Consider the following 57,671-nt stretch of genomic DNA (forward strand, 5'->3'; position numbering starts at 1 on the left):
ATCTCCGATTTTAGCCAGGAAACTGGAAAATAAAACTAAAAAAAAACTATCTTAAGTTTTTGAAAAAGTTGTCTTAACAAAGGGTCGCATCATAGAATCTCTAATCCATTGACGGTAATAGAACAGTTTACCTATTTGATTTTCTTAAAACAATTAGACGACAAACAACTCCTGATCGAGAAACGAGCCAACATGCTTGGTGTTACAACCGATAAAGCGATTTATACCCCAGAGCAAAAAGACTTGCGTTGGAGCAGCTTCAAAGATAAAGATCCTGAGGTAATGTTTAACTTATTCACTCGTCCGCAAAGACATTTGAATGATGTGACTGTTTTTGACTTTATGAAAACCCTTGGCAAGGATGGCGGTGCATTTACGGAATACATAAAAGGAGCAACTTTTATGATTCCAACGGCCAAGTTACTGGATCGTGTGGTACAACAAATAGACAAATTGCCGCTTGACAATCGTGATACCAAAGGTGATTTATACGAATACATGTTGGGCAAAATCGCCGAAGCAGGAACCAACGGGCAATTCCGCACACCACGGCATATCATCCGTATGATGGTAGAACTCATGCAGCCCAAAAACGATGATACCATTTGCGATCCATCGCTTGGAACAGCAGGATTTTTAGTTGCTGCATCTCAATTTATTCACGAAAATCACGAAGATTGGTTTATGAATCAAGATTTTAGAGAGCATTACAATAAAAACATGTTCAACGGAATTGAAATTGATCCATCAATGATGCGTATTTCTGCCATGAACTTGCAATTGCACGGCATGGAAAGTCCAACTCTAATAGGGAATTCCGCTTTAAGCGAAAGCAACGATATTAGTAGCAAATACTCGTTAGTTTTAGCTAATCCACCATTTAAAGGTGCCTTGGATTACGATGAAGTAGAAAGCAGTTTACTGGCTGTTACTAAAACTAAAAAAACCGAATTGCTTTTTCTTTCCTTAATTTTAAGAATGTTAAAATTAGGTGGACGTGCAGCTGTTATTGTTCCTGACGGAGTGCTTTTTGGTAGTTCTGGAGCCCACAAAAACATCCGTAAAGAACTAGTTGAAAATCAACAATTACAAGGAGTGATTTCTATGCCTAGCGGTGTTTTTAAACCTTATGCAGGAGTGAGTACGGCTATTTTATTATTTACAAAAACTAATTCAGGTGGTACAGATAATGTTTGGTTTTACGATATGCAAGCCGATGGATTTAGCTTAGATGACAAAAGAAACGCATTAATAAGCGAAGAACAATTAGAAGAATGTTTTTCAAATCCTGAAAATGTTGCAAAAGTACTTAACGGAAAATGCGATATTGCTTCTATCCTTTCTGAATGGAAAATAGTTAACCAACAACTCACTACAGACAACCATCAAGATAAAACCCAAAAATCATTCTTAGTGTCTAAAGCTGCAATTGTAGCCAATGATTATGATTTGAGTATTAACCGTTACAAAGAGGTAGTGTATGATGAAGTAGTGTATGAAAAACCAGCTACACTAATCGCTGATATTAAAGCTATAGACGCTAAAAGACAACAAGCTATTCTGGATTTAGAAAAAATGTTAAGCTAACCCGGTACTTATTTTAAAATGCAAAAGATGAATTTTGAAATTCTTAAAGAAAATATACAAAACGCACATAGTGCCACACAACAAAGTGCGGTAAAAGCAGTGAATATGTACCTCACGGTTAGAAACTGGTGGGTGGGGTATTACATTGTAGCTTTTGAGCAAAACGGTGAAGACAGAGCTCAATATGGTACAAAATTGATTACTGAATTGTCTAAACAGATTAATCTGAAAGGATTAGGTGAGACCAATCTGAAGCAATGTAGAAAGTTCTTCCTAACCTATCCACAAATAAGTCAGACGGCATCTGACTTATTTAATAGCAACATAAGTCAGTTTAAGACTGACGAATCTAGCACTAAGCAATTAAATAATACAACAGCAATTAGTCAGTCGCTAACTGACGAATTGAGAAAAGTAGATACAACGGTACAATTTGATTCTTTAGAACAAGAAAACAACTATTACAAAACGCTCGTAGGTACAATTTCATTCAGTCATTTTGTGGAGTTACTAAAAATTGAAGACGCTACGAAACGAAAGTTTTACGAACTCATTATAATCAAAACACAGCCAAATGTAACGGAATTAAAAAACCAAATAGCCACGCTTTCTTTTGAGCGTTTGGGTTTGTCAAGTAACCAAAACATTGCCTTGCAAGAGTTGGAAACTAAAATTATTCCGGCACAAGCTACTGATGCTGTAAAATCCATTTATTTTTTCGATTTTCTAAATCTTCCCAACAGTCATTTGATACAGGAATCGGATCTAGAAGAAGCATTAATTAACCATTTACAACAATTCATGTTGGAATTAGGCAACGGATTTTGCTTTGAAGCCCGACAAAAACGCCTCTTGATTGACGAAGATTATTATTTTGCCGACTTGGTTTTTTACCACCGTATTTTAAAATGCCACATCATTGTAGAACTCAAAGTAGATCAGTTTAAACACGAACACCTGTCGCAACTCAATACGTACGTTTCTTATTTTAGAGAAGAAGTCAAACGACCAGACGACAACCCACCCATAGGAATTTTATTGTGTACTGAAAAAGGAGACAAACTCGTAGAATATGCCCTTTCCGGCATGGACGAAAAATTATTTGTATCTAAATATTTACTGCAATTGCCAAGCAAAGAAATTTTGCGAAATTTTATTGAAAACGAAATGAGAAAACATGTTAAATAATACAATAAATAAGGTTGAATTAAATAAAATGGAAAGCGAAATGCAGAAGGTAATTTTTAAAAAAATATACAATTTTCAGAAGAAATCTAAAGTAAAGGCTGGAGATGGATTTAAAATTAAAGTTGGTAAATATCCATTTTATACATCAAGTAATGTACTAACAAAATCTTTAAACGAATTTTTATTTGATGAAGAAAGTTTAATTTTTGGAACTGGTGGATTGGCAAGTATTCATTATTGCAATGAGAAATTTGCAGTTTCTACCGATTGTTTTGTTACACAACCAAAAGATAAAAAAGAAGTTTTCACTAAATATGTGTACTACTTCTTAAGTGGGAATATGCACATTTTAGAAAATGGTTTTAAAGGCGCAGGATTAAAACATATTTCGAAAGACTATTTAGAAAACATTGAAATCCCACTTCCCCCACTCCAAACCCAACAAAAAATTGCCGCAATTCTCGACAAAGCCGATGAATCGCGTCAATACAACAAACAACTCATTGAAAAATATGAGGATTTAACGCAAATTTTGTTTTTGGATATGTTTGGGGATCCGTTTAGGAATGAAAAGGGATGGGAAGTGAAAAATTTAAAATCAGGTATTATTAAATTACAATCTGGATTAAGTCTATCTGGCGAAGAAAGACAAATAAAAGATGAAGAAATTGCTGTATTAAAAATAAGTGCAATTACTACAGGAGTTTTTATCAATACTGAATATAAAGTTGTAGATAAGAATGAAATAAATAAAGTATTGATTCATCCAAAAAAAGGTGATCTATTATTCTCAAGAGCAAACACAAAAGAGAAAGTTGGAGCGGTTGCAATTGTGGATAAAGATTATCATAATCTTTTTATACCAGATAAATTATGGCGAATTGACACAAACCATACTCTAAATAAAACATTCTTAAAATTTCTACTTTCTCATAGTGGATTTAGACATAATATTGAAAAAGAAGCAACTGGTACATCTGGATCAATGGTAAATATTTCAATGCCTAAGCTACTTAAAATTGAAGCCCCTTTACCCCCAATCAACCTCCAAAATTTATTTGCAGAACGAGTCCAAGCGATAGAGCTCCAAAAACAACAAGCCCAAGAAGCATTGCAGAAAAGTGAGCAGTTGTTTCAAAGCTTGTTGCAGCTAGCGTTTAAGGGAGAGTTGAATTAAAAAAAAGGAATTATGACAAATAATGAAATGAATTTTCAAGGTGAGCAAATAGCTTTATTAAATTCTAAAATAGATGCACTATTGCAAGTAATGTATCCAAATGATTTTATACAAAAAGGAACAGTTTCTTTTCAAAAAGGTATTTATAAAGGTATTATGGCAAATCTATATGACATTTGTATTATTGATTTTAGTGAATCATTTGTTGCACAAAATTCTTTTTTTCAGGATTCTTATTCGGAAACTATAGATGCTATAAAAACGAACTTTAATTATAAAGCAGAAAGAAGAAGACTGTATATCAATCATGGTGCTTGGCAGTATAAATTTGATGATACAAGTGAAGGTTTAGAACTGAAAGCGGCTCATATTGTTTTTGCTTTTGAAGTTGCCTTAAAAATAATTGAGAAACATTTAGCAGTTGAGATGTAAAATTTAGTCTTATTTAGGAAATGTTATTCGAATGGCTGTTGAAGTGGGCTTTTAAAGGAGAATTGAATTAATGAAACAGATAATGTTAAAAAAGAATTTTTACTTAAAAAACAATATTTATCCAAGATCATTGGAGAATATCACAGCAGTACTTAATTTTTACTTTAAAGATTATCCCATTTCAGAGGTAGAAGATTGTGCTACGCTATTCCACAATGATAGAAAATTGAGTTTAGACCAAATAGAGTCTTACGCTTATACCGTATCAGAATCTAAAATATTTTTCGAAGAGGAGTTTAAGACCCCCTCAACAATTCATAATTTAATTGATTACGCATATCAAGTTATAGAATTACCAGAAGGCCAATGGACAGGAAGTATTAGTGGAAGAATAAGAATTCTAAAAGAATTTAAACGCTATTTAATTGCTTCATGCTTAATTTAAAAAAAGAACATTTTTTAAACCATTTTACAATCGGAGTTTAAGGAATAGTTGAATTAGAAATAAATTTTATGACAGAAATTGAATTAGAAGGAAATATTAAACTTATTGGTTCTGGTGGGGTAAGTAAAGTTTATGAAGGAAAAATTAATAATATTTCTAAAACTAAATTAGTGATATTAAAAATAGGATGTAATGCAAAAGAGAACTTCAGAAATTATACTTTAATCAAAACTCTTCAGTTGCCAACTCTTCACTTTCTAAAAAAGGGGCTATATCAAGGAAGGTCTATTATAATTACGGAACATTTAAATTTAAATTCTGATTTCATTTATGTTACCCCAAATAGTTTAATTAGTGATTCTACAAAATTACTTAGAGAATTAAGTGCTTTCAAACATGCAGAAAAACCCGATAGCATTGCTGAACAATTTCGATATAACTATAAACTTAAAGAAATCACAAACTTTGAAGAATTTATTTTATCAACAGTTGAAGACTTAAACAAAGCAGCTGAATCAAAAATTGTCATAGACTTTGACAGTTATTTTATTGGTTCATTAAAAAATGAATTTAAGTCAAGCATAAATTATAAAATTGCTGATTTTGACCATATTTATAAATGTAACAAAAATACTTATGAGGAATGTTTTGAAGGAAATAAATCAGAATTTGCAAGAGTTATGTATCAATTTCTAAAATATTTTGTTGAGGAAGGAAATAACAAAGACAGTTACAATATCATTATTGATCAAATAAATGAAAATGACAATTTAGTATAATATTATGGCATTTGACACAACCACCTATCTAGAACCTTTTTGGGCAAAAAGTGCCGACTTTGTTAGAGGTCGTGATCCACTAGGAATTCAAAACAGTTCAATCTCCGTTTATTCCTTGTTATTGCCAGGAATGACTAACCTAACTCTACGTCTTCGCTATTATGGGTTTTACTTATGGCTATTGTATGAATACCATAACCTAGCTGAAAATAGTAAGTTTAAAACAAGTGTAAGAGGGCAATACAATTTTATACGAAGAGCCGAATTGATTCTATCGTATTTTATGGTAAATAAGTACCCTACAGAACAGAGCGTTGTAGGAAGTAATTTTGCCTTCAAATACATCGCAGATTTAAGCACACAAGGTTATTACGATATTGCACTAGGGGCCGATAAATTTGAACAAACAATAAAACATTCTGTTTATTGGGATTATACCTCAGGTGCCTTTGGTCAATATTATAGTGGTTCTTTAATGGCCTTACAATTGGTAGATGCCAAAACAGGCGGATATTTTGAACGTACAGAGAAAGGAAAAAAACTAGCTGAATCTTATCGTGATTCTATTCAAAATAATGATTCCATCCTATTATTTTTAGCTAGAATAAATGAGGGTAAACTATATGCAAAAGATATTGATCTATTAGCGGATTTTGCGCTAAACAAAGATTTGAGTGATACAAATGAAGAAGCTTTTTATATAGAGATGCTCTTGGACTATGATGGTATAAAGTATAAAAAGACGAACGGTATTGCTTCCCATCAAAGAAAAGAAACACTTCTACTTTTCTTAAATTACATAGCTATAAACCAAGAAAAAGACGCTTGGAAAGGTTTTCCAGTGTTTCATTATACTTCCTTTTTAGAAAACCACACGACTCTAACAAATGAAACACATCTAGGTTGGTACTATTATTTTCTAAACGAATTAGTTCACTTTAGTTTAGAGACAATTTTTTGGGCAATGTTGGTTCAAATGGAAAACAAGCAGCAATCAATTTCGGTATTTATTGAATCTGTCACGGAATTAGTAGTTGAAAATGAACAAGAAAATTTTGATTTAAACCAATTAACCGTTTCTCAGGTAATAGAAAGAATTGGAAATAGTAAAGACACTCCATTAGACTATATAGAACATATTAATAGCAATGTAAAAAATGATTTTGACATTTCTGGTTTCTGCGAAGGCTTATTTTTACTTTTAAAAATATACCACGATAGTATTCCCTTAACAGAAAAAATAGAGCACTATTCAACAGATTATGCTCTATTTGATAAGAACGGCAACGCCTTACATGTCTTCAAAGATTTTATCACTTCAAACAAAGAGTTGCTTTTTCCAGATTTTATAAGAACTATAATTAAGGCTATAATAAACGATCACACAGCAATTGCATATAGAAAAATGGGAAATGGCGAAAAGAACTTATTGAAATTCATTATTGAAGACAATTATTTAATTCACATTGAAACAATGACTCCTAATTTTACGAGTCCTAGGATTAAAACACTATATAATTTCCTAATCGATTTAGGATTAATTTCTTCTGAAGGGGGTTTAAGCACTAAGGCAAATCAATTAATTTCGACTGCATTATGATAGAGAAAAAACTGTTTTACGAAATTAAGAAAAGTGCTGATTTTCATTCAGTTGTTATGACTACTTTTTCTTTTGATTTTCATCATTTTGAAATGCAAGTTTTAAAACAAATCAAACAAAAAGGAATTACAAATGTAAATCTATTAGTTGATCATAAAATGCTTGATGAAAGTATAGGTTTAACAACTGGAAATTTAAAAAACTTAAATTCTAGTTATAGTGTTTCTGGTATGGCAGCGACAGGAGTATTTCATCCTAAAATGGCTTTTTTTGTAGGTGAAAAAGAAATTATGCTTATCCAGGGTTCAGGAAATATAACGGCGGGTGGTCATGGCAAAAATCATGAGCTTTTCTCGGTACTTTACGCTACAGAAGAGGATAAAACGCAATTGCCTTTATTAATAGAAGCTTGGAATTATTTAAAATCTAATACAGAAAAGATAAAAGGTTTTTCAAAAGATAAACTAAATTGGGTTGAGGAGAATACAACTTTATTAAAAACAGTAAATAGTAATAAACACCTATTTCATAAAATATCAGATACTGTTGAAGTTTCCCTTTTGTATAATGAAAAAACAAGTATTTACAATCAATTGATAAATCTGATCCCTAAGGAATCAATTAAAAAAATTAAAATAGTTAGTCCTTTTTATGATGAAAGCGGAGCGTTACTACTGGCACTGTCTAATCACTTTGATACATGCACTATGGACGTTTATATACAGGAAAAGAAAGGGCTTCATCCACACAAAATGGAGAAGCAAAAAAACATTAATTTCTATTCTTGGGACGCAACAGAACGAGCTGGATTAGAATTTAAAAAGTATGATCGAAAATTACATGCTAAACTATTTGTTTTTGAATCTAATGAATGGAACTATTGCTTAATAGGAAGTCCAAATGCTTCGTTAAAAGCCTTTGGTCAAGAAAGTTATTCAGGAGCCAATGATGAGTTTGCAGTTTTATATAAGTATAAAGAGGATGATATTCTTAAGGATATTAGCATTTTCAACAAAAAACAAAAACTTGCACCTACAAAACCGATAGATGCAGAAGCACATGACGAACTTGAAGTTGACAAAATAAAAGTTAAAAAAATTGTCATTCTAGGGGCAGACAAAGAAGGAAATAAAATAACCCTATTTTTACAAAATTATGACACTTATAAAAAAGTAAAAGTCAAATTATTTAGTAATTGGGGAATAGTGATCGAAGAACAAACTATCACTAAACTAGCTGATAAAATGTATTTTGAAGTTAAGAGTGATATCCTTAATGATGCTTTGTATTTACAGTTTTATGACGAAAATAACAGAATTATTTCTAACAAGCATTTGCTCAATAATGTTTCAGACTTATGGAATACAAATCCATCATCAGACAACCGTAGACTAGTCCGATTAACAAGTATGATTGAATCGGGTGATTACAAGTTGTTTGAAGTAATGGAATACTTTAATACAATTCACAGTAAATCTTCATTTTCAAAAAATACAAGTGGCACAACTGGTTATTCAGATGATGAAAAAAAGGAAACTAAAAATTTAGATTATGCGTTGAGTTATGAGGATGCAATTGCCTTAGATTCAAATTCAAAGCAACATCAATTAATTCTAAAGCAACATCATACCATCAAGATTTGGGATTCGTTTGAAAAATACCTCAAAGAGTATTCAAGAGTAATTGAGGAAGACAATATGGATGATGAGGAAGAAGCAGATGCAACCACGAGTAGAGATCGAAAAGATCCCGTCTACGATAATAAGCAAGAATATTATCCTTCCAGAAATGTCCTTGAAAAACGAAGAGAAATAGTTTATAAATTCATAAATAACTATCTAAAAGCACTACATAATTTTGAAAATTACAAAGACAAAAAACTAGGATTAGTTGACTTAGCTATGCTTTTAATAGTACTAAAACATCTATTTGAAGTCACCCATAGAAAATATACGATAAAGAACGAGACTACAATTTCAGATGAAGAAAACTATATTTATAACATACACGGAAACTTATCTGAAATAAGCAGTTTTTCAGGTGCTATTTTGAACGTATTAGGTGAATTCATAAACGTAGCACTTCAATCAGAATGGGATGATCCAAAGGATGAATATACCTTAAAAAAAATAGCGCATTATAAAAACATCAGTAGTATTAATTCTTTATTTTCTATTGCTCTTATAAAATTAAATTACCAAGGGGATAGTCGTTTCACCGATTGGTTTGATGTTACTGCTTTTAATATTTTGAATGTTTTTAGCGCACCAAATGAAGGGTTTGAAAAAGAAATCGAGAATTTAATAAATGAATCTTACATTAAAGATATTTCAAATCAATCTATCAATGAAATTATTAGAGAATGGATTACGACACATAATGACCAACAGATTCCGCCACATTACTTTAATAATGAAAATAGTGGAATATGCTTAATTAGAAAATTCATTCCTAGTCAAGATAATCCTAAATTTTTAAAATTGTCAAGACCTGGATTTAATTACAATGAAAAAGAACATGATTTTATGAATGAGGAATTATTCAATATTGAAAACAACAAATGGTTCAAGTCTAAAAAATCTATAATGCAAGTATTATAGAATAATCGTTCATGCAATCACTCCTATTCAAACAGAAATATTTGTACTAATCTAGAAACAAACAAATGGCAAAACTATATCCTGATTTAGAAACGATAATGATGCATAAGGTAAAACCTGAAGCGGGTGAACTTCATTTACTAAAGTATTTGATTAAAAATCTTGATAATACTTTTGAGGTTTATTTTAATCCAATGTTAAACGGTGATCGACCTGATATTGTCATTTTAAGAAAAGGGTATGGTGTACTAATCATAGAAGTCAAAGATTATGATCTATTAAAATATAGGCTGGATGAAAGAAAAAACTGGATTGTAAACTACAATGGAGCCAGAATAAAATCACCAATAAATCAAGCGCTTAAATACAAGGAAAATCTTTTTAATCTTCACATACCACAACTTTTAGAAAAAAAAATAATTAATTTCAGGCTATTAAATATTGTTTCTTGTGCGGTGTACTTTCATAACGCAAGCGAAGTTGAAATAAAGAATTTATTGGTTACCCCATATGAACATGACATAAATTACAATCGTTTTCTGCAGTATAACATTGACTTTATTGGCAGGGATAATTTGAATGAATTGGACTTTGAAAAATTATTAAAAAAAATTAAATTAAAAGCATCCAATACTCAGGCATTATTTTCTGATGAACTGTATGATAGTTTTAAAAGATTTTTAAGTCCCCCAAAACATTTGTTTGAAGATGGAAAAAACATTCCTTATAGTCGTCGCCAAATGGATATTATTTATAGCCAAACAAGAGAACAAAGAATTAAAGGTGTTGTAGGGTCCGGCAAGACAACCATAATGGCAGCCAGAGCGGTTCAAGCATACAAACGAACCAAAGGAACGATCCTAATTCTTACTTACAATATTACCTTAAAGAATTACATACGTGACAAAATTAGTCAAGTACGAGAAGACTTTCCTTGGGAGAACTTTGTAATTCTTAATTACCATAATTTTATTACTACAGAATTAAATAATTTAGGTATCGAATTTGAGTTCCCTGAAAATTTCAAAGCATTGGATGAGGAGGCTAAAAATAATTTCTTTGAAGACAACTATTATTCAAATAAGCATCTTTTTGAAGAACACCGAGAAACTTTAGTAAAATACGAAGCTATATTTATTGACGAAATTCAAGATTACAAACGACCATGGATGGATATAATCAAAGATTATTACCTCGAATCTGGTGGTGAATATGTACTTTTTGGAGACGTCAAACAAAATATTTATAACAACCAAACAGTAGGTAAAGATGTAGTTACAAATGTAAAAGGAGGACCGATAAATTTGAAAGACTGTTTTAGATCTGATTACAAAATAAAAGACCTAGCAATAAAATACCAAGAAACAATTTTTAAAGACAAATATGAATTGGATGATTTTAATAAAATAGATTCATCTCTTGAAATTCAATTTGAAAAAAATTTGCAGGGTTACCTTAATTATATGTTTTTAGAAAATACGGATAGTGTATCGAGTCTCTATAACATTATACATGAAAACATAATAAATAAAAACTTTGTTCCAAATGATATAACTATTTTGAGCCATTCTATTTCACTTTTACAAAAATTCGATTCATATTATAGGTATTCTTGCAATGAAAAAACAAATTCTATGTTTGAAACCTCAGAAATGGTTTGCAATATGGCATTAAATGATCTTAAAACAAAAACTTCAAATTCATTGCCATCTTTGATACCAGGTTCTATTAAATTGATACAAAGAAATAATGACTATGATACTACTAAAGCATTTGCTGAATTAAGCATCTTATTTACTTTATACGATTTGAATGTTTCGTACCCAGGTCGATTTAATCCAAATCTAGAATGGCATTGTAAAAAATTCAAAACTAATTTAAAGGATTTTACAGATTTGATTAAGAATAATCAAGATAGTTATTATGATTTTAAAAAATACAGAGACGCTATATTAAAGAAAGATAGTATCAAATTATTAAGGAATAATAAGAAACTACATTTCTATATGAACAGTGGTACAGTAAAATTGTCAACGATACATAGCTTTAAAGGTTGGGAAAGTGATATCGTATTTTTAATTGTCGAAAAAAACCATGCTAATGTTGAAGGAACTTTTGACGAAATTCTATATACTGGATTAACACGGACCAAAAAAAACCTTATCATCATAAACTTTGGGAATGGAGAATATCATGAAAAATTAAAAACAATGGTTGCTACAGTTAATTCATAGCAGTTTGATGTTGTTTTTAGATTGTAAACAACCAATAAAAAAGAAAGAAATTAAATGCAATATATATTATATCTACAGATAAAATAGTATTTTAGATCTTCAAAATAAACCAATGCAAAGCAACTTTACCTTTCTACAGCAAGAATTTCCGGAAATTTACCGTGAAATTCAAGAAGCCGAAAAACACACCTTTACGGCTCCACGTTATGCTGCATTATTGTGTAGAAGTGCTTTAGAAAAAGCCATGTTTTGGTTGTATAAAAATGATGAAGATTTAGAACTACCTTATGATACAAAGCTAGGGGCTTTGCTTCATAGCGAGAATTTCAAAAATATACTCAAACCAAGTATGTTAATGGAGTTGGACATTATACGCTTAAACGGAAATAATGCTGCACACGGTAAATCTGTAAAAGCCTTAGAAGCTTTGAACTCTCTAAAAAATAGCTTTCGATTTTTGACATTTCTGAGCAAATATTACAGTGAAGCTAATCCAGATATTCCTGTATTTGACGAAAGAGTAATTCCTTACGGAGACACTAATGATAAAAACGCCAAAGAGCTGCAATCCTTAGCAGGAAAGTTAGAACTTGAACGAGCAGAAGCGCAAAGAGCATTAAAACAGCAAGAAAAACTAGCCGAAGAAAACGAATCCCTAAGAAAACAATTAGAAGATCGTGATCAAATCATTGCGGAGCGTAAAGAAGTTCGTTTTCAAGAAATAGCAGTAGAACAGGCTATTCCTGAATTAAATTCTGAACACGAAACCCGACTTATTTTAATTGATTTACTATTAAGAGAAGCGGGTTGGGATAAACTCCAACAAGGTAGAGATGTTGAATTTGAGGTTTTTGGAATGCCTTTAACTACAAATCCGTCAGGCAAAGGTTTTGTAGATTATGTATTATGGGGTGATAACGGCTTGCCATTAGCAGTAGTGGAAGCTAAGAGTACTATCCATAGTGCGTCCAAAGGAAAACATCAAGCTAGTCTATATGCAGATTGTTTAGAGAAAAGTACAGGCCAACGCCCTATTATTTTTTATAGTAATGGTTTTGAAACACACCTTTGGGACAATACATTTTATCCTGACCGCAAAGTACAAGGTTTTTATACCAAAGAGGAGCTACAACTACTTATCGAGCGACGTCGTGATCGCAAAGATTTAAGAAACTTTGTTGTTAATACAGCAATTGCCGGTAGGTACTACCAACTGGAAGCTATTAAACGTGTAGCTGAAAGTATGGTAGTAACACATCAAAATCACTTAAGAGGAAAAAATAGAAAAGCCTTACTTGTTATGGCAACTGGGAGTGGTAAAACAAGAACAGCAGCAGCAATTGTGGATATGTTTGCCAAATGTAATTGGGCTAAAAGAATCTTGTTTCTAGCTGATAGAAATGCATTGGTAACACAAGCTAAAAATGCCTTTAAGGAACATTTACCACATTTATCAGCTATTGATTTAACTAAAGAAAAAGAGGATAACGGTACAAGAGTCGTTTTTTCTACGTACAAAACCATCTTGAATAAAATTGATAATCTCAAAAATGAGGATGAACGCTTTTATGGGGTGGGTCATTTCGACATCATAATCATTGACGAAGCGCACCGGTCAGTTTACTCCAAATACCAATCTATTTTTACTTATTTTGACAGTATTCTCATTGGTTTAACAGCTACCCCAAAAAAGGATATTGATCACAATACGTATGCACTTTTTGAAATTGAAGATGATAATCCAACCTATGCCTACGAATTAAACAAGGCAGTAGCAGATAAATTTCTAAAACCACCTAAAGCATTCAAAATACCCTTGAAGTTTCCTAGGGAAGGAATAGTATATGATGATCTTTCAGAAGGAGATAAAACAAGATTTAGAGAGATTTTCGGGGCTCAATTTGGTGACGAAAATATAGTCGAGAAAGTAAATAAGAGTCAAATAAACTCTTGGTTGTATAATGACGATACCATTGACAAAGTGCTAGATTACTTGATGAGCAATGGTCAAAAAATTGAAGGTGGGGACAAAGTTGGAAAATCAATTATTTTTGCCAAAAACCACAAACATGCTGCTTTCATTGAAGAGCGTTTCAATAAAAATTATCCCCAATATGGTGGTGATTTTTTGAGAGTTATCGATAATTATGAAGACAAAGCTCAAGATTTACTGGAAAAGTTCTGTTTCGATAAGGGAAAAGAAAAAGACCCCCAAATAGCAGTCTCAGTAGATATGATGGATACCGGTGTTGATGCACCTAGAGTATTAAATTTGATTTTCTTTAAAGAAGTAAAATCATTTTCAAAGTACTGGCAGATGATCGGTCGTGGGACACGCTTATGTCCTGATATTTTTGAACCTGGAGTTCACAAAGAATATTTTTTAATTTTTGATTTCTGTGGCAATTTTGAATATTTTGGTGATAATCCGGATGGTGAAATTCAAAAAACAAGTTTACCATTATCACAACAAATTTTTAATACAAAGCTTGATGTGGTTATGGCTGTTCGAATGTTGCAAAACCCCACAAATGAGCAGGAAATAATTCAAATCCAATATACGGATGATTTGCATCAATCAGTTGATGATCTAGATGACAGTCGCTTTGAAGTGCGTAAACATTGGCGTTACGTACGAGAATATAAAAATCGAGCCAGATGGAACAACTTGTTGCAAGGTGATATACTCAACATTCAAAGTAACTTATCTCATCTAATAGATTACAACCAAGATAAAGATGAATTTGCAAAACGATTTGATTTATTGGTTTATAAATTGCAACTGGCCTTAGTTACAGGAAACAAAGCCCAAGTAAAACATATTGATAATATTTTCAATATTGCAAATATGTTATTCACAAAGCGAAATATTCCTGCAGTGCAAGCCAAGCTTTCAACCATAAAGAAACTTCAAAACGAACAATTTTGGAGTACAGTTAATGCAGAGAATCTAGAAGAAATTCGTCAAGACATACGTGATTTAGTACAATTTCTAAAAGACGAAAAGAAACTAGATCCTATTTATACCTCATTTAGTGATGAACTCAATTTAGATGCCGTAGAAGAAATTGACATAATAGCTTCATACACCAGTTTACAGAGTTACAAAGACCGGGTAGAAGCATTCATCAGAAAAAACAAATCACATTTGGTAATTGATAAATTGTATAAAAACCTACCCATTACCGAAAAAGAAATAGGCGTTTTAGAGCAATTTTTAATTAATGAAGCTTTAGAAAGTAAAGATAAATTTGCAAAAGAATATGGAGACCAGCCGTTAGGGAAGTTTATTCGCAATATTGTTGGATTAGATATTGAGGTGTCAAATCAATTATTTGCAGTCTTTATTTCGAAAGGTAATTTGAATGCAAACCAAATTACTTTTATTCAAAAAATAATTTCCTATCTCAATCAGAAAGGATTTATTGAAAAGCAATTATTAACTCAATCTCCATTTAACGAGCAACACGATCAGGGTATTTTCGGAATTTTCCCTGAAGAAGATAAAGCGATGAGAATCATAAAAGTTATCAATGAGGTAAACGAAAATGCAATGTTTGCTTAGTAATTCTCTAATCCTTTTAATAGTCGTTCTTTAATTTTGTCTTGTAAATATTGAGGTTCTATGACCTTTACGCTTTCACCGTAGGACAAAATCAATCGCTCTAATTCATAGTTAGGCATCACTTTAATCTTCAACTCTAAAGTAAATTCATCAATCCATTTGTGCTTTTGGGTTTCGTGTATCGATTTATTCTCCATGTACTTTCCAGTCAATTGGTTAAAATGCAATACAACATTTTCTAAAACAGCATCTACCCCTTTACTCACACCGATCATATCTGAAAAATAGTCTTGCCAATATATCGAATCGTTAACTATAAAAGACGTAGAGCTTGGTTTTACATCCACTATTCTATCAATAGCAACATTCCAGTCTGATTTAAAACTTTCGTGATGGAAACCAAACAAAAACCAACGATTATTGTATTCTTTTAGATAGTATGGATGAAAAATATAAGTATAAGGCTCTTCTGTTTTAAAATCTTTATAGGTAATTTCTAAAGGTGTTTTATTTTGTACCGCATTATACAATGTACTAAAATGCTCAATACCTTTTAAATCTTGTGATCTGTCAAAACCAATAAACGGTTTTTCATTAGTTGATACTTTCAAATCAGTTTTTAGCTTTGCTATAATCTCTTGAATACCTTCAAACTGAGGCATACCTTCAAATTGTGAAAGCACTTGAATGGCGGACTGAAACTGATCCATCTCTATTTCATTTAAAGGAGCATTATTAATTGAATAGTCTAAATCTTCATACCGGTAGATTCTTTTTTTGCCATCTTTAATGTCTGCTAATTCAATGCCCCAACCCTCACCACTTTTCATAAATGCAATATCGTCTTGTAGTTGACGAAGCTTAATACACTGACTTTCATCATCAAACAAATCGAGGAGCTTGTCATTAACAGTCGTTAATAGCACATCGATAGTAAAATTCTTATAAGGATTCTTGAAACATGAGTCCAAAATTTTATATCGCACTAAAGGTTTTTTGGTGACAGCCATAATATAAAGTGATTTAAAATGGTTAGATTTGATGCAATACTACACATTAAATTTTAATATGCATTATATCTGCATAGTTAATGCTGTCTTTTGTATCAAAATAAGAAAATATGATTAAGAAAATAGGAGTTGAGAATTTTAGAGTATTCAAAGAATTTACAGAATTTGAAATTAAACCAATAACACTGCTTGTTGGCCCAAACAATGCTGGTAAAAGTTCTTTTACTAAATTACTGCTTTTGTTAAAGAATGGAGTTGAAAAATTAAATTTCGAAGATGGTTTACACAATCTTCAAAGATTTGATAAAGTATTAAATTGGAAGACAGATAATAAGCTTTTAAAGATTCGCTACGACAATCAATTAGATTTTTTGGAAGATAGTTTTAAGGTTGATGTTTTATATGGTAAAGCTTTGGGTAGTGATGGTTTAATGATGGGAATTAATATATTAAACGGTAAAGAAAATTTAATGACTTTTGCATTAGGAAGTTATAGTCTTTTATATTTCAATATCGATTTAATGATTTCTTTAATTTATAATGATGCAACGACTAGTTTTTCTGATGTCGATGATGGACGAGTATTTGATTATCCAGAAGAGGACGGTGAGCTTTCTGAAGGGATTGCTTACGATGGAGATTTATCTCTTGAAAATTTCGAAGAGATTTATGATAATAATGGCGAAATTCTTACTCATCGTGGTAATAATCACATTGGAAAGATTGTATTGAAACACGAAATTAGAAAATTAGAAAAGGATTATTTGTTATATGACGTTTTTATAAAAGGTGAAAAAGCTACTGAATATTATAAAGAGAAAATTATCGAACTTCAAAAATCAGAATTTTCTAAAATAGAGGGCTATTCTTCTTCAATCGATATAATTAATAACTTAAATGATTGTTTGCTCTATGCAAATGAAAAAGTTAAATATCAAATAAAATCTAATTTTTCAGAGGTGTTAAATGAAAAAGATATTGAAATAAGAGAAACAAGATTAGGTAGGTTATTAATGACTGAAAAATTATTTGAGCCATCTTACACATCTGATAATTTATTATGGAATAAGTCAGATAATCGAACGACAAATTACCAAAAAACTTTCTTTCAGCAGTTTGCTAATTTATTGCAAGGTTTAGATGAGGATTTTAATACTATAGAGTATATTTCTGCAAACAGAGGAAGTCAGAAACGAATCCTTAACAATAAGTCCGAAAATGATATTGACAAAATTGTATTAGACTTCTTCAATAAATCGGATAAAAACAGAGTTTATCTCGAAAAGATATTTACTGTTTTAGAAATTCCGGGAAAGCTTACGGTTGAGCGATTTGAGAATGTTATATCTGTTGTGTACTTAACAATTAATGACAAAAAAGTTGCATTGTCTGATCTTGGATTTGGCTATTCACAACTGATTCCAATAATTTTAAAAATAGCAACCCTTACAGCATCTATTAATAAAACAGATGGTGTTTTTAATCCAGGAGAGCATCAAAATAATATGTATAGTTTTAGAGAATATAAAGAAAATATAATACTAATAATCGAAGAGCCGGAAGCCAATTTGCACCCTAGTTTACAGTCTAAATTAGCAGATATGTTTGTAGTAACTATTGAATATTACCCATACATTAATTTTATTATAGAAACCCATAGTGAATATCTCATACGCAAATTACAATTTTTAACTGCCAGTAAGAAAGTTGGAACCGATAAATCGATTATTTATTATTTCAATGCTGATAAATATGTCACAGCAACGGAACCTAAAGTCAAGCCTATTGAAATTAGAGCTAATGGAAACCTAAGTGATACTTTTGGACCTGGTTTTTATGATGAAACTACTCGTTTGCAATTTGACTTGATGAAATTGAATCAAGAACAAAATAATTAAGATATGGAGTTGTATATCGAAAAGGAGTTTTTAGATGACTTTCATGGCAGATATAATGAAAATATGCTTTCGGCTTCACAGAAAATTGTAGCTACGATTCTAAAAGAGTATGCAGAAGTAGAATGGTTCATTGATTGTGAAATTGAATCCATAGAAAAAATGGAAACTCTTAAAAATGAAAATCCATTTTTCCATGCTCGCAGTATTTACAGCAGTCCTATTGCTATAAAATCAATTAAAGAACATTTTTTTGAAAGGTCAAAATGTGATCAAACTTTAATTTTTACACAAAAGGATGAGGATTGGTTCGGCGAGGCGGAACGCAAAGGCGCACTTTGTTTTTCAATAAGTAACTATAAGGACAAAATAGAAAATATTGTTAGAATATGTCATTTTAAGATTGATTTGAGCGAGAAATTTGCGGGATGGGAAAACACCATGGAAAACATTCGAAAATTAATTCCATTAAACAAAATCATAGTAAACGATTCCTATTTACTTGATAAACCTGAATTTTATGAGAATAGTGTTTATCCTTTGATAAAAGCAATTTCAAAGAATAAAAAAACGCTAAAACACTTTTATACTGATTTTCTAAACAAGGTAAATTTTAATAAAGTTGATGTATATAATTTTTTACAACAAAAATATTCAACTTCAGAAATTAGAATTATACAGAACAATGTCGATGAATTAAAATCGCACGACAGACTGTTGTATTCCAACCATTATATTATTGATTGCGCTATTGGTTTTAATTTTAATCCTCGAATTAGTTCCAACTCACAAATAATCATTGAAACTATTTTTGAAAAATACACCTATAATAGGTTGCGTAATCACTTGAGAAAAACGAGTCAACATTTTCAATGTTTAGTAGAAGAAAAGAAAATAAACGCATATTATCCAAATTAAAGACTTTCTTTTCGTAGTTGAATAGAATAGTAGTAATTATTAACTAGATTTTAATTTTTAGTGAAGATTAAATAAAACAACAGTTCAAAATACTTAAAACCCATGGATCAAGTTAAAATTAAATTGCTAAAGCAACTCTCATCCATCGGTGATGTTACTTTTTTCACAGAGAATAAAAAATATATTATAACAACACAGGAAAAAACTCCTTTAAATACGCAAGCAAATACTGTATTACACTTTTTTGAGAAGCTAGACATAAGTATGATAAACTCAATTTTGGATGTAAGTTTCACTTATCAACATTTCACAAAGGGAGATTTCATCGGCAAACTTGATGATGCTTTTAATGAACTTCTTGATGCTGGCGACACTTATCTAACTAGACATAGTGGTTCGTGTAACTCTCAAAGCTGTAACTTCAATTGTAAAGGTTACTCTTTTATTGGAAACAATTCCAATAATTATTTTGATTTAATTTTTGATATCAAAGAGGGAATTGTTCACGACATTTATGAATGTAGTAATTTTAAGTGCGATGAAAAAAATTTAAAGAAAAATATCATGATAGAGATTGACAAGTCTAATATGCCATTTTAGAAAGGCATTAAACGCTTTGTAATCTTTACAATTTATTCTCAGAATTTATAATTCTTATAATAATGATACTATTTCAATCAATAAAAATTAGAGTAATTAGCATTCTTTAAAAAGCAGCGCTAAACAGTTTACAATAATTTTAAAATATTAGATTTTTATACTCCTTATTGATCTACAATATTTAACATTTATCAGTTTAAAATCATCAAGTTATTTTTAAGAATTTTAACTACAGACAAAGAAAATTACATATAAAATTTGATATTGTAGTTCTGTGAATGAATTTTATAGTAGTGATTATTGACAGTTCATATTTTTTCATTGTTTACTCTATCCAAAATATAAAATGTAAAACTGTAATATGTTACAACAAGGTATAACTTGCATATCTCGATTTTTTTTTATAATATTTGTCAAAGCATCAAGAATTACACATTTGTGTAATGCCAACCGATCAACTCAAGACACGGTGGCTTAGAATGCGGGACAGTCGTTCAAATGTATTGAGAAACCACAATTCTTTATCGCATTTTACGACATAGCAAAAACTATAATTTAAAATTGTTATGTTATGTATACTAAAAGTATTCAGTTAAAAGAAATCCTAAAGCACCAATCAGGTAGCGATATTGATCATTATGTAGGCTTAAAAACACAATGGCATAGTTGCGAAAATCGCAATTTAGTTGTGTCTCCAATGATTGAGGACAAATTCACTCCATTAGGAATCGAAATCAGCCACAGCGCTCTCACAACACAACTTGATTTTACCGGAGTAACTCCTGACGAGATTTTGTTATTTGATAGTGAAAAACAATTCACAGGAAAAACATTTAGTCTACATGAAGGAAGTGGTACTTTCAAAGTAGAGACCCAAGCCCGTTTTATACTCATCTGGAATACGAAAAAAGATGAAAAAACTAGGCGAGATTTACAAAACTTCAACTGTAAAACTTTACTACTTGATGATGACCTTGCTTACACTATTAATAGGATTTCTGGGTATTACGGTAAATTCCCTTATTTTATTTTAAAACATCCTAAATCGCCTTGTTACACACAAATTCCTATTCACTTAGTTGAAGATGAAGCTTCAGCAAGCCACTTACCCGGAAGCGTATTATCAATTGCTAGTGAAATATTAGAAGATAAAACTCAAAAAGAGTCGCTACTACTCTATCATTTTGAAAAGGTTTATGAAAAAATCAGTATTGATTCAAATCAACCCAAGGATTTAGCCTTGATTCTAAGTTCAGATTCAGCTCATTACTTACCGAAAGAGAATAATAAATCAAGATTTATGAATAGTATCCCCTATGGTGGAGTTTTGCTAGATTTAAATGGTCATATTATCGCACAATCTACCCAACATTTTATTAAATAAATAGTCATTTCTACGATCCTCATTGTCATTCTTTTCAAGAAGGACAGGACGGATTATGAATTATAAAGTACACATAAATATGCTGACGTATACCGATTCCGATTTTTTAAAACCAGTTTTTTCGACATTAGTGATTAAAGTTTCAAGTATTGTAAAATGCTTTCAATCCATAGAGAATTTTGTAACCACATATAATTATGGCGGACAAACAAATGGTGTGCTATTAATTGCAGCCGAAATGTGTATGCCTGCATTTCGATTAGAAGCTTTTGCTGCTGACGTGCTAATTCCTTTTGGCATGAAATTGAATGATGATTTTGCCTTTATTGATGAAAGACAAATTGAAGGCGTTCGAAATACGAATTCTTACAACGTAAATATTGAACATCCAGATTGTGACAATACCAATTGGTTAAAAGGAATGATTATTGAAAAAGGGAATTATATTTGGTACAGTGATCCAGATTTAACTGAATTTGAAAAAGAAACTAATTTCAGATTATTTAAGAACCTTTGTTATAATGAACCTGAAAAATTCAACCTCAATCCTCGAGTTATTAAATTAGATGATACCTATGTACATTATACAGTTAGTGGTTTAGACATGTATTATAAGTTGCATCGAGATGCTTTATGGTATAATGAGAAAGTTTATGGAGATTGTAAATTTAACTAAAAAGAATGAATATAAAAAGTAGTGTTTCAAAGACCTTTACCGCTCAAGCCACCATTGGTTTGTATAAAGGCTATTCGGATGAAATTATTTTAATAAGTGACTTTAAAAAGAAGCTATATAACAGACAGCAACAAATTAAAAAAGAATTTGATGTAGTGCTGAGCGTAAAACTTGCACTATGTGAAATTGTTTTTCTGGGACAAGAAGAGCCATCGGTTACCTTAGAGTTTATTCAGTATCCTAAATTTCCAGTAGCTGAGCCACTTCTTAAAAAAGCAATTATTCATCTAATAGAACTGTTGATGGAAGACCTTGATCAAAATCGCACAGTAATAGTGTTTCAAGACGAGACTATTTGCCTGGAAAAATCAAACGAAATAGATCCTAAAATAAATATTTAAAATGAATGACCTCTTCCCAACTCATAAACTTTCGTTTTTAGAAGAATTTTTACTTTATCATAAAAGAATGAATTTTGTAACATTATACGTGAATGAAAACAATGACCCAATTAGTTTGACCAGTGAACGCAATACTATCGCTAAAGAATTCAAATTATTAGATATAGACTTACAGGATAAAACCATTAGCCAATTATATGAACTGTTAGAAATTCGGCGACAAGAGGATTATTTAATTCGTAAAATAAGTAAAAAATCTGATCTAGTTAGTAAAAGAATATTTCTCTTAACCATCCATCTAGACCATCTAGAATATTATTTGTACGATTATGATTATGAGGCAATGCCAGGAAAAGTAAAAAAACAGTTTATAGGACTCAGGAAATACAGTAAACTATGGAAAGACAATAAAATATAACTACTGTAAATAAAGTCAAAAAAAAATGCAAAAATTAATATTACACATTCCGCACTCCTCAATTATAATTCCTTCGTACGAGGGTTTTATCATAAGCAAAATAGTTTTAGATGAAGAAATTGGTAAATTAACAGATTGGCATACAGATGATTTATTTAGTAACACCATAGATATTAGTGTCATCGCTACTTTCTCTCGACTCTTTTGTGACGCAGAACGTTTTGTTGACGACACGCATGAAGTTATGGCTAAATATGGCATGGGAGTTTTATATGAAACTTTAGACAACGGAGATCTTTTGCGAAAAGTAACGCAAGAGCTAAGGAACTTTGTAATAGAAAACTTTTATAAACCACATCATCAACAGCTAAATGAAGCATTGCTAAAAGCCTTAAACCAATCAGGTAAGGGAATTGTAATTGATTGCCATTCGTTCCCTTCTACCCCATTAAAAAGAAGCCTAGTGCAAGTCAAAGATACTCCTGATTATAACATTGGGACAGATGCTTACCATACACCACAAAACTTAATTGATTTTTCAAAAGCTTATTTTGAAGATTTAGGCTATTCGTTAGGGATTGATACACCGTACAGTGGGGCATTAGTGCCAATGGAGCACTATCAGAAAAACAAAAATGTACAGGCAATAATGCTAGAAGTAAACCGAAGATTGTACCTAAAGGAACCTACCAATGAAAAATCAGAAAATTATCAAAAAACTAAAGAAGTAGTTCAGGGTTTTTTAGAAGGAATTCGAAATTTATAATTTTTTAAATCAATTAAAACTTTGAAAAACTATTTTTTACTTTTTGCAATCACGGTACTACTCACAATATCCGCAATTGCTAGCTATAAATACCGAAAAGGGATACTCACTGCAAAAAATTATCTAACCGAAAGAGGAATTTATCGCAATCAAATAGTATCGGACCCTTTGATTGATAGAATTCCAAAAAATGAAGAAGAACATATTTTTGGTTTAGACTTATCGCATCATCAACAACATATTAATTGGGATAAAGTACTAGAAAATCCACCTCACTTCATAATCTTTAAGACTACAGAAGGTAGTTCGCATACTGATACTAAATATGAGAAACACCACAAAGAAGCTAAGAATAAAGGGATTTTAGTTGGAGGGTATCACTTCTTTAGTTACCAATCATCTGGAAAAAAACAAGCCCATCATTTTCTAAAACACCTAATGCTCCAAAAAGGAGATATTCTACCGGTTTTAGATGTTGAATTTAGTAAAAAGATGCATTCAGATGCTTGGATAAAAGAAAACATAGCAGCATTTATAGGCACAATTGAACAGGAAATTGGAATAAAACCAATTGTATATTGTGAGGTCGCCTATTATAATCGGTTTTTAAAAGCCAAATACGGGAGCGAAATCCATCTTTGGTTGAGCGATTTTAGATCTAAGCCTAATAAAAACTTTGTTTTTTGGCAAAATACTGATAAATACAAACAAACTGGAATACAAGGAACTGTAGGTTATAATCTCTTTAATGGAACAAAAGAAGATTTAACTGCAAAATGTTATTAAATAAAAATCTAAAAATTGAATTGAAAGATGCGCAATAAAAAACACCATTTAGTATTCTTCACCGGTGCAGGGATTAGCCAAGAAAGCGGACTAAGCACTTTTAGAGGTGAATCGGGACTTTGGGAAAATCATAAAATTGAAGAAATTGCATCACCAGAAGGATTTGCAAAGAACCCACAAGTAGTTTTAGATTTTTACAACAGCCGAAGATTGGAATTAGAAAATGTAAAGCCCAACGCTGCCCATTATTTAATTGCCAAATTAGAAGAGAAATACAAAGCGACCATAATCACCCAAAATATTGATGATCTGCACGAAAGAGCAGGTTCTTCTAACATTTTGCATTTGCACGGCGAACTAACAAAATCGAGAAGTTGTTTCGACGAAAACCTGATCTACCCTTATAACAATCCTCTAAAATTAGGAGATTTAGCACAAGATGGAAGCCAACTACGTCCACATGTAGTTTGGTTTGGAGAGGAAGTGACAAAAATTAAAGAGGCTATTCAAATTACACAAAATGCCGATTTATTTATCATAGTCGGAAGTTCCATGATTGTTCATCCAGCAGCATCACTTTTGTTAGCTGTACCTTATGAATCAGATACGGTTTACATTGACCCAAATCCAACTGTGGAAGAAGGAATTAATTTGCTAGTTATAAAGGAAAAAGCAACGGTAGGAGTACGATTGTTGGTGGAAGAGTATTTAACATCATAAGGTATTTTAATTAAAGAACAGTTCACATCTTTGAGGAAAACTTTTGACCTTAGTTGTCGTAAATTCAATAAGAATATAAATAATTAAAAGTATTTACAGCTTAATCAGAAAAATAATTAGTAACACATGGAAATACAATTTTGGATTGACAATGCGGGTTCTTTATTCCACCAAATATTTATGATTATAATGGGGAGCTTAATGGCAATTGCTGCAGTTTTTGGAACCACTTACAACGTAGTTAATATTTTGGTATACTACATACTTATGCCTTCTTCCTGGATTTATTTAATAAGCAAAAAAACAAGTATTTGGATTAACATATTGTCTATTATTGCAATTATCGCGTTTGCCCTGCTCCCTGATCTACGAAAAAATTGTGACTATTTTTTTAAAAAAAGTGTTGATTTTTTAAATTGGAGTGCTACAGTTTTTAACTCAAATTATATTGACATGTCAGTATACATTTGTGTTGTAGCAGTTGCAATTGTTTATTTAATCTTGATCCTTTTAACTTTACCAAAAAGCGTGGTAAAGAAGATCAGAATAGTGATGTCTATCGTTTTTGTATTATACATGATTGTAATTTATCCGAATTTTAAGGATATCCTACTTTGGGGAATTAAAAAAATGAATGTGAAATATTAATGACTAAAAGAAGTATATTTATTAGCTAAGCAAGTAAGGACATCTAAAACATTTCGCTATTTTCTATAGAAGATCAAACTTTTTTTTAGAGGGCTTATAGTAGAATTTTGATCTTAATTTCATAAATTTAAAAACAGATATAATTTTTTAGACAAACATTGATAAAAGTGTCAAAGAAGTGTCAAAAAAACAACAAATAATTGGAATTTTTTCCTTACATTTAGCAAATATAAATCAGACAATATTTAAATTAAAAACGTTCTTCTCTATTATTGTAAGTCACTAGGAATGTGGATTTTAGAAATAAAAAAAGCCCTTAAAAAAGGACCAAAAGTAAACTATATATTGTATCAAAATCTCGGTACCACAAACCGATGCTCTAACCAACTGAGCTACAACCACCATAATGCTTAGCGCTGGCAAAGATACAACATAAGTTTACTTTTGCAAATAATTTTTTCAAAAAATTACATCTATTTTACTTCAAATCTGCTAAGCTATTGACTGCCAAATATCTTTCAACTGTAAAACCTTCCGCGTGTTCTACTCCAGAAAGTCTACCTAAATCTCTAGAGCGATAATTTAAGCTTTCTAGGAAGTTTTTACTGCTAATTGGTGATTCTGGTTCTTTAGAATTTGGATCATAAAACTGCGAACCATAAGCTAAAATCGATTCTATTTTTTTATCTGTAAATCCGGTAATATCTACCACAAAATCAGGTTCGATATTTTTCCATTGAATATAATGATAAACAAGCTTTGGTCTCCAAGCTTTTTGTTGTCCTCCATCTAATTCAGTTTCAATTTTCATTAAACCAGATAGAAAGCACGCGTCAGAAACTAATTTACTTCCCTTTCCATGATCAATATGACGATCGTCTATTGCATTGCACAAAACAATCTCAGGTTGGTACTTACGAATCATTTTTATGATTTCTAATTGGTGCTTTTCGTCATTAACAAAAAACCCATCACGCATTTCTAAATTTTCACGTGCCACAACACCTAAAATTTTTGCAGCAGCATTTGCTTCCTGATCTCTAATTTCAGCAGAACCACGAGTTCCTAATTCGCCACGAGTCAAATCAACAATTCCAACATTTTTCCCTAATGAGATTTCTTTTAATATAGTTCCGGCACAACCTAATTCTACATCATCAGGATGTGCTCCAAAAGCTAGTATGTCTAATTTCATATTAATATATTTTTATTTTCCGCTAGGCGGTTTAATTGTTTTAGTTGATAATCACAACAATTTTCCAAAAGTCTAAATTACAATACCTTTTTCATTGTCATTGATTTATTCACACTTTCCTCCCACTCTTTCTCAGGAATACTATCTTTTGTAATTCCGCAACCCATATACAAATGAGATTGAGAGTTTTTAATTTCCATACATCTTAAATTAACAAACAAATCTGAGCTTGCTTTCTTATTTGTAAAGCTACAATTTAGTTCACCAAGAAAACCTGTATAAAAACCTCGGTCGTAAGGCTCGTTTTCGATAATGAATTCCTTTGCTATTTCTTTAGGTAAGCCACAAACTGCTGGCGTTGGATGAAGTAATTGAACTACTTCTTTCAAACTAGAATCAGAATTTAAATCTCCTGAAACATCCGTTTTTATATGCCAAATACTTCCAGCTTTAACACTATACGGTTCTGTGAACTTTACATCTGAAGCTACGCTTTGAAGTCTTGAAACTAAATAATCAGTAACAAATTGTTGCTCTTCTTTTTCCTTTTCGCCCCACAATATATCCGACGAACCAGTATCTTTTTGCGTTCCTGCTAATGAAATGGTTTCAAATTTGTCTTCGCTAACTTTTAATAATTGTTCTGGAGTAGCTCCAATCCAATTACCAATTTTCGGATGATAAAAGCAGTATACAAAGGCTGAAGGATAAAATTGAACCAACTTTTCAAAAGTTTTAAACATATTAAAATCTACAATTTCAACATGCTCTGTTCGTGATAAGACGACCTTTTTGAATTTGTTATTTGTTATAGCTTGAATCCCTTTCGAAACTAAAGCTTCAAATTCCCTTTTAACAATAACATCGACTGCTTTAAATTGTGTTTTGGATGGTAGTAATTCTTTTTTATTCAAAGAGAAATGCATTATTTCTGATTCCTTTTCTGGGATTAAATAGGTTTTAGTTCCATCAAAACTTGCAAACACAAAACCCTTTTCGCTAAAATCATTTACTGAAAATAAACTAGCATCTTTTTGAAACATAGCAATAACACCCTCAACATTTGGTTTTGAATACAACACAAATGGTAATTGATTTATTAAATGATTTTGAATTTTACTTTCGATTTCTGCCATTATTTATCCTCGCTTTTTCTCTTTGGCAAAATCATATTGGTCAACTTACAAAGCGAAATTAAATTGTCATTCTCGTCGACAATTCTAATTTCCCATAAGTGAATACTACGTCCTTTATGAACAATTTTTGCTGTAGCAGTTACAATTCCATTACGTTTTGATTTTAAGTGATTAGCAGATATTTCTATACCTCTCACATCGCTCACTTCTGGATTTACAAATAACATTGATGCCGCACTTCCTACACTTTCAGCTAATGCTACCGTTGCACCACCGTGTAAAATCCCCACAGGCTGATGCACTGAAGAATTAACGGGCATTGTTGCAACCAAAAAATCCTCACCTGCATCTGTATACGTGATATTCAAGGTTCGCATTAATGTGTTTTCAGAAATTTTATTACAGTAATTCAGTATTTTTTCTTTATCAAATGACATGTTAGTAGCTTTTAATCTGTAAAATTAAATAAAAGATACGGGAGAAGATAGGAATTACATTTGTAATTCTAATTTCATTATAGATTTTGCCTATTTTTACAAAAAAAAAATCAAATGCGTCCACAAATAGTATTGACTTTTATTGCAATTATAATATCTATTTGCTCCTGTCGCTCTGATTTTGAAACCATTGCTAGCTCAGGTAAATTAGAGTTTTCTAGAGACACTATTTATCTAGATACTGTGTTTACCAGTATTGGTTCTAGTACGTACAGACTGAAAGTTTACAATAGAAGTAAGAGCGACATTACTATTCCTACTATAAAACTAGCCAAAGGACTTAATTCTAAATATCGAATGACCGTTGATGGAATGCTCGGGACAAACGGAAAAATTTTTAATAATGTCGATGTATTGGCTAAAGATAGTTTGTATATTTTTATCGAAACTACAGCAAATATTGCCGACGCAAATTCTACCGATTTTTTATACACTGACCAAATTCAGTTCGACGGAGGTCAAAATCTTCAAAGTGTCGAATTAGTTACCCTTATTCAAGATGCGGTTTTTCTATATCCAAAACGTTTTGTTGATGGCACAATCGAAACGCTTCCTATTGGCGATCAAAAAATTGAAGGTTTTTATTTGGACGAAAATGATCCCGTTAATGGAAACGAGCTACAATTCACAAAAAATAAACCCTACGTCATTTATGGTTACGCAGCTGTTCCTAGCAGTAAAACTGCGACTTTTGAAGCCGGAACCAAAGTATATTTTCATTCTAATTCAGGTCTCATTGTTTGCAATAAAGCATCCATAAAAGTAAATGGCTCAGTTTCTACAACTGATAAATTGGAAAATGAAGTTGTTTTTGAAGGCGATCGTTTAGAACCTGATTTTGAAAACGTACCAGGACAATGGGGAACTATTTGGCTTACTGACGGCAGTACTAACAACTTCTTTAATCACTTAACTATTAAAAATGCAACCATTGGATTGTTAATTCAAAATAATGATGGAACAACAGTTTCTATCAAAAATACCCAAATTTACAACTCAACGAACTACGGTATTTTGGCGCAGACCGGAAAAATTAATGGAGAAAATATAGTTATTAATAATGCAGGACTAGCTAATTTAGCTTGTAATTATGGAGGGAGTTATAAATTCACGCATTCCACTTTTAATAATAACTGGAACAGTTCGCAACAAGTAGCTCTATCCTTAAGTAATTATATAACCGGTGCTATTCCAGAAGCTAAAGATTTAGCGGAAGCTACTTTTAATAACTGTATTATTTATGGATCGTATTCGAATGAAATGACGCTGAATAAGAAAACGGGAGCTGCTTTTAAATACCAATTTAACAACTGCTTAATAAAATTTGATAATACATCTAGTCAGTTCGCAACTAATCCAGATTATCAGTTCACATCTGATGCGGTACATTACAACGCTATTATTTTAAATAAAGATCCAAAATTCTTCAAAACAGCACAAAACAAATTAAATATAGATGCTGCTTCTTCTGCTTTCGCGAAAGGAAATTCGGCCTATTTAATTCCAACAGATGTTTTAGGCAAAATGAGAACTTTACCTCCTGATTTAGGTGCGTATCAGAATATGGAATTTCCGAAGTAGGAATCATTTCAAGCATTGCTAACATTAATTATTGCAATGTCTTTGTCATACTGACGAAGGAAGTATCTCTATCACAATGTTTCAGATTGTAAATTATATAGTATTAGCAAGGTCGATTGTAGAATTCTGAACTTCGAATAATTTGCATTTGTAATATGCAATATAGAAATTTGGCACATCAAAAATTGAATTTTTAATCCTTGCGCTTACTACTTTTTTAGACTAAATTTGCACCGTAAATACAACTAACTACACAACAATGATCCATTTCTTTGAAAACCAAAGCAAAACTGTTTTTGCAGTGCAAACGCAAAACGAAATTTCGGCTCAAGACATTTCAAAATTAAATTGGCTTTTTGCCGACTCAAATAAAATAGAAAAATCCGTACTCACGGATTTTTTTGTTGGACCACGTGCCACTATGGTGACTCCATGGAGTACAAATGCCGTTGAAATCACTCAAAATATGGGGATTTCGGGGATCATTCGAATTGAGGAGTTTCATAAAGCAACGGAAGATTTTACTGATTTCGACCCAATGCTTTCGCAAAAATATGCAGAGTTACACCAAGATATTTTTACTATCAATGTGCAACCAGAACCTATTTTAGACATCGAAGATATAGATGCGTACAACAAGAAAGAAGGTTTGGCTTTAAGCCTTGAAGAAGTAGAATATTTGGATAATTTAGCAACCAAATTAGGAAGAAAATTAACTGATTCTGAGATTTTTGCTTTCTCACAAGCGAATTCAGAACACTGTCGTCACAAAATTTTCAACGGAACATTTGTAATTGATGGCGAAGAAAAAGAAACGTCTCTTTTTAAATTAATCAAAAAAACATCTCAAGAAAACCCGAACGATATCGTTTCGGCGTACAAAGATAATGTGGCTTTTGTAAAAGGGCCAAGAGTGCAACAATTTGCTCCTAAAACTGCTGACAAAGCTGATTTTTACGAAATTAAAGAATTTGATTCCGTTATCTCCTTAAAAGCAGAAACACATAATTTCCCGACAACCGTAGAGCCTTTCAACGGAGCTGCAACAGGTTCTGGTGGAGAAATTCGGGATCGTTTAGCTGGTGGACAAGGTTCGTTGCCGTTAGCCGGAACAGCAGTTTATATGACTTCTTATTCTCGACTAGAGGAAAATCGTCCTTGGGAAGATGCGGTTCCAGCAAGACCTTGGTTGTACCAAACTCCAATGGATATTTTGATTAAAGCCTCTAACGGAGCTTCAGATTTTGGAAACAAATTCGGACAACCGCTAATTACTGGATCTGTTTTAACTTTCGAACACCAAGAAAACAATCGCAAAATTGGTTACGATAAAGTAATCATGCAAGCAGGTGGAATTGGCTACGGAAAATTAGACCAAGCGCTTAAGAAAAAACCACAAGAAGGCGACAAAATCGTTATTCTAGGTGGAGAAAATTATAGAATCGGAATGGGTGGTGCTGCAGTTTCCTCTGCAGATACAGGTGCTTTTGGTTCCGGAATTGAGTTGAATGCCATACAGCGTTCGAACCCAGAAATGCAAAAACGTGCTGCGAATGCCATTCGTGCCTTTGTAGAAAGTGATAACAATCCAATTGTTTCCATTCACGATCACGGTGCTGGCGGACATTTAAACTGTCTTTCGGAATTAGTGGAAGAAACAGGAGGATTGATAGATTTAGATAAATTACCTGTGGGTGATCCTACCCTTTCGGCAAAGGAGATAATCGGTAACGAATCTCAAGAAAGAATGGGATTAGTTATTGGTCAAAAAGATATTGATTTATTACAAAGAGTGGCTGACAGAGAGCGTTCTCCTATGTACCAAGTAGGCGATGTTACTAACGATCACCGCTTTACTTTTGAGTCAGAATCTACTGGTGCTAAACCGATGGATTATGCTTTGGAAGATTTCTTTGGAAGTTCTCCAAAAACGGTCATGAATGATAAAACAATTGCTTACAATTATGCTCCGCTAGAATATTCTGTGAGAAATATTTCAACTTACTTAGAACAAGTATTGCAATTAGAAGCAGTGGCTTGTAAAGACTGGTTGACCAATAAAGTAGACCGTTGCGTAGGTGGTAAAGTCGCTAAACAACAAACCGCAGGACCATTGCAATTGCCATTAAATAATGTTGGTGTAATGGCCTTAGATTATCAAGGAATTGAAGGTGTTGCTACATCAATTGGGCACTCTCCTATTGCCTCTTTGATCGATCCTATTGCAGGTACACGAACTGCTATTGCAGAATCGTTATCAAACATTATTTGGGCTCCTATTAAGGACGGAATGAAAGGAATTTCATTGTCTGCCAACTGGATGTGGGCTTGTAAAAATGAAGGTGAAGACGCTCGTTTATACGCAGCGGTGGAAGCTTGTTCAGAATTTGCAATCGAATTGGGAATCAATATTCCAACAGGAAAAGATTCGCTTTCGATGAAACAAAAATATCCAAATGACGAAGTAATCGCACCAGGAACGGTTATTATTTCGGCAGGTGGTAATTGTACTGATATTAAAAAAGTAGTAGAACCTGTTTTACAAAAAGACGGTGGTTCTATTTATTATATCAATTTGTCGCAAGATGATTTTAAATTAGGCGGTTCGTCATTCGCACAAACATTAAATGCAATAGGAAACGAAGCACCAACTATTAAAAATGCTGCTTTTTTCAAAAATGCATTCAATACCATTCAAGAATTAATTTTAGACGATCAAATTCTTGCAGGTCACGATATCGGAAGTGGTGGTTTAATCACTACTTTATTAGAAATGTGTTTTGCTGATGTGAATTTAGGAGCCAAAATTGATTTCTCTGTTTTTGAAGAGAAAGACATCATAAAATATTTATTTGCTGAGAATATCGGAATTGTTTTCCAAGCAAAAGATAATGCAACGATTGAAGCTAAACTAAATGCTAACGGAGTTGCTTTTTACAAATTAGGAAATGCAACTAATGAACCAAGCTTAGACTTTGGGCATTGCAAACTAGACATCGCAAAATACAGAGACATTTGGTTTAAAACTTCGTTTTTATTAGATCAAAAACAATCCAAAAACGGAACGGCTCAACAGCGTTTTGATAATTACAAAAACCAACCATTACAATATACTTTCCCAACTCATTTTACAGGAAAAAGTCCATTAATCGATAATTCGAAATCACGTCCAAAAGCAGCTATTATTCGTGAAAAAGGAAGTAATTCTGAGCGTGAAATGGCAAATGCAATGTATTTGGCTGGTTTTGATGTAAAAGACATTCACATGACTGATTTAATTTCGGGACGTGAAAATCTAGAAGACATTCAGTTCATCGGAGCGGTTGGAGGTTTCTCTAACTCTGATGTTTTAGGTTCTGCCAAAGGTTGGGCGGGAGCTTTCAAATACAATGAAAAAGCAAATACAGCATTAAATAATTTCTTCAAACGCGAAGACACTTTATCTGTTGGAATTTGCAACGGTTGTCAGTTGTTTGTTGAATTGGAATTAATCCATTCAGAGCACGAACAAATGCCGAAAATGTTATACAACGACAGTAATAAACACGAAAGTATTTTCACTTCAGTTACGGTACAAGAAAATAAATCAGTTATGCTGTCTAGCTTGGCTGGAGCAACGTTAGGAGTTTGGGTTTCGCATGGTGAAGGAAAATTCGAATTACCATTAGGCGAAGAGCGTTACAACATAGTTGGAAAGTACGCTTACGAAGGCTATCCTGCTAATCCAAACGGTTCGCACTATGATGTTGCGATGCTTTGCGATCTTACAGGGCGCCATTTAGTTACTATGCCACATATCGAACGTTCTACTTACCAATGGAACTGGGCGCATTATCCAAAAGATAGAAACGACGAAGTTTCTCCTTGGCATGAAGCGTTTATCAATGCTAGAAAATGGATTGAAAACAACTAATATTTAGCTATTTATATATGGAAAGCGTTCTCGAAAGAGAGCGCTTTTTTTATGGCGTTTAAAAAAAAGAAAAGGTACTTAGATCATAAAACTATACTCTAATCTGTGTTTCTAATTTTAGTCGGACTTACTATACTTTAAGTGTCATATATCGATATATATATTTCTGATAGATTGGGATGTTTCAAAATATTCATAATTCGACTTAACTTTAATAAAAGAGCATCATGAAATATTATGGTGATAAAAATCTAAAATTTGTACTATTATTTTTATATATTAGCTACGATTAAGAATCATTTTAGTCATCCAATCTTTAGATTAAACTTAGAGATAATCTTATGAGAAACATACTTCACCTACTAATTTTAGTTTTAACGATTTCGTTTCAAACAGTGATTTCTCAATCAAAACCTGAAAAATATTATAATGTTAATTTTCAGCTAATCAGTAAAGATGAATTTGAAAAATCAGTAAAAAAAGAAACCGTTTTTAGTTACACTCAATATAATCTTGAAGATCAAACTGCTAAAATACTTTACAAACGAAAGACTATAGGAAAGCTAAATAAACAAGAATTATCATTACTAAAAAAGGAACTTAGCAAAAACGGACCTTTAGAAAATGAAATTACAATATTAATTTTCTATCCAGGAAAAGATGAATGTAATAATAGGTCGGATAGTTTAAGTATAGATTTTTTTAGAACAGAATACAAAAATAAACTTGATAGAATAGCAAAATACAATCACTTTTGGATTTACAAAACTGATGAAGATTTAAAATATTATCATCCAGAAAAAATTAATTGGAAAAAGGATAACGATAAAGTAATTGAAAAGTTACTTTTTAAGATGCATTATCCATGTTTTAGTTCTGCAGTAATAGATTCTAATGGTAATTATCGTTTGAACTTGGCTGAATTCGCAACTGACCAAATTATAGAAGATGTAAAAGCAATGAAAAAGAATATTGCTAAAAAATCGAATAATTTATATTATTAATCACATAAAGAATAGAGAGTTACGCTAAAAGTAAATTATTACATTGATTTTTTGCAGAATCAGTTATTAAAAAAGGTGCTGTAAATTGGAGTAATTTAGTTGAATTAATACTGAGATTGCAATTTGAAATAGGAACAGAGAATAATTTAGTTCAAAACGAAATTTTTAGCGAACAGATTGATGAATAAATTAATATACTATTTTATAGATAAACAAAAAACACTTCTTCTTATTGACAGTGTAGGGGCGATTTTAACTGCGTTTTTTTTGTTTGGAGTTTTAAGGCCATTTAATGAACATTTTGGAATGCCTAAAATAGTATTGATTGACCTTTCTATAATAGCGTTTTGTTTCTTTATTTATTCCATCACTTGTTTTTTATTTTTAAAAGGAGATTTGAAACTTTTTATAAGGCTGATAGGTATATCAAACTTACTTTATTGTGCATTGACAATCGGTCTTCTATTTGTGTACCATACTCTTCTGACAATTTTAGGAATGATTTATTTTTTGATTGAAGTACTAATTATTTGCATACTTAGTTATATCGAACTTAGAGTAGTAAAATGAGCAAAGAAGGTGATGATAAAATGTTATTGAATGATGTTTTTGATGATGAAAATTTTGAAGAAGGAAATTAATTCAATATGAAATAGTTTTAGTAATCTTGATACTATATTAGGTAGTGAAATTCAAAAAACAAGACCTTGTGCAATCGTTTCACCAAATGAATTGAACAAGTACTTGAGCACAATCGTTATTGCACCTATGGCTTCTTGTGTAAAACAATATCCTACTAGAGTTCCAGAAAATCATAATGAAAGAAAGTAAATGACTGCAATTGACTAAATTAGAACAATTGATAAAAAGAGAATTGTAAAGTTGTTGGGGAAACTGAACCACACTGAAATTAAAACATTAAAAGAGGTCCTAATAGAAACTTTTGTAGATTAAATTGTCATCAGTACCGTTTACTAAAGTAGTTATTACTATATCTTATTAAAGAAGTAATCACCCATTTATTAACAGTATAAACTTCAATATTTCTTCGGTGGTTAAAATATAATCAGGAGTCATATTTTTTATTGCGTTGTTTGGCATAAAAGGCATATCAGCAGATGTTGGATTTTGAACCACGACAGTTCCTCCTGCTTTTTGAATGGCTTGTAATCCCGCAGTCCCATCAGCATTAGAACCGGAAAGTAAAATACCAATTACGTTGCTACCAAAAATTTCTGCAGCAGCTTCAAAAGAAACATCAATACTAGGTCTGCTATAATTTACTTTCTCCGAGCTATCTAAAGCAAGTGTGCCATTTTTCTCGAATAACAAGTGATAATTAGAAGGTGCAACATACATATAACCTGATTCAAACTCCATTTTGTCTTCTATTAACTTTAAAGGAGTGTTGGACTTTATCTTGAGTAGTTCTTCTAAATTACTATCGTCAGAATGTTTTCTGTGGAGTACAATAACTAATGCAAAGGAATTCACTGCTGGTAAATTAGGTAATATATCCATAAGCGCATGCAAGCTCCCTGCGGAACCTCCAATAATTAGCACTTTACAGTTTGCAGTTACTTTATTTTTCTCCATAATTTTTCTTTCTGCACTTGTTTGTATTTGTCTTGAGCAATGGAGTATTTTATGGTTTCTTTAGTTCCAAGAGCTAAAAAACCGAGCATGGAAAGACTTTCGTCAAATAATTTAATAGCTCTCGACTGCAATTCATTATCGAAATAAATTAATACATTTCGACAAAAAATCATATCAAATTCGTTAAACGAAGTATCTGAAACCAGATTATGTTGAGAAAAGACCATTTTTTTGATTAGGTCTTCACTGAATTTAGCATTTCCATAATTTGCAATATAATAATTACAAAAATCTTCTTGTCCGCCAGAATCTCTATAGTTCTCCGAATAATCTTTCATCATTCTAAGCGGAAAAATTCCTTTTTTAGCAGTTTCTAAAACCTTTGTATTAATATCCGTTGCATATAAAATTGATTTGTGCAGTAATCCTGCTTCTTGCAATAAAATAGCCATCGAATATACTTCTTCACCGCTGGAACATCCTGCATGCCAAATTCGGATAAAAGGTTTGGTGGCCAATAAGGGTAAAATTTCATTTCGTAACACTTTATAAAAAGAAGGATCACGAAACATCTCTGTTACATTAACCGTAATTTCGTCAATTGCTCTTTTGTAATAATCAGCATCGTATTTTACTTTCGATAAAAAATCATAAAAACTAGGGAAACCGTCTAAGTTCATTATTCTATTGACGCGACGTTTTAAGGAGGCTCTAGAATACCCTCCTAAATCAAATCCATAATATTCATAAACATCATTAATAAACGTTTCTAACTCTATGTCTTCTATCATAATAACTTTAAATTTTAGATAATGCTACTAGCAATTTATCTACGTCGACTGGTTTTGATATATAATCATCTGCACCGGCCTGAAAACATTTTTCCTTATCGCCGGTCATCGCTTGAGCTGTCACTGCAATAATTGCCGTGGTTTCCCGAGAAGGTATTTTTTTTATAATTGGAATAGCATCGTAGCCATCCATATCTGGCATCATCATATCAATTAAAACAGCATCGATAACTTCGTCAGTCTGCAGTAGCACTATAGCTTCTTCAGCACTCAAACAAGAGAGACAATCATAAGATCTTGCACGCAACGTATTGACTAGTGCAAAAATATTTCTAGGATCGTCATCAATAATTAAGAGTCTTTTCTTATTCATATATTCAAATCAATTTATATTAAACTTTATCATACAACCACACTCGCAATAGCGAAAGCAGTTGGTCAATATCTACAGGCTTCGTAATATAATCAGAAGCTCCTGCTTTTATGCATTTTTCTCGATCGCCGGTCATTGCTTTAGCAGTAACTGCAATCAATGGCAGTGCTTTTAATTTAGGGTTGTCCCTGATTTTTTCAGCCGTTTCGTACCCATCCATATTTGGCATCATCATATCTAGCAAAACAATATTTGTGTCAGCATGTTCAGCAAGCATTTTTATCGCTTCATTCCCATCAAACGCCGTTATTACATTCATTTTAAAAGCTTCTAAAGCCTTGGTTAAAGAATAAATATTTCTAACATCGTCATCTACAATTAAAACCTTTTTGTTGAGCAATATATTATTCAGCTGATTGAGCTTTTTATAGTTCTCTTTTTTATCATCCGCACCTTTATTCTCTTCCATTAAATGTAGAAAAAGTGAAACCTCATCTAACATTCTTTGGTACGAATGAGCTGTTTTTACAATAATTGAGTCGGCATATTTTTTAATTTTTACTTCTTCCTTTAACGATAAACTTTTTCCTGTAAATACAATTACGGGAAGATTTTCAAGACCTGGACTTTTCTTTACACCTTCTAAAATTTCATAAGCATGCTTGTCAGGAATTCCCATATCTAGAATTACACAGTCAATATCCTTTTTATTCAGCGCTTCTAAACCATCTGAAACTTCACTTTTAATCTCCGAATTAATATTATGATTTTCTAAAAAGAAGGCTAACGCTTTAGCATGCTTAGGATTATCTTCAATAATTAAAACTTTTTGCGATTCCTTACTAATGATGTGTTCTATTCGTGTAAAAACTTCTGGGATTCGCTCAAAAGCAACTGGCTTATGAAGAAAATCAACTGCTCCTTGTAATAAACTTTCTTGCTTCAATTTATGTGATGACATAATATGAACCGGAATATGTTTAGTCTGCGGATGGTTTTTTATTTCTTCTAAAACCTCCCAACCACTTTTAATTGGCAACTCAATGTCTAATAATATTCCGACTGGTCTGTATAAAATTGCAAATTTTAAAGCGTAATCGCCTCGAACAGCAACAATAGTTTTGTACCCATTCTGCCTACTAAATGACAGCAAAGATTTGGCAAAATTCATATCATCTTCGACAATCAAAATTACTTTTTCACCGGGTAAAATATTATTTCTGTCATCCTCAATTTCGTCAGGAATTACAGTTGATATATATTTTTTCTTTGTTTCCTTTTCAGTATTAGCAATCGTATCTAAAACCTCAACATCAGGTCTAACTGAAACAACAACTTTTTTATTTTTATTGACAAATTTCGGTAAACAAAGCGTGAACGTGCTTCCCTCCCCTTCCACACTATTTAAAATTATTTCACCGTTTAACAATTTAGCCAATTCTCTACTAATAGAGAGACCTAGACCTGTTCCTCCATATTTTCTTTTAGTAGAACCATCTGCTTGCTGAAATGCCTCAAAAACCAGCGGTTGTTTATCTAATGTGATTCCAATACCTGTATCCTTTACGATAAAACAAATTATGTTTTCGTCATCTGTATTTATTTTTATCTCGACGCTTACTGATCCTCTATCGGTAAACTTAATAGCATTTGAAATAAGATTTTTTAGAATTTGCTCTAATCGCATCTTATCTGTTTTAAGAATTACAGGCGCTTCATGGGCAATAATTTCAAAACCTATGTTTTTAGCCTTAGCTACTTGCGTAAATAAACTAGATAAACCATCCGTGATTTCTTTAGTTGTCACGTCGATATATTCTAGTTCCATTTTACCTGCTTCAATTTTAGATAAATCCAAAATCTCATCGATTAAACCTAGTAAGCTATTTCCAGAACTTTGAATTACTTGAGCAAACTCAATTTCCTCATCGTTCATGCTCTTATTATTATTTTCAGATAACAATCGGCTTAATAGTAAAATAGAGTTTAGCGGCGTTCTCAATTCATGAGACATATTCGCCAAAAATTCTGATTTATAACGAGTTGATAATTCTAAAGCCTCTGATTTTTTAAGAATCTCTGTATTTTTTTCTTCTAATAAAATACTCCGTTCCGAAAGCTCTTCATTAGTTTGTTCTAGCTCTTCTTGTTGCACTCGTAACTCTTCCTCAGATGCTTGCAATTTTTCCGTTTGCGTCTCTAACTCAGCATTCATTGATTCTAATTCGCTGTGTTGAATTCTTAATTCCTCTGATTGCGCCTCCGTCTCTTCTAATAATTCCAGTACACGCTTTCTATTTTTAGTAGATTTAATAGCGATTCCAATATTCTTACTTACAATATTTAGGAACTCTAAATGAAGATCAGAAAAACCGTTAATACTAACAAGTTCCACTGCACCCTCAACCGTGTTATCCATTAAAGGAAGTGCGACAATATGTGTTGGCTTAATTTCTCCAAGCGCATAATTGACTTGAATAAATTCAGAAGGAACTGATTTCAATTCTAAAACTTTTCCCGAAACAACTGCTTGCCCTAATAATCCATCACCACTTTGAATTCGTTCTCGACTTTTATTAGGAATATAACTGTATCCAGCTTTAGACAAAAGAACATCACCATACAATACATAAAAAGCTCCTGCACTACTGTTAGTGGTAACACATAAAAATTCAGTTATGTCTCTGGCTAAATCCAGCATTGATTTGTCACCTAAAATAATATTATTAAGACGAGCAATACCTGATTGCAGCCATTCTTTATCAGATAATAAGGTAAAAGAATTTTGTAAGGACGAACTCATATTATTTAACGATTCTCCAACCGTTCCTAATGCATCGGCTTTACTGTCACTTACCCGAATGTCATAATTTCCTTGTGCAATATTCACTGCAATAGTACTAATGGCTTCAATTCTATCAGCTGTTTCTTTATCTTTTTTTTGTAATTCCTCTTGCAATCTAGCGCGTTCAGTGAAATCTTTTAGAATTCTAACTAAGAAAACCAGTGAAATTATAAATGCAATTACGAATGCGACAACAATCAAAATCAGGCTGTAACTACCATAGCTTTCAGCATTTTGATTTCGATTTTTTAACTGTAATTGTTCGTTTTTCTCAATTTTACGGAAAGAATCTTTCAATTCATCCATCATCATTTTTCCAGCATTAAGGTCAAATGATATCGTTTGTTTTCCAAGGCGTTTTTTAGCAATTTGGCCTTTTAAATAATCGAAATAATTATTTCTTCGCACTTTTAAATCTTGAACCGCTTTATTTTGCTTAGGATTATCAAGAGTAAGTTCGTCGAGTTTATTAAAGAAAGTGCTTGATTCTATCTCAGCCTTTTTATACATATCAACAAATTGCTCATTTCCTGTGATCAGAAAACCGCGCATACTGGTTTGTGCATCTGTAAGAACAGCTTCTCCTTCATTAACATTGTAAATGACATCCTGAGTTTCATTAACCGATGTTACACTTTCTAATAAATTTTTTATGCTGATGTATGAAGCAGTCGAACTAATCACTAATACCACTAATGAAATGGTAGAACTTATTAATAAATTTCTTTTAAAATTACTTTTCATAAATTGTGTTTAGTTAGTTTGAATCTCTTGCTGTAGAGGTAAAACTAGAATGAAACTAGCTCCTTTACCCAACTCACTTTTTGCAGTAATTAATCCGTTGTGTTTTTCCATAATTTTTTTCGAAATGGCTAATCCTATTCCCGTTCCTTCATAAATAGAGCGATCATTCAAACTCTGGAAAATAACGAAAATTCGATCCAAGTATACTTCGTCAAAACCAATACCGTTATCTGATATTATGATTCTGCAGAATTCACCTTCGGGATCAGTTTCACTATCAAATTCTCTATTTTTTATTAATTCAGAAGTAATTTCGATTGTAGGCACAGCTACATTACCTGAAAACTTAAGTGCATTCCCTATTAAATTCTGAAAAACTTGTCGCAACTGACTTGGAATACTATGAATTGCTGGCAGATCGGTCACTTTGATAACTGCACTTTTATTTTCAATTTGGTAATCAAAATCAGAAAGTACTTCTTGTAAAACTACATTTAAATCGGTTTTTTCGAATAAGACTTTGGATGACAATCGCGAATAGGCTAATAAATCACTAATTAGTGTTTGCATTCGCTCCGCAGATTTCATCGTTCGATTTACGTAGTCAAGCGCTTTTGGATTATCCTTTAAATACAAGTCTTTTATGATTCCAATAAATATTTGGATTTTGCGTATCGGTTCATTTAAATCATGAGAAACAACCCATGAAAATTGCTGCAATTCATGGTTTTTAAATTCTAACTCTTCATTTTTTAAAACTAATTCCTTAGTTCGCTCGACAATTTTTATTTCTAAATTATCTTGAGCTTCCTTTCGAATCGCTATTTCTTTGGAAAGCAAATCTTTCATTACTTTCAACTCATTTTGCTGATCGTATATCTTAATGAATGATTTAACTTTTAATATCAGCAAGTCAGAATCTACAGGTTTAGTAATATAATCTACCGCTCCAGTTTCATAACCTTTAAAAATATATTTCTTTTCAATATTTATAGCTGATAAAAAAATAACTGGAATATCTTTCGTCTTTTTATTACCAGAAAGAATTCTAACTACCTCAAAACCATCGAGTCCAGGCATTTGAACATCCATTATAATTAAGCTATAATCAGTTTTCAAAATTTTCTTAAGCGCTTCCTCTCCAGACTCGGCAGTATCTACTTCTATACTATGAAGTTCCAGTGTTTTTTTTAAGGCAATTATATTCGCACGAATATCATCTACGATTAATATCATTTAGTTAGGAGGTAAATCGGCTGAATTGAATAATTTGAAATTAAAATTCTGTCGAAAATTGTTATTATACTGTAAAACATCCATTTGTAATAAAGTTACAAATTTTTCAAATTTATAAAAAAATTGCAAAATGCTCCTCTTTTAATATGCAAGAAAATTACATAATTCCCATGTTTCAATGGTCTTTTGAAATTATTACAATTGACGAATTATTATATATTAATAAGTCTGTCAAATTGTTTTGAATAATTTCAAAATGTGAGAAAAACATAAGTCTAATATTTAATTCTATAATAATTAATGATCTATTTGTCCTTTACTTTGCCGCAGTATAAACAACAACTTAAACAACAAAAAAATGAAAAATTTAAAAAAGAGTTTTGGCGCACTGATTTTAGCAATTTGTGTATTATCTGGATTTCTATTTGTTTCTTGCGACAAAGAGGAAACTGAAGTTAATATGATTATCAGAAACTGGAGTCTTGAAACTAAAACAGTATTAGGCGGTAGTGTAATAACAGATTGTGAAAAAGGTTCAACGTGGAACTTTAAATCTGATGGTTCTTACGTTATAAAAGATAGCTGTGGAGATACAAAAACAGGAACTTGGAAAGTAGCTGAAGATGGAAAAACATTAACACTAAATGATGCTACCGCTTACAAAGTAATTGAAAACAGTCTTACAAAATTAGTTATCGATTTACAGGTAGGAGATGCAGGATTAGTTCGTTGGACTTTCAAATAATATTCAATTATTTTTAATGAAGTGTTTTTCACTGAAAAGTTTTAAGTTCAGTAAGGAAGATTCATAAATACAATACGCTACTAATTTTCAATTAGAAGATTAAGTAAATAATTGCATAAAAAGAGGATAATTTTAATTAATTATCCTCTTTTTTATTTCATAATTCTAAATATTTTCAAGTTTATTGAACTGATTTTATATTTTAAATAAGTAATAGTATCGAAATCTAATTTTTATTCCTGACGGAACAGTGTAGACAATAATGATAAAGTAAAGCATCCTTTATTTCATCTATATTTGTGTTTAAAGTAATAGTTTTACCGTAAGACTTTATTTAAAAATGTTTACAAAGAATATAGTATAGAATGAGTGTAACACCTAAAAACGAACTGTCTTCAACGAAGATTTTTGAAAATAAAACAACAAAAATTAACAACCTTAAATGTATAATTTTTGATTGTGACGGAATACTTGTAGATAGTGAAAGTATTGCAAATCAAGTATTACTTTCAATGGCCGAGCCTTTTGGACTAAAAATATCAATGGAAGAAGCTGTTAAAAAATTTAATGGAAGACGTTTAAATAGCATTTTCGAACAAATAGAAATTCTAATAAATAAAAAACTACCGGAAAGTTTTGAAACTGAATTCAGAAAACGAACTTTTGAAGCCTTTAAAACAGATTTGAAACCTATAAAGGGTGTTAAAGAATTTATCGATTCCTTAAATATAAATTTCTGTGTAGCTTCGAGCGGCCCTGTCGAAAAAATTACTTTGAATTTAACGACAACTGGATTGATAGAAAAATTTGAAAACAAAATTTTTAGCTCCTATCAAATTAATAGTTGGAAACCAGAACCTGAAACCTTCTTGCATGCTTGTAAGCAAAGGGGATTTGAAATAGAGGAATGTGTAGTAATCGAGGATAGTGTGGCAGGAGTCATTGCAGCTGTAAAAGGAGGTTTTAAAGTATATGGCTTAGCGAATGAAAACAATGCACAAGATTTAATTAATGAAGGAGCTACTGTCTTTTACAGTTACGAAGAATTGGCACAGATTCTAAATATTGTCAATTAGAAGTCCTTCTAGATAAATCAGTGTGAGAAATTATTAAATCCTTTTATTATATTTGAAATAGAAAATTATTCAGTTCAAATAAGCAGCACTGCTAAAATTACAAGGATGTCAATAGCTAATATACCTGAAACGTACCTGCAAAACGATAAAGCAATCCCCGATTTGCTTCTTTACGACTTCAAGATGAATACTGATGTGGTGAAACGTAAAGTCCACCTGAGCATGAATATGTTTAGCTTTTTACAAGTTGGTAAAAAATAAGTCCACTTTGCAGGAAATTCTGTAGCCATCAATAAGGATCAATCGCTATTGCTAAAAAAAGGCAATTGGTTATGGACAGAGTTGTTAGAAAACGAACCAACATATTACTGTAAACTATTCTTTTTCTCTGATAAAAAACTGAAAGAGTTTTTAGAAAAGCATACGCAAAATTCTATTGTGGTAAGTAATGAAATTCCCTATTTTATAATAAGCAATGACGCATATATAGCTACTTATTTAAATTCATTAACGACAATTAGTAACGCTCCAGCTATCTTTTTCGAAAATTTATTAGCCTTAAAATTTGAGGAATTAATACTTTATCTTCTTCAAAAATATGGATCTCAATTTGAGCAATATTTGAAATCATTGGTTGCAGATGAAAGCTCTACTTTTAAGAAAATTGTTAAAAGCAGAATGCATGCAAACTTAAAGCTAGGAGAAATTGCTTTTTTATGCAACATGAGTTTATCTACTTTTAAACGCCATTTCGTTAAAGAATATAAAATCACACTAGGAAGATGGCTTCAGGAAAAGAAACTCGAAGCTGCGAAAGAAATTCTCGAAAAAGGAAAATTAAAATCATCTGACATTTATCTAGATTTTGGTTATAATAATTTATCCAACTTTAGTTTAGCATTTAAAAATAAGTTTGGCTACAGCCCAAGGAATATAAATAGTAAAAGTTGAAAAATAAATTGTTTTGAACTTTATTCATAACAGAATGAACTTTTATGATAAGTTAAAAAGTAAATATTATTTTAAATTTGTATTTTAATCATAACTTAAAAAGCTAATAATCATGAATATATCATTAGTACAAGCAGAAAAAATAATTGCAGCAGCACAAGAAAAATCAGTAGCAATAGATACAAAAATGAACATCGCTGTAGTTGATGCAGGCGCAAATTTAGTTGCTTTTGCACGTATGGATGGCGCATGGCTAGGATCACTTGACATATCAATTAAACAAGCAAAAACAGCTCGTTTTTTTGATATGAACACTGGAGTTATAGGAGAACTTTCACAGCCAGGAGGTTCGCTCTATAATATCGAACATTCAAATAGTGGATTAATTACTTTCCCAGGAGGTATTCCAATTAAAAATGCGGCTGGTGAAATTATCGGAGCAATTGGAGTTAGCGGAAGTTCGGTTGAAAATGATCACACCGTTGCAGAGGCTGGCGTTTCAGCACTATACTAAGAGAGAAAATAAAGAGGAAAAGAGGATAACTGCAGCTAGTTATCCTCTTTTTTTTTGCAAGAAAACTAAAAAGTAAACTACTTTAAAATTCAATTTTACATACAATTTGGGACAATAACTTAAGACAGAAATTTAAATAAATTAAAAAATCTTGTCTTAATATTCCGATTTTTTGTGATAGAAATTTCTGATTTTCAGTTATATTTGTTATTGAGGAGGATATTATTTCCTTTAAATTTAATTGACTTCAATATTTCTAATCAAAATAAAAAATCATGAGCATACTAATTAGGAACGGACTCTTTTTCTCTGGAGACAAAGATGAGAAGGCGTCAAAAAAAGATGTATTAATTGATGATTTAGGTCGGATTCAAGAAATAGCGGAACCAAATTCGATTGAATGTTTTGGTGCGGAAATAATTAATGCTGAGAGAAAATGGATTGTACCAGGTTTTGTAGATTCACATACACATTATGATGCTGAGCTATTAGCATCACCAGGAATAAAAGAATCAGCACGACACGGAGTAACAACAATAATTCTAGGAAGCTGTTCTGTTTCTGCTGTTTTTAATAGTCCTGAAGACACAGCAGATTCCTTTACCAGGGTTGAAGCAATTCCAAGAGAAATGATGCTTCCATTATTACAAAAAGAAAAAACTTGGAACAACCCAAAAGAGTGGAAATCATATATAAACAATTTGCCATTAGGAGTTAACGTAGCCTCTTTTATTGGTCATTCTGATATTCGAATGAAAGCAATGGGGATTCAGCGCTCTTTATCAGACGAAATTTCTGCAAGTGAGGACGAAAAGCAAATAATGCTTAAAATGTTGAATGAAGCATTAGATGCAGGTTTCATAGGTTTATCAACAATGGATAATCCGTGGGATAAAATGGACGGTGATCGCTACTGGTCGCATAAAACACCCTCATTTTATTCCTCATGGAATGAAAGAAAAAGTTTAATTGAATTACTTCGAAAAAGAGATGCTATTCTTCAAGGCGCACCTAACCTAGTTACAAGAGTCAATGCGCTAAATTACATGCTTGCGAGTGCAGGTATTTTTAGAAAACCCCTAAAAACAACAATGATTGCCATGATGGACTTGATAGGCGATCGTTACATTTATCCTTTAATTGCTTTAGCTTCGAGATCGATAAACATATTAGCAAATGCAGATTTCAGAATGCAGTCACCACCTTGTCCGTTTACAGTTTATTACGATGGCGTCGACTCAGTGATGTTTGAGGAATTTCCTAGTGGTGAAGCGCTTAGAAATCTTGCAAAAGAGTTAGACCAAAGAAATGAATTGATTACGAATGTGGAATTTAGAGACAATTTTAAAAAAGAAATTAAGAAAAAGTTTGCTCCAAAGGTTTGGCATAAAGATTTGAGCAAAGCTGTTATACTAGATTGTCCAGACCAAAGTTTAGTTAGTAAAAACTTTTACCAAATAGCTGAAGAAAAAAACATTCATCCTGTTGACGCATTCTTGGACACGATAATATTGTATGACAAAAAAATAAGATGGACTACAACCATAGCAAATGATAGAAAAGAAAAATACAGAGATCTTTACAATTTCAAGTACAACTTAATTAGTTTTTCTGATGCAGGTGCCCACCTCAACAACATGGCGTTTTACAATTTTCCTTTAAAAATGATTAAAATCGTTCAAGAGTCAATCGATAAAGGAACTCCAATAATGACTATGGAAAAATGCATTTGGAGGCTAACAAAAGAGCAAGGGGATTGGTTTGATTTAGATTGTGGTCATTTAGAAAAGGGAAAAATTGCTGATTTAGTAATTTTGAATCCAACTCATTTTGATTCAATTACTGAAAATGTAGAAATTGATACCATTTCGGAATTTGACAACTACGAAAGGTTGGTAAATAGAAACGAAGGAGTTGTAACCGCAGTAATAGTTGGAGGAAAAGTGATTTTTAAAAATGAAAATTTTGTCGAAAATTATGGAACAGATATAAAATATGGAAGATTTTTAGAGAAGGGTAAAAGTAATTAAGTGTAGTTGAGCGACTGTAATTTAATTCCCCTCTCGATCTTAGAAAATTATTTGTTGTTACTTCTAGAAATAATAAACTTTCATTCCTTGCCATAGATATTATTTTCTTTACTATATTTTAGTAAAAGCTACAAACACTAATTGTTATTACTCTATCGGCAGCAATTGATAAAATTTAAAGCTATTATATAGTCCAATGCCATTACAGTTTTATAAAACAAAAAAGAAATATGAAGATTGATCCGAATGAAAGTGACAAATATGTTGAAGATAATTTCTTCTCACAAGAAATAGCTATTGACGAAAGAAAATATGTTTTCAACAAACTTTTTTTTCACTACAAAAAAGACTGGCAAAGCTCGTTTGCTTTGATGCTCTTTTTAAGTGTGGGGATAGCTTGCCTCGGACTTTCAGAAAACTCTTCAGCAACCATTATTGGTGCGATGATTATAGCTCCGCTTGGTCAGCCAATCGTCGCTTTAGGAGGTGCCATTGCTTTGGGTTGGAAAAAGCAATCGTTTCGCATGGTTCTCATAATTTTTCTGGGAACAGTAGGTTCGCTAATTGTCTCTTACTTGATAGGGCTTACGCTACCTGACTTATCCCCTAACGAACAAATATTGATTAGAACTGCTCCTGATTTGCGAGATCTTGGAATCGCATTGTTAGCTGGAGCCGGCGGATCTTATGGATATTATCGTAGTGAATATTCAACTGTTTTAGCAGGTGTAGCGATTGCTGTAGCTCTAGTTCCACCTATTTGTGCTTGTGGTCTGATGCTTGAACAAGGCAATTTTATTTTAGCAAGCGGAAGTATATTATTGTTTTTCACCAACTTAATGGGAATCGCTTTTTCTTCAATTTTAGTATTTTTCCTCTTAGGTCTAAAAACTAAAAGAAATCGAAGATGGTTTTATACCGGTTCTATTTTTATAATATTTTTGGGCTCAGCTACAATTCTTCCTTTAGCGCTGAATTATGACAAATTCACTTCCGGTGCTCAATTCCAAAGTTCTATTTTTGAAAAGTCCGCAAGCGTCTTAAATCATTCCAAAAATGCTCCAGAAATAAAAAATATATTGATACAAGGAACTGCTGCATTCATTACAATCGAACCTTTTCCTGAAAATAAAAACGAAAGAGAAAAATTGATTAATAAATTAGAGGATGCTACAGGATTACAAGTATTCCTAATCAATCCAACAAAAGAAGATTATAATTACAAAGTTAAATAAAGAAACTATAGTTGTAAAAACTAGTTCTATCACAAGAACTAATCAATTAGTTTGTAATAGTATCTACAATATCAGCAACAGGGCGAATTGCAGTAGTGTTTTCAATCGTTGGTCCTGCAACCCATACTGTTTTATACGTTACTTCAGTTGCGGCTTTAGTAACAGCATTTGAACCCAATAAATAACGGATCATCTTCACCCATTTTTTTAAAGTTTTATTTTTACTTAACGTGCTTTCAATCCATGATTGTTTCGTACCTACCTTTTGAACATACGAAGTATTAATTACGGTACAAGGTGTTCCCGAAATTTTCTCTGTAAGAACGATATCTTTCGCTCCATAGTTTACGCAGGCTTGCTTATATTCTTCAGAAACTCCAGATTCCAAGGATGCAATAAATGGACTTCCCACAGAAACACCCACTGCGCCGTAAGCCATCATTGTATCTAAATCCACTTTCTTACTTACTCCACCTGCAGAAATTACAGGTAATGTTGTTTTTGAATCCAACTCTCTAATTAAATCTTCAGGCGTATGATTTCCTCTATGCCCACCTGCCAAATTATTGACCGCGATAAGAGCATCGGCACCTAAAGTCTCTACTTTTTTGGCGAAAGCCAAATCAGTAACATCACAAAAAACTTTGATTCCAACTTTATGTGCCATTCTGATTGTCTCTTCCGGTGAACCTAAAGATGTGATAACAAAATCTACTTTTTCCTCACATAAAACAGCTAATTGATCTTTGTACTTTATATTAGATTTATTGACAATTAAGTTATAACCAAAACTTCCCCCCGGAACTTTAGCAGATCGAAGCTCAATTATAGAAGCGCCAAGCTCGTCTAATGTCCTATAATTTAAAGCTGGAATACACCCAGCAACTCCCGCTTTCATTCCCTCAATCACCATTTTAGTATTTGAAACTAAAAACATTGGAGCTATTATTAAAGGTTTATTGATTTTTAAAAGAGAAGTTAAAGTGGGCTTAATCATCAGTGGGATATTTAGTAAAAACAAATATAACGAAATATACTATGCGTGCCTACTAATTTAAAACAAATGAGAATAATCAGTGATTTTCATAATTTAGCTGATAAGAAATGACAAACTTTTAATAATCATTAAATATTATTTTACTAATATTTTACCAACCAATGCAACAGCAAAATAGTATTCTTGATTCATTTTAAATACTTGCAGTTAAACTTCTTTCCAAAATGTCTCTGAACTAATAATAGTAATTGTTTTAAAATCAAATTCTTAAAATGCAATAAAAGAAAACGATTTCGCAATCAAATTGTAGAACTTTTAAAATTTACTATTTAATTCTAAAAAAGTAATCGTTATTATTAAATTTTAATTAATTTGCATAAAAATTCAATCTTTTTATAATGATTTCAGTAACTAGACTTTTCGATTTTCCGTACTATCAGCAAGAGAAATATAATAATATTTCTGATGCATTGGTGACTAAAATTAACGGTATTTGGGAGAAAACTTCTACCCAAGAATATATAGCGAAAGCCAATAAGATTTCTCGTGCATTGTTGCGTATGGGAGTTCAAAAAAATGATAAAGTCGCGATTATTTCTACCAATAATCGAACGGAATGGCACATTATGGATATAGGTGTTTTACAAATTGCTGCTCAAACAGTACCAATTTATCCTACCATTTCAGAAGATGATTATGAATATATTCTAAATCATTCTGAAGCAAAATATTGTTTTGTTTCTGATGAAGAGGTGCTTAGAAAAGTAAATTTAATAAAAGATAAAGTACCTCATCTAAAAGAAGTGTACTCATTCAACACTATTGAAGGTTGCAAAAACTGGAATGAATTACTAATTAGTGGCGAAGACCAAGGAAACCAGCAAGAAGTAGAAACAATAAAAGATAGTGTTGATCCACATGATTTGGCAACAATTATATATACTTCAGGAACTACGGGAAGACCAAAAGGTGTGATGTTGTCGCATGACAATATTGTATCTGATGTGATTAACAGCGCTCCTAGAATTCCATTTGAAGCTGGAGCAAGTCGTGCGTTGAGTTTTCTTCCCATTTGTCATATTTTCGAAAGAATGATATTATACTTATACCAGTATTATGGTGTATCAGTTTATTTTGGAGAAGCAATCGATAAAATCAGCGATAATTTAAAAGAGGTTAAACCAACAGTTATGACTGCAGTTCCAAGACTTCTGGAAAAAGTATACGATAAAATATACGCTAAAGGAACAGAGCTGACAGGGATTAAAAAAAGCCTTTTCTTTTGGGCTATTGATTTAGGATTGAAATATGAGCCTTATGGAGCGAATGGATCATGGTATGAATTCCAACTAAAAATAGCTAGAAAATTAATTTTCAGTAAATGGAAAGAAGGTTTGGGAGGAAACCTAGATTTAATGGTTTCAGGTAGCGCCGCATTACAACCTCGTTTAGCTAGAATTTTTGCAGCAGCCGAAATTCCTGTAATGGAAGGTTATGGTTTAACGGAGACTTCTCCTGTAATCTCTGTCAACGACATGAGAAATAAAGGATTCAGAGTTGGAACTGTGGGTAAAGTTATTGATAACGTCTCAGTGAAGATTGCTGAGGATGGGGAAATTCTTTGTAAAGGACCTAATGTTATGCTGGGTTACTACAAAGACGAAAAGCTAACTAGTGAAGCAGTAACTGATGGATACTTCCATACAGGCGACATTGGAGAAATCGATAGTGATGGATTCTTAAAAATCACAGATCGTAAAAAGGAAATGTTTAAAACGTCTGGTGGTAAATATATTGCGCCCCAGATTATTGAAAATACAATGAAACAATCTCGTTTTATTGATCAAATCATGGTAATAGGTGACGGACAAAAAATGCCTGCTGCCTTTATCCAACCAAGTTTTGATTTCATTAAAGAATGGGCAAAAATTCATAAAGTAAATATTGGCACTTCTAACGAGGATATTATTTCAAACGTGAAAGTGATTGACCGTATTCAAGAAGAAATAAACTTATATAACGAAAAATTTGGTCATTGGGAACAAATCAAACGTTTTGAACTCACAGCTGACGTTTGGTCAATTGAAGGTGGAGAAATGACTCCAACTTTAAAATTAAGAAGAAAACCAATAATGGAAAAATACAAAGTGTTATTTGACAAAATCTATAGCTAGAAGCTAGCTGCAATTTTTTTATGTATAATTACTTATTAGTTGAAAAACTATAGAATACTTTTTCACTCCAAAACTCCTCTAAATCAGAGGAGTTTTTTTATATTTATTACTTTTTAACAAAAAAATAGTTGAATATATTATGCATGCATAGTATTTTTTATTATATTTGAAATCGCTATAGCAAAAATATGAAAGACAAAACGATAGATTATATCTTACGTGCCACTTGGCAGGCCGTTTCCCGAATGTATAACGAGGAAGCCTCTAAATATGGTGCTACTATGTCAACAGGATTTGCTTTATTGAGCATTGATAAAGATAAAGGAACTCCTTCTACTTCTTTAGGTCCAAAAATGGGAATGGAAGCGACTAGCCTAACCAGAACCTTGAAATCAATGGAAGAGAAAGGATTAATTATCCGAAAGAAAAATCCAGAAGATGGCCGAGGCGTGCTTATTTACCTTACTGAATTTGGTAAAGAAAAAAGAGAATTATCAAAAAATACCGTTTTGAAATTTAATGAAAGTGTTAAGCAAACTATTTCTGAAGAGAAATTGCAGCACTTTATTGAGGTTGCAGAAACAATCAACGAATTAATTCAAGATAAAAATATATTTAATCACGCGAACGTCATTGATATGGCAGAGCTTGTAGAGCATACTGAAAAAGAATAATTCAGTAAGGAAAGACGCTGAAAATATTATAGTCTAATAAAATAAATAGTAATTATATATGAAACGCACCATTAAAAAAGTCGCAGTAATAGGATCCGGAATAATGGGTTCAGGAATTGCTTGTCATTTTGCAAACATTGGGGTCGAAGTCTTACTTCTAGATATTATCCCAAGAGAACTAACTGAGGCAGAAGCTAAAAAAGGACTAACTTTAGAAAGTAAAATTGTAAAAAACCGTTTAGTGAACGAGCATTTAGCAACTTCATTAAAGTCAAAGCCCTCTCCTATTTACAGTCAGAAGTTTGCTTCTAGAATTACTACTGGAAATACGACGGATGATATGTCAAAAATCGCTAATGTAGATTGGATTATCGAAGTTGTCGTAGAGCGTTTAGACATCAAGAAAATGGTATTTGAGCAAATTGAAAAGTTTAGAAAACCTGGTACTTTAGTAACTTCAAACACTTCGGGGATTCCAATTCATTTTATGAGTGAAGGTCGAAGCGAAGATTTCCAAAAACACTTCTGCGGAACGCACTTCTTTAACCCTGCGCGTTATTTAAAATTATTCGAAATTATTCCTGGTCCACAAACTTCAGCTGAAGTATTGGACTTCCTTACTATATATGGCGAGAAATTCTTAGGAAAAACCTCTGTTGTTGCAAAGGATACTCCTGCTTTTATTGGAAACAGAATTGGCATTTACGGAATTCAGAGTTTATTTCATTTGGTAAAAGAAATAGGATTAACGATTGAAGAAGTTGATAAGTTGACCGGTCCAGTTATTGGTCGTCCAAAATCAGCTACTTTCCGTACCGTTGATGTAGTTGGTTTAGATACCTTAGTGCATGTTGCTAATGGTATTTATGAAAACTGTCCTAACGATGAGCAACATGAATTGTTCAAACTTCCTGAGTTTGTCAATAAAATGATGGAAAATAAATGGTTAGGAAGTAAAACAGGTCAAGGTTTTTACAAAAAAGAAGGAAAAGAGATTCTGACTTTAGATTTAGATACTTTAGAATATCGTTCGTCTAAGAAAGCTTCATTTGGAACTTTAGAACTTACAAAAACAATTGATAAACCTATCGATCGTTTTAAAGTTTTAGTAAAGGGAAAAGATAAAGCGGGAGAATTTTATAGAAAAAGTTTTTCGGGAATGTTTGCTTATGTATCAAACAGAATTCCTGAAATTTCAGATGAATTATACAAGATTGATGATGCCATGAAAGCCGGTTTTGGATGGGAAAATGGTCCATTCGAAATTTGGGATGCTATTGGTGTTGAAAAAGGAATTGAAATCATGAAAGCGGAAGGTCTAGAGCCTGCTGCTTGGGTAACAGAAATGTTAACGTCTGGAAGCAACAGTTTTTACACTGTAAAAGAAGGAGCAACTTTCTTCTACAATATTCCGACTAAAGCACAGACTAAAGTTCCTGGACAAGATTCATTTATTATACTGAACAACATTCGCGAAAGCAAAAAGGTTTGGAGTAATAGCGGTGCAATTATACAAGATTTAGGAGATGGAATTTTGAACTTAGAATTCCAATCTAAAATGAATACTATTGGTGGCGATGTTTTAACAGCTATCAATAAAGCGATTGATTTATCTGAGAAAGAATATCAAGGATTAGTTATTGGTAATCAAGCAGCAAATTTTTCTGTAGGTGCTAATATCGGAATGATATTTATGATGGCGGTGGAACAAGAATATGACGAATTAAACATGGCCATCAAAATGTTCCAAGACACGATGATGCGCGTTCGTTATTCTGGAATCCCAGTTGTAGTTGCGCCACACGGAATGACTTTTGGTGGTGGATGCGAAATGAGTTTGCACGCTGATAAAGTAGTTGCGGCAGCAGAAACCTATATGGGATTAGTAGAGTTTGGTGTTGGAGTAATTCCTGGCGGTGGTGGATCTAAAGAATTAGCTTTGAGAGCTTCTGATTTATTCCATAAAAATGATGTTGAGCTGAATGTATTGCAAGAATATTTCTTGACAATTGCTATGGCAAAAGTATCTACTTCTGGTTACGAAGCTTTTGATACTGGACTTCTACAACATGGAAAAGACATTATTGTTGTGAATAAGGATCGCCAAATTGCCGAAGCTAAAAAGCATGCTTTAATTATGGCTGAAGCTGGTTATACACAACCAATAAGAAGAACTGATGTAAAAGTTTTAGGAAAGCAAGCATTAGGAATGTTTTTAGTGGGAACAGACCAAATGGAAGCTGGAAAATACATCTCTGAACACGACAAAAAAATAGCCAACAAATTAGCTTATGTTATGGCTGGTGGAGATTTATCTGAACCAACATTAGTAACGGAGCAATATTTATTAGATCTAGAACGCGAAGCTTTCTTATCACTTTGTACAGAAAGAAAAACGTTAGAGAGAATACAATTTATGTTGACTAAAGGGAAACCGTTGAGAAATTAGAGAATTGAATAAAGAACAAAGAAGCAAGACTTACCAACTGGACCTTATCTTGTCTCTTGACTCTTTCTTCTAAAATCTTAAAAAGAAAAAAATATGAAAACAGCCTATATAGTAAAAGCATACAGAACTGCCGTTGGTAAAGCACCAAAAGGAGTTTTTAGATTTAAAAGACCTGATGAATTAGCTTCAGAGACCATTCAATATATGATGAATGAGCTACCTGATTTCGACAAAACTCGCATCGATGATGTGATGGTTGGAAACGCCATGCCAGAGGCAGAACAAGGACTTAATGTTGCGCGATTAATCTCTTTAATGGGTTTAAAAGTGGAAGATGTTCCTGGTGTAACTGTAAATAGATATTGTGCTTCTGGACTAGAAACTATTGGTATGGCTACGGCCAAAATCCAATCAGGAATGGCACATTGCATTATTGCTGGTGGCGCCGAAAGCATGAGTTTTATTCCGATGGGTGGTTATAAACCTACTCCGGATTATGCTGTTGCAAAAGCAGGAAACGAAGATTATTACTGGGGAATGGGACTTACAGCAGAAGCCGTGGCTGATCAGTTTAAAGTGTCTAGGGAAGATCAAGATGAGTTTGCGTACCACTCTCATATGAAAGCCTTGAAAGCGCAAGCAGATGGAAAATTTGATAAACAAATTGTACCTATCACTATTGAGCAAACGTTTATAAATGAAAACGGAAAGAAGGAAACTAAGTCTTATGTAGTAAACAAAGATGAAGGTCCAAGAGCTGGAACTTCTAAAGAAGCTTTAGCAGGATTAAGACCTGTTTTTGCAGACGGCGGAAGCGTAACAGCAGGTAACTCTTCACAAATGAGTGATGGAGCGGCTTTCGTTTTAGTGATGAGTGAAGAAATGGTGAAAGAGCTAAACTTACAGCCCATTGCTCGTTTGGTAAACTTTGCTTCAGCTGGAGTTGAACCAAGAATAATGGGAATGGGACCAGTAAAAGCAATTCCGAAGGTTCTAAAGCAAGCTGGAATGGATTTAAAAGATATTGACTTAATTGAATTGAACGAAGCTTTTGCGTCTCAAGCTATAGCCGTTACACGTGAGTTAGGGTTAAATCCTGATATCGTTAACGTCAATGGTGGTGCAATCGCGTTAGGTCATCCATTAGGATGTACTGGAGCAAAATTATCTGTTCAATTATTTGATGAGATGAAACGCCGTGGAAATAAATACGGAATAGTATCTATGTGCGTAGGAACTGGTCAAGGTAGTGCGGGGATTTATGAACTCCTTTAATTTATTTTAAATTTTGAATTATAAATTTTAATTGAATATGAAAGAAAATATTATTGCTACCAAAACTTTTGATTTTGCTCTGTCAATAGTAAATCTTTTTGTTCAACTTAAAAAAGAAAATGAATTCATAATTTCTAAGCAAATTTTAAGATCTGCCACGAGCATCGGAGCAAATGTTGAAGAAGCAATTGCTGCTCAATCAAGGAAAGATTTTATTCATAAAATGTCTATCGCTTCAAAAGAAGCTAGAGAAACAAAATACTGGTTAAGATTATTGGATAAATCCGATCTAACATCAATTGAAGTGAATAATTATCTAATTGAAGTTGAACACATCATCAACATCATTACTAAAATAATTAAAACATCACAAGAGTCAAAATAATTTAAAATTTAAAATTCAAAATTTAAAAAAATAAAGTCATGAGCGACAAAACAAGAGGAGGTCAATTCCTAGTAAAAGAAACAAAATGCGAAGACATCTTCACTCCAGAAGATTTCAATGAAGAGCAAATAATGATGCGCGACTCTGTAAAAGAGTTTGTTGATAAAGAACTATGGCCCAACAAAGACCGTTTTGAGAAAAAAGATTACTCTTTTACTGAAGACAGTATGAGAAAAGCAGGAGATTTAGGTTTCTTAAGCGTTGCAGTTCCTGAAGCTTATGGCGGAATGGGAATGGGATTTGTAAATACGGTTTTAGTGTGTGATTATATTTCTGGAGCAACGGGTTCATTCTCGACTGCTTTTGGAGCACATACAGGAATTGGAACAATGCCAATTACTTTGTACGGAACAGAAGAGCAAAAAC

The 57,671-nt window shown here is 32.2% G+C and carries 48 protein-coding genes and 1 riboswitch (1 of these 49 running past the window's edge); of the genes, 38 read left to right on the forward strand and 10 right to left on the reverse strand.

What is annotated here, in order from left to right:
* Positions 1–108: 108 nt before the first annotated feature.
* The 10 genes from RCH19_RS11200 to RCH19_RS11245 all read left to right on the forward strand — a co-directional run bounded on the left by RCH19_RS11200 (position 109) and on the right by RCH19_RS11245 (position 15,607).
* Positions 109–1,587: a class I SAM-dependent DNA methyltransferase gene (locus RCH19_RS11200; RefSeq protein ID WP_343023295.1), complete on the forward strand. Its 1,479-nt coding sequence runs from the start codon at positions 109–111 to the stop codon at positions 1,585–1,587.
* A 27-nt stretch (positions 1,588–1,614) separates the two neighbouring features.
* Positions 1,615–2,775, forward strand: a complete 1,161-nt coding sequence (locus RCH19_RS11205; RefSeq protein ID WP_343023296.1) for a PDDEXK nuclease domain-containing protein — start codon at positions 1,615–1,617, stop codon at positions 2,773–2,775.
* Positions 2,765–3,952, forward strand: a complete 1,188-nt coding sequence (locus RCH19_RS11210) for a restriction endonuclease subunit S (protein ID WP_343023297.1) — start codon at positions 2,765–2,767, stop codon at positions 3,950–3,952. The genes RCH19_RS11205 and RCH19_RS11210 overlap by 11 nt, the downstream gene beginning before the upstream one ends.
* Positions 3,953–3,964: 12 nt before the next feature.
* Entirely contained in the window at positions 3,965–4,384 is a 420-nt protein-coding gene (locus tag RCH19_RS11215) for a hypothetical protein (protein WP_343023298.1), read from the forward strand.
* A 70-nt stretch (positions 4,385–4,454) separates the two neighbouring features.
* Positions 4,455–4,829, forward strand: a complete 375-nt coding sequence (locus RCH19_RS11220) for a hypothetical protein (RefSeq protein ID WP_343023299.1) — start codon at positions 4,455–4,457, stop codon at positions 4,827–4,829.
* Between the two features lie 68 nt (positions 4,830–4,897).
* Complete coding sequence (locus tag RCH19_RS11225; RefSeq protein ID WP_343023300.1) at positions 4,898–5,608, forward strand: hypothetical protein; 711 nt, start codon at positions 4,898–4,900, stop codon at positions 5,606–5,608.
* Between the two features lie 4 nt (positions 5,609–5,612).
* On the forward strand, positions 5,613–7,208 hold the full coding sequence (locus RCH19_RS11230; RefSeq protein WP_343023301.1) for a hypothetical protein: 1,596 nt from the start codon (positions 5,613–5,615) through the stop codon (positions 7,206–7,208).
* Entirely contained in the window at positions 7,205–9,808 is a 2,604-nt protein-coding gene (locus RCH19_RS11235) for a phospholipase D-like domain-containing protein (protein WP_343023302.1), read from the forward strand. Before RCH19_RS11230 ends, RCH19_RS11235 begins: the two co-directional genes overlap by 4 nt.
* Positions 9,809–9,873: 65 nt before the next feature.
* Positions 9,874–12,042 (forward strand): NERD domain-containing protein, encoded by a 2,169-nt coding sequence (locus RCH19_RS11240; RefSeq protein WP_343023303.1) that lies wholly within the window; start codon positions 9,874–9,876, stop codon positions 12,040–12,042.
* A 112-nt stretch (positions 12,043–12,154) separates the two neighbouring features.
* Positions 12,155–15,607, forward strand: a complete 3,453-nt coding sequence (locus RCH19_RS11245; RefSeq protein ID WP_343023304.1) for a DEAD/DEAH box helicase family protein — start codon at positions 12,155–12,157, stop codon at positions 15,605–15,607.
* On the opposite strand, the gene RCH19_RS11250 is transcribed toward RCH19_RS11245, so the two are convergent.
* Positions 15,604–16,617: a WYL domain-containing protein gene (locus tag RCH19_RS11250; protein WP_343023305.1), complete on the reverse strand. Its 1,014-nt coding sequence runs from the start codon at positions 16,615–16,617 to the stop codon at positions 15,604–15,606. The genes RCH19_RS11245 and RCH19_RS11250 overlap by 4 nt on opposite strands.
* Positions 16,618–16,727: 110 nt before the next feature.
* On the opposite strand from RCH19_RS11250, the gene RCH19_RS11255 reads away from it, so the two are divergent.
* The 11 genes from RCH19_RS11255 (at position 16,728) to RCH19_RS11305 (ending at position 25,829) form a co-directional block, all read left to right on the forward strand.
* A complete protein-coding gene (locus tag RCH19_RS11255; protein WP_343023306.1) occupies positions 16,728–18,515 on the forward strand; it encodes a DUF3696 domain-containing protein in 1,788 nt (595 codons plus the stop codon).
* Between the two features lie 3 nt (positions 18,516–18,518).
* Positions 18,519–19,430, forward strand: a complete 912-nt coding sequence (locus RCH19_RS11260) for a hypothetical protein (RefSeq protein ID WP_343023307.1) — start codon at positions 18,519–18,521, stop codon at positions 19,428–19,430.
* Positions 19,431–19,532: 102 nt separating this feature from the next.
* On the forward strand, positions 19,533–20,030 hold the full coding sequence (locus RCH19_RS11265; protein WP_343023308.1) for a hypothetical protein: 498 nt from the start codon (positions 19,533–19,535) through the stop codon (positions 20,028–20,030).
* 413 nt (positions 20,031–20,443) lie between these two features.
* Positions 20,444–20,542: riboswitch (SAM-I-IV-variant riboswitch) on the forward strand.
* A gap of 59 nt (positions 20,543–20,601) precedes the next feature.
* Entirely contained in the window at positions 20,602–21,414 is an 813-nt protein-coding gene (locus RCH19_RS11270; RefSeq protein WP_343023309.1) for a hypothetical protein, read from the forward strand.
* Positions 21,415–21,469: 55 nt separating this feature from the next.
* Positions 21,470–22,090, forward strand: coding sequence for a hypothetical protein (locus tag RCH19_RS11275; RefSeq protein WP_343023310.1), 621 nt, complete (start codon positions 21,470–21,472; stop codon positions 22,088–22,090).
* A 5-nt stretch (positions 22,091–22,095) separates the two neighbouring features.
* On the forward strand, positions 22,096–22,491 hold the full coding sequence (locus RCH19_RS11280) for a hypothetical protein (RefSeq protein ID WP_343023311.1): 396 nt from the start codon (positions 22,096–22,098) through the stop codon (positions 22,489–22,491).
* Between the two features lies 1 nt (position 22,492).
* Entirely contained in the window at positions 22,493–22,909 is a 417-nt protein-coding gene (locus RCH19_RS11285; protein ID WP_343023312.1) for a hypothetical protein, read from the forward strand.
* Positions 22,910–22,934: 25 nt separating this feature from the next.
* On the forward strand, positions 22,935–23,675 hold the full coding sequence (locus RCH19_RS11290; RefSeq protein ID WP_343023313.1) for an N-formylglutamate amidohydrolase: 741 nt from the start codon (positions 22,935–22,937) through the stop codon (positions 23,673–23,675).
* 21 nt (positions 23,676–23,696) lie between these two features.
* The gene (locus RCH19_RS11295; protein ID WP_343023314.1) at positions 23,697–24,461 is read left to right on the forward strand and encodes a GH25 family lysozyme; all 765 of its coding nucleotides are present in this window, start codon (positions 23,697–23,699) and stop codon (positions 24,459–24,461) included.
* A gap of 27 nt (positions 24,462–24,488) precedes the next feature.
* On the forward strand, positions 24,489–25,181 hold the full coding sequence (locus tag RCH19_RS11300; RefSeq protein WP_343023315.1) for a Sir2 family NAD-dependent protein deacetylase: 693 nt from the start codon (positions 24,489–24,491) through the stop codon (positions 25,179–25,181).
* A 126-nt stretch (positions 25,182–25,307) separates the two neighbouring features.
* Entirely contained in the window at positions 25,308–25,829 is a 522-nt protein-coding gene (locus RCH19_RS11305; RefSeq protein WP_343023316.1) for a hypothetical protein, read from the forward strand.
* Between the two features lie 478 nt (positions 25,830–26,307).
* Here RCH19_RS11305 and bshB1 read toward each other — a convergent pair whose 3' ends face one another.
* From bshB1 to RCH19_RS11320, 3 genes are all read right to left on the reverse strand, one after another.
* A complete protein-coding gene (gene bshB1, locus RCH19_RS11310) occupies positions 26,308–27,024 on the reverse strand; it encodes a bacillithiol biosynthesis deacetylase BshB1 (protein ID WP_343023317.1) in 717 nt (238 codons plus the stop codon).
* A 77-nt stretch (positions 27,025–27,101) separates the two neighbouring features.
* Complete coding sequence (locus RCH19_RS11315; protein WP_343023318.1) at positions 27,102–28,160, reverse strand: chorismate-binding protein; 1,059 nt, start codon at positions 28,158–28,160, stop codon at positions 27,102–27,104.
* Positions 28,160–28,597, reverse strand: coding sequence for a PaaI family thioesterase (locus tag RCH19_RS11320; protein WP_343023319.1), 438 nt, complete (start codon positions 28,595–28,597; stop codon positions 28,160–28,162). The genes RCH19_RS11315 and RCH19_RS11320 overlap by 1 nt, the downstream gene beginning before the upstream one ends.
* A gap of 114 nt (positions 28,598–28,711) precedes the next feature.
* Between RCH19_RS11320 and RCH19_RS11325 the strand changes: the two genes are divergently transcribed.
* The 4 genes from RCH19_RS11325 (at position 28,712) to RCH19_RS11340 (ending at position 35,986) form a co-directional block, all read left to right on the forward strand.
* A complete protein-coding gene (locus tag RCH19_RS11325) occupies positions 28,712–30,238 on the forward strand; it encodes a hypothetical protein (RefSeq protein WP_343023320.1) in 1,527 nt (508 codons plus the stop codon).
* Between the two features lie 259 nt (positions 30,239–30,497).
* On the forward strand, positions 30,498–34,151 hold the full coding sequence (purL, locus tag RCH19_RS11330) for a phosphoribosylformylglycinamidine synthase (protein WP_343023321.1): 3,654 nt from the start codon (positions 30,498–30,500) through the stop codon (positions 34,149–34,151).
* Positions 34,152–34,492: 341 nt separating this feature from the next.
* Positions 34,493–35,155 (forward strand): hypothetical protein, encoded by a 663-nt coding sequence (locus RCH19_RS11335; RefSeq protein ID WP_343023322.1) that lies wholly within the window; start codon positions 34,493–34,495, stop codon positions 35,153–35,155.
* Between the two features lie 714 nt (positions 35,156–35,869).
* Positions 35,870–35,986 carry a hypothetical protein gene (locus RCH19_RS11340; protein ID WP_343023348.1) on the forward strand — a complete coding sequence of 39 codons (117 nt, stop codon included), beginning with the start codon at positions 35,870–35,872 and terminating at the stop codon, positions 35,984–35,986.
* A gap of 180 nt (positions 35,987–36,166) precedes the next feature.
* On the opposite strand, the gene RCH19_RS11345 is transcribed toward RCH19_RS11340, so the two are convergent.
* From RCH19_RS11345 to RCH19_RS11365, 5 genes are read right to left on the reverse strand one after another with little or no spacing between them, the layout of a single operon-like run.
* Positions 36,167–36,751, reverse strand: a complete 585-nt coding sequence (locus tag RCH19_RS11345; protein ID WP_343023323.1) for a chemotaxis protein CheB — start codon at positions 36,749–36,751, stop codon at positions 36,167–36,169.
* Positions 36,733–37,542, reverse strand: coding sequence for a protein-glutamate O-methyltransferase CheR (locus RCH19_RS11350; RefSeq protein ID WP_343023324.1), 810 nt, complete (start codon positions 37,540–37,542; stop codon positions 36,733–36,735). Before RCH19_RS11350 ends, RCH19_RS11345 begins: the two co-directional genes overlap by 19 nt.
* 7 nt (positions 37,543–37,549) lie before the next feature.
* Entirely contained in the window at positions 37,550–37,915 is a 366-nt protein-coding gene (locus RCH19_RS11355) for a response regulator (protein WP_121924460.1), read from the reverse strand.
* Between the two features lie 19 nt (positions 37,916–37,934).
* Positions 37,935–41,504 (reverse strand): response regulator, encoded by a 3,570-nt coding sequence (locus RCH19_RS11360; RefSeq protein WP_343023325.1) that lies wholly within the window; start codon positions 41,502–41,504, stop codon positions 37,935–37,937.
* Between the two features lie 9 nt (positions 41,505–41,513).
* The gene (locus tag RCH19_RS11365) at positions 41,514–42,740 is read right to left on the reverse strand and encodes a response regulator (RefSeq protein ID WP_343023326.1); all 1,227 of its coding nucleotides are present in this window, start codon (positions 42,738–42,740) and stop codon (positions 41,514–41,516) included.
* A 358-nt stretch (positions 42,741–43,098) separates the two neighbouring features.
* Here RCH19_RS11365 and RCH19_RS11370 point away from each other — a divergent pair, with 358 nt between their 5' ends.
* From RCH19_RS11370 to RCH19_RS11400, 7 genes are all read left to right on the forward strand, one after another.
* Entirely contained in the window at positions 43,099–43,485 is a 387-nt protein-coding gene (locus RCH19_RS11370; protein ID WP_121924457.1) for a lipocalin family protein, read from the forward strand.
* Between the two features lie 365 nt (positions 43,486–43,850).
* Entirely contained in the window at positions 43,851–44,561 is a 711-nt protein-coding gene (locus RCH19_RS11375; RefSeq protein ID WP_343023327.1) for an HAD family hydrolase, read from the forward strand.
* Positions 44,562–44,666: 105 nt separating this feature from the next.
* Positions 44,667–44,822: a hypothetical protein gene (locus RCH19_RS11380; RefSeq protein WP_343023328.1), complete on the forward strand. Its 156-nt coding sequence runs from the start codon at positions 44,667–44,669 to the stop codon at positions 44,820–44,822.
* Positions 44,823–44,870: 48 nt separating this feature from the next.
* A complete protein-coding gene (locus RCH19_RS11385; protein ID WP_343023329.1) occupies positions 44,871–45,512 on the forward strand; it encodes an AraC family transcriptional regulator in 642 nt (213 codons plus the stop codon).
* Between the two features lie 112 nt (positions 45,513–45,624).
* Entirely contained in the window at positions 45,625–46,026 is a 402-nt protein-coding gene (locus RCH19_RS11390; protein ID WP_343023330.1) for a heme-binding protein, read from the forward strand.
* A 275-nt stretch (positions 46,027–46,301) separates the two neighbouring features.
* Positions 46,302–48,056: a hypothetical protein gene (locus RCH19_RS11395; protein WP_343023331.1), complete on the forward strand. Its 1,755-nt coding sequence runs from the start codon at positions 46,302–46,304 to the stop codon at positions 48,054–48,056.
* A gap of 230 nt (positions 48,057–48,286) precedes the next feature.
* Positions 48,287–49,291, forward strand: a complete 1,005-nt coding sequence (locus RCH19_RS11400; protein ID WP_343023332.1) for a DUF389 domain-containing protein — start codon at positions 48,287–48,289, stop codon at positions 49,289–49,291.
* A gap of 46 nt (positions 49,292–49,337) precedes the next feature.
* Here the strand turns inward: RCH19_RS11400 and RCH19_RS11405 are convergent, their stop codons facing one another.
* The gene (locus RCH19_RS11405; protein ID WP_343023333.1) at positions 49,338–50,288 is read right to left on the reverse strand and encodes a nitronate monooxygenase; all 951 of its coding nucleotides are present in this window, start codon (positions 50,286–50,288) and stop codon (positions 49,338–49,340) included.
* Between the two features lie 398 nt (positions 50,289–50,686).
* Here RCH19_RS11405 and RCH19_RS11410 point away from each other — a divergent pair, with 398 nt between their 5' ends.
* The 6 genes from RCH19_RS11410 to RCH19_RS11435 all read left to right on the forward strand — a co-directional run.
* Entirely contained in the window at positions 50,687–52,462 is a 1,776-nt protein-coding gene (locus tag RCH19_RS11410) for a long-chain fatty acid--CoA ligase (protein ID WP_343023334.1), read from the forward strand.
* Positions 52,463–52,650: 188 nt separating this feature from the next.
* Positions 52,651–53,136, forward strand: a complete 486-nt coding sequence (locus RCH19_RS11415; RefSeq protein ID WP_343023335.1) for a MarR family transcriptional regulator — start codon at positions 52,651–52,653, stop codon at positions 53,134–53,136.
* Positions 53,137–53,194: 58 nt separating this feature from the next.
* The gene (locus tag RCH19_RS11420; protein WP_343023336.1) at positions 53,195–55,585 is read left to right on the forward strand and encodes a 3-hydroxyacyl-CoA dehydrogenase/enoyl-CoA hydratase family protein; all 2,391 of its coding nucleotides are present in this window, start codon (positions 53,195–53,197) and stop codon (positions 55,583–55,585) included.
* A gap of 93 nt (positions 55,586–55,678) precedes the next feature.
* Positions 55,679–56,860, forward strand: a complete 1,182-nt coding sequence (locus RCH19_RS11425; RefSeq protein WP_121924520.1) for an acetyl-CoA C-acyltransferase — start codon at positions 55,679–55,681, stop codon at positions 56,858–56,860.
* Positions 56,861–56,897: 37 nt separating this feature from the next.
* Positions 56,898–57,245, forward strand: a complete 348-nt coding sequence (locus RCH19_RS11430; protein WP_343023337.1) for a four helix bundle protein — start codon at positions 56,898–56,900, stop codon at positions 57,243–57,245.
* Between the two features lie 38 nt (positions 57,246–57,283).
* Positions 57,284–57,671: the beginning of an acyl-CoA dehydrogenase family protein gene (locus RCH19_RS11435; protein ID WP_343023338.1), read on the forward strand. Its footprint extends 1,403 nt past the window's final position; 388 of the gene's 1,791 nt are visible here — the first part of the coding sequence; the start codon lies at positions 57,284–57,286; its stop codon lies beyond the right edge, outside the window.

The sequence above is a fragment of the Flavobacterium sp. PL12 genome (genome assembly GCF_039123485.1).
Taxonomy (GTDB): Bacteria; Bacteroidota; Bacteroidia; order Flavobacteriales; family Flavobacteriaceae; genus Flavobacterium; species Flavobacterium weaverense.

Coding starts and splice junctions, on each gene's coding strand:
- RCH19_RS11235 (WP_343023302.1), top strand. CDS start 7,205: ATGATAGAGAAAAAACTGTTTTACGAAATTAAGAAAAGTGCTGATTTT.
- RCH19_RS11410 (WP_343023334.1), top strand. CDS start 50,687: ATGATTTCAGTAACTAGACTTTTCGATTTTCCGTACTATCAGCAAGAG.
- RCH19_RS11415 (WP_343023335.1), top strand. CDS start 52,651: ATGAAAGACAAAACGATAGATTATATCTTACGTGCCACTTGGCAGGCC.
- RCH19_RS11285 (WP_343023312.1), top strand. CDS start 22,493: ATGAATGACCTCTTCCCAACTCATAAACTTTCGTTTTTAGAAGAATTT.
- RCH19_RS11300 (WP_343023315.1), top strand. CDS start 24,489: ATGCGCAATAAAAAACACCATTTAGTATTCTTCACCGGTGCAGGGATT.
- RCH19_RS11315 (WP_343023318.1), bottom strand. CDS start 28,160: ATGGCAGAAATCGAAAGTAAAATTCAAAATCATTTAATAAATCAATTA.
- RCH19_RS11280 (WP_343023311.1), top strand. CDS start 22,096: ATGAATATAAAAAGTAGTGTTTCAAAGACCTTTACCGCTCAAGCCACC.
- RCH19_RS11320 (WP_343023319.1), bottom strand. CDS start 28,597: ATGTCATTTGATAAAGAAAAAATACTGAATTACTGTAATAAAATTTCT.
- RCH19_RS11375 (WP_343023327.1), top strand. CDS start 43,851: ATGAGTGTAACACCTAAAAACGAACTGTCTTCAACGAAGATTTTTGAA.
- RCH19_RS11205 (WP_343023296.1), top strand. CDS start 1,615: ATGAATTTTGAAATTCTTAAAGAAAATATACAAAACGCACATAGTGCC.
- RCH19_RS11345 (WP_343023323.1), bottom strand. CDS start 36,751: ATGGAGAAAAATAAAGTAACTGCAAACTGTAAAGTGCTAATTATTGGA.
- RCH19_RS11350 (WP_343023324.1), bottom strand. CDS start 37,542: ATGATAGAAGACATAGAGTTAGAAACGTTTATTAATGATGTTTATGAA.
- RCH19_RS11215 (WP_343023298.1), top strand. CDS start 3,965: ATGACAAATAATGAAATGAATTTTCAAGGTGAGCAAATAGCTTTATTA.
- RCH19_RS11425 (WP_121924520.1), top strand. CDS start 55,679: ATGAAAACAGCCTATATAGTAAAAGCATACAGAACTGCCGTTGGTAAA.
- RCH19_RS11275 (WP_343023310.1), top strand. CDS start 21,470: ATGAATTATAAAGTACACATAAATATGCTGACGTATACCGATTCCGAT.
- RCH19_RS11210 (WP_343023297.1), top strand. CDS start 2,765: ATGTTAAATAATACAATAAATAAGGTTGAATTAAATAAAATGGAAAGC.
- RCH19_RS11305 (WP_343023316.1), top strand. CDS start 25,308: ATGGAAATACAATTTTGGATTGACAATGCGGGTTCTTTATTCCACCAA.
- RCH19_RS11220 (WP_343023299.1), top strand. CDS start 4,455: ATGAAACAGATAATGTTAAAAAAGAATTTTTACTTAAAAAACAATATT.
- purL (WP_343023321.1), top strand. CDS start 30,498: ATGATCCATTTCTTTGAAAACCAAAGCAAAACTGTTTTTGCAGTGCAA.
- RCH19_RS11360 (WP_343023325.1), bottom strand. CDS start 41,504: ATGAAAAGTAATTTTAAAAGAAATTTATTAATAAGTTCTACCATTTCA.
- RCH19_RS11325 (WP_343023320.1), top strand. CDS start 28,712: ATGCGTCCACAAATAGTATTGACTTTTATTGCAATTATAATATCTATT.
- RCH19_RS11380 (WP_343023328.1), top strand. CDS start 44,667: ATGTCAATAGCTAATATACCTGAAACGTACCTGCAAAACGATAAAGCA.
- RCH19_RS11420 (WP_343023336.1), top strand. CDS start 53,195: ATGAAACGCACCATTAAAAAAGTCGCAGTAATAGGATCCGGAATAATG.
- RCH19_RS11390 (WP_343023330.1), top strand. CDS start 45,625: ATGAATATATCATTAGTACAAGCAGAAAAAATAATTGCAGCAGCACAA.
- RCH19_RS11270 (WP_343023309.1), top strand. CDS start 20,602: ATGTATACTAAAAGTATTCAGTTAAAAGAAATCCTAAAGCACCAATCA.
- RCH19_RS11395 (WP_343023331.1), top strand. CDS start 46,302: ATGAGCATACTAATTAGGAACGGACTCTTTTTCTCTGGAGACAAAGAT.
- RCH19_RS11405 (WP_343023333.1), bottom strand. CDS start 50,288: ATGATTAAGCCCACTTTAACTTCTCTTTTAAAAATCAATAAACCTTTA.
- RCH19_RS11255 (WP_343023306.1), top strand. CDS start 16,728: ATGATTAAGAAAATAGGAGTTGAGAATTTTAGAGTATTCAAAGAATTT.
- bshB1 (WP_343023317.1), bottom strand. CDS start 27,024: ATGAAATTAGACATACTAGCTTTTGGAGCACATCCTGATGATGTAGAA.
- RCH19_RS11365 (WP_343023326.1), bottom strand. CDS start 42,740: ATGATATTAATCGTAGATGATATTCGTGCGAATATAATTGCCTTAAAA.
- RCH19_RS11370 (WP_121924457.1), top strand. CDS start 43,099: ATGAAAAATTTAAAAAAGAGTTTTGGCGCACTGATTTTAGCAATTTGT.
- RCH19_RS11250 (WP_343023305.1), bottom strand. CDS start 16,617: ATGGCTGTCACCAAAAAACCTTTAGTGCGATATAAAATTTTGGACTCA.
- RCH19_RS11335 (WP_343023322.1), top strand. CDS start 34,493: ATGAGAAACATACTTCACCTACTAATTTTAGTTTTAACGATTTCGTTT.
- RCH19_RS11430 (WP_343023337.1), top strand. CDS start 56,898: ATGAAAGAAAATATTATTGCTACCAAAACTTTTGATTTTGCTCTGTCA.
- RCH19_RS11265 (WP_343023308.1), top strand. CDS start 19,533: ATGGATCAAGTTAAAATTAAATTGCTAAAGCAACTCTCATCCATCGGT.
- RCH19_RS11260 (WP_343023307.1), top strand. CDS start 18,519: ATGGAGTTGTATATCGAAAAGGAGTTTTTAGATGACTTTCATGGCAGA.
- RCH19_RS11355 (WP_121924460.1), bottom strand. CDS start 37,915: ATGAATAAGAAAAGACTCTTAATTATTGATGACGATCCTAGAAATATT.
- RCH19_RS11225 (WP_343023300.1), top strand. CDS start 4,898: ATGACAGAAATTGAATTAGAAGGAAATATTAAACTTATTGGTTCTGGT.
- RCH19_RS11240 (WP_343023303.1), top strand. CDS start 9,874: ATGGCAAAACTATATCCTGATTTAGAAACGATAATGATGCATAAGGTA.
- RCH19_RS11290 (WP_343023313.1), top strand. CDS start 22,935: ATGCAAAAATTAATATTACACATTCCGCACTCCTCAATTATAATTCCT.
- RCH19_RS11245 (WP_343023304.1), top strand. CDS start 12,155: ATGCAAAGCAACTTTACCTTTCTACAGCAAGAATTTCCGGAAATTTAC.
- RCH19_RS11400 (WP_343023332.1), top strand. CDS start 48,287: ATGAAGATTGATCCGAATGAAAGTGACAAATATGTTGAAGATAATTTC.
- RCH19_RS11230 (WP_343023301.1), top strand. CDS start 5,613: ATGGCATTTGACACAACCACCTATCTAGAACCTTTTTGGGCAAAAAGT.